Origin of the sequence: Arthrobacter sp. NA-172 (assembly GCF_043952055.1) — a bacterium.
Classification (GTDB): domain Bacteria; phylum Actinomycetota; class Actinomycetes; order Actinomycetales; family Micrococcaceae; genus Arthrobacter.
On record NZ_JBINOT010000001.1, the window covers coordinates 1,719,932 to 1,777,602 of the forward strand.

40 protein-coding genes, 1 tRNA gene and 6 pseudogenes (1 of these 47 cut by a window edge) are annotated in these 57,671 nt (G+C 63.6%); 26 read left to right on the forward strand and 21 right to left on the reverse strand.

The features are described from left to right. Positions 1–635: 635 nt before the first annotated feature. The 7 genes and pseudogenes from acs to ACF0H6_RS08620 all read left to right on the forward strand — a co-directional run bounded on the left by acs (position 636) and on the right by ACF0H6_RS08620 (position 9,089). Positions 636–2,673 (forward strand): annotated as a pseudogene (acs, locus tag ACF0H6_RS08590) (acetate--CoA ligase). A 526-nt stretch (positions 2,674–3,199) separates the two neighbouring features. After that, positions 3,200–4,306 carry an ABC transporter substrate-binding protein gene (locus ACF0H6_RS08595; protein WP_395249230.1) on the forward strand — a complete coding sequence of 369 codons (1,107 nt, stop codon included), beginning with the start codon at positions 3,200–3,202 and terminating at the stop codon, positions 4,304–4,306. 10 nt (positions 4,307–4,316) lie between these two features. Beyond that, positions 4,317–5,321, forward strand: coding sequence for a carbohydrate ABC transporter permease (locus ACF0H6_RS08600; protein WP_395249231.1), 1,005 nt, complete (start codon positions 4,317–4,319; stop codon positions 5,319–5,321). Then, the gene (locus ACF0H6_RS08605; RefSeq protein ID WP_395249232.1) at positions 5,318–5,581 is read left to right on the forward strand and encodes a hypothetical protein; all 264 of its coding nucleotides are present in this window, start codon (positions 5,318–5,320) and stop codon (positions 5,579–5,581) included. Before ACF0H6_RS08600 ends, ACF0H6_RS08605 begins: the two co-directional genes overlap by 4 nt. Further along, complete coding sequence (locus ACF0H6_RS08610) at positions 5,578–6,228, forward strand: carbohydrate ABC transporter permease (RefSeq protein ID WP_395249233.1); 651 nt, start codon at positions 5,578–5,580, stop codon at positions 6,226–6,228. The genes ACF0H6_RS08605 and ACF0H6_RS08610 overlap by 4 nt, the downstream gene beginning before the upstream one ends. A gap of 6 nt (positions 6,229–6,234) precedes the next feature. Further along, on the forward strand, positions 6,235–8,268 hold the full coding sequence (locus tag ACF0H6_RS08615; RefSeq protein ID WP_395249234.1) for a beta-galactosidase: 2,034 nt from the start codon (positions 6,235–6,237) through the stop codon (positions 8,266–8,268). Between the two features lie 29 nt (positions 8,269–8,297). Continuing rightward, the gene (locus tag ACF0H6_RS08620) at positions 8,298–9,089 is read left to right on the forward strand and encodes a DeoR/GlpR family DNA-binding transcription regulator (protein WP_395249235.1); all 792 of its coding nucleotides are present in this window, start codon (positions 8,298–8,300) and stop codon (positions 9,087–9,089) included. Positions 9,090–9,132: 43 nt separating this feature from the next. On the opposite strand, the gene ACF0H6_RS08625 is transcribed toward ACF0H6_RS08620, so the two are convergent. Together ACF0H6_RS08625 and ACF0H6_RS08630 are read right to left on the reverse strand one after the other, a co-directional pair. After that, on the reverse strand, positions 9,133–10,152 hold the full coding sequence (locus ACF0H6_RS08625) for a LacI family DNA-binding transcriptional regulator (RefSeq protein ID WP_395249236.1): 1,020 nt from the start codon (positions 10,150–10,152) through the stop codon (positions 9,133–9,135). 13 nt (positions 10,153–10,165) lie between these two features. Beyond that, a complete protein-coding gene (locus ACF0H6_RS08630) occupies positions 10,166–11,368 on the reverse strand; it encodes a Gfo/Idh/MocA family protein (protein WP_395249237.1) in 1,203 nt (400 codons plus the stop codon). Positions 11,369–11,588: 220 nt separating this feature from the next. On the opposite strand from ACF0H6_RS08630, the gene ACF0H6_RS08635 reads away from it, so the two are divergent. The 5 genes and pseudogenes from ACF0H6_RS08635 to aroQ all read left to right on the forward strand — a co-directional run bounded on the left by ACF0H6_RS08635 (position 11,589) and on the right by aroQ (position 17,796). Continuing rightward, positions 11,589–12,530: a carbohydrate ABC transporter permease gene (locus tag ACF0H6_RS08635; protein ID WP_395249238.1), complete on the forward strand. Its 942-nt coding sequence runs from the start codon at positions 11,589–11,591 to the stop codon at positions 12,528–12,530. An 11-nt stretch (positions 12,531–12,541) separates the two neighbouring features. Then, complete coding sequence (locus tag ACF0H6_RS08640; RefSeq protein WP_395249239.1) at positions 12,542–13,498, forward strand: carbohydrate ABC transporter permease; 957 nt, start codon at positions 12,542–12,544, stop codon at positions 13,496–13,498. A gap of 78 nt (positions 13,499–13,576) precedes the next feature. Beyond that, positions 13,577–14,929, forward strand: a complete 1,353-nt coding sequence (locus ACF0H6_RS08645; RefSeq protein WP_395249240.1) for an ABC transporter substrate-binding protein — start codon at positions 13,577–13,579, stop codon at positions 14,927–14,929. Between the two features lie 116 nt (positions 14,930–15,045). After that, positions 15,046–17,225: pseudogene (locus ACF0H6_RS08650) on the forward strand (alpha-galactosidase). 106 nt (positions 17,226–17,331) lie between these two features. Next, complete coding sequence (aroQ, locus tag ACF0H6_RS08655) at positions 17,332–17,796, forward strand: type II 3-dehydroquinate dehydratase (protein WP_395249241.1); 465 nt, start codon at positions 17,332–17,334, stop codon at positions 17,794–17,796. A 116-nt stretch (positions 17,797–17,912) separates the two neighbouring features. On the opposite strand, the gene ACF0H6_RS08660 is transcribed toward aroQ, so the two are convergent. Further along, complete coding sequence (locus ACF0H6_RS08660; protein WP_395249242.1) at positions 17,913–19,097, reverse strand: MarP family serine protease; 1,185 nt, start codon at positions 19,095–19,097, stop codon at positions 17,913–17,915. A gap of 258 nt (positions 19,098–19,355) precedes the next feature. Here ACF0H6_RS08660 and ACF0H6_RS08665 point away from each other — a divergent pair, with 258 nt between their 5' ends. Beyond that, positions 19,356–20,033: a Crp/Fnr family transcriptional regulator gene (locus ACF0H6_RS08665; protein ID WP_395249243.1), complete on the forward strand. Its 678-nt coding sequence runs from the start codon at positions 19,356–19,358 to the stop codon at positions 20,031–20,033. A gap of 106 nt (positions 20,034–20,139) precedes the next feature. Here the strand turns inward: ACF0H6_RS08665 and ACF0H6_RS08670 are convergent, their stop codons facing one another. The 3 genes from ACF0H6_RS08670 to ACF0H6_RS08680 are packed head-to-tail and all read right to left on the reverse strand — an operon-like array spanning position 20,140 to position 21,763. Then, entirely contained in the window at positions 20,140–21,051 is a 912-nt protein-coding gene (locus ACF0H6_RS08670; RefSeq protein WP_395249244.1) for an NUDIX hydrolase, read from the reverse strand. Positions 21,052–21,068: 17 nt separating this feature from the next. Continuing rightward, positions 21,069–21,605: a RidA family protein gene (locus ACF0H6_RS08675; protein WP_395249245.1), complete on the reverse strand. Its 537-nt coding sequence runs from the start codon at positions 21,603–21,605 to the stop codon at positions 21,069–21,071. A 2-nt stretch (positions 21,606–21,607) separates the two neighbouring features. Next, a complete protein-coding gene (locus ACF0H6_RS08680) occupies positions 21,608–21,763 on the reverse strand; it encodes a hypothetical protein (protein WP_395249246.1) in 156 nt (51 codons plus the stop codon). Positions 21,764–21,800: 37 nt separating this feature from the next. On the opposite strand from ACF0H6_RS08680, the pseudogene ACF0H6_RS08685 reads away from it, so the two are divergent. From ACF0H6_RS08685 to ACF0H6_RS08705, 5 genes and pseudogenes are all read left to right on the forward strand, one after another. After that, positions 21,801–24,090: pseudogene (locus ACF0H6_RS08685) on the forward strand (transglycosylase domain-containing protein). Continuing rightward, a complete protein-coding gene (locus ACF0H6_RS08690) occupies positions 24,083–25,045 on the forward strand; it encodes a metallophosphoesterase (protein ID WP_395249247.1) in 963 nt (320 codons plus the stop codon). The pseudogene ACF0H6_RS08685 and the gene ACF0H6_RS08690 overlap by 8 nt, the downstream one beginning before the upstream one ends. A 198-nt stretch (positions 25,046–25,243) precedes the next feature. After that, entirely contained in the window at positions 25,244–27,073 is a 1,830-nt protein-coding gene (locus ACF0H6_RS08695) for an ABC transporter ATP-binding protein (RefSeq protein WP_395249248.1), read from the forward strand. After that, positions 27,070–28,887: an ABC transporter ATP-binding protein gene (locus ACF0H6_RS08700; protein ID WP_395249249.1), complete on the forward strand. Its 1,818-nt coding sequence runs from the start codon at positions 27,070–27,072 to the stop codon at positions 28,885–28,887. Before ACF0H6_RS08695 ends, ACF0H6_RS08700 begins: the two co-directional genes overlap by 4 nt. Before the next feature lie 73 nt (positions 28,888–28,960). After that, positions 28,961–29,037: transfer RNA gene (locus ACF0H6_RS08705), tRNA-Pro, on the forward strand. A 288-nt stretch (positions 29,038–29,325) separates the two neighbouring features. On the opposite strand, the gene ACF0H6_RS08710 is transcribed toward ACF0H6_RS08705, so the two are convergent. Next, a complete protein-coding gene (locus ACF0H6_RS08710) occupies positions 29,326–29,586 on the reverse strand; it encodes a hypothetical protein (protein ID WP_395249250.1) in 261 nt (86 codons plus the stop codon). A 138-nt stretch (positions 29,587–29,724) separates the two neighbouring features. Here ACF0H6_RS08710 and ACF0H6_RS08715 point away from each other — a divergent pair. Further along, positions 29,725–31,011 (forward strand): annotated as a pseudogene (locus tag ACF0H6_RS08715) (helix-turn-helix domain-containing protein). A 30-nt stretch (positions 31,012–31,041) separates the two neighbouring features. On the opposite strand, the gene ACF0H6_RS08720 reads toward ACF0H6_RS08715, so the two are convergent. Beyond that, positions 31,042–31,977 (reverse strand): phosphoribosylaminoimidazolesuccinocarboxamide synthase, encoded by a 936-nt coding sequence (locus tag ACF0H6_RS08720; RefSeq protein ID WP_395249251.1) that lies wholly within the window; start codon positions 31,975–31,977, stop codon positions 31,042–31,044. Between the two features lie 3 nt (positions 31,978–31,980). Continuing rightward, positions 31,981–33,290: pseudogene (gene purD, locus ACF0H6_RS08725) on the reverse strand (phosphoribosylamine--glycine ligase). A 222-nt stretch (positions 33,291–33,512) separates the two neighbouring features. Between purD and ACF0H6_RS08730 the strand changes: the two are divergent. Genes ACF0H6_RS08730 through ACF0H6_RS08740 form a run of 3 tightly spaced genes read left to right on the forward strand, consistent with a single transcriptional unit; the run spans position 33,513 to position 36,570 of the window. Beyond that, complete coding sequence (locus tag ACF0H6_RS08730) at positions 33,513–35,090, forward strand: molybdopterin-dependent oxidoreductase (RefSeq protein ID WP_395249252.1); 1,578 nt, start codon at positions 33,513–33,515, stop codon at positions 35,088–35,090. A 36-nt stretch (positions 35,091–35,126) separates the two neighbouring features. Then, complete coding sequence (locus ACF0H6_RS08735; protein WP_395249253.1) at positions 35,127–36,143, forward strand: asparaginase; 1,017 nt, start codon at positions 35,127–35,129, stop codon at positions 36,141–36,143. Between the two features lie 13 nt (positions 36,144–36,156). Next, positions 36,157–36,570, forward strand: a complete 414-nt coding sequence (locus ACF0H6_RS08740) for a sterol carrier family protein (protein WP_395249254.1) — start codon at positions 36,157–36,159, stop codon at positions 36,568–36,570. A gap of 56 nt (positions 36,571–36,626) precedes the next feature. Here the strand turns inward: ACF0H6_RS08740 and ACF0H6_RS08745 are convergent, their stop codons facing one another. From ACF0H6_RS08745 to ACF0H6_RS08765, 5 genes are all read right to left on the reverse strand, one after another. After that, positions 36,627–38,117, reverse strand: coding sequence for a cation:dicarboxylate symporter family transporter (locus tag ACF0H6_RS08745; protein ID WP_395249255.1), 1,491 nt, complete (start codon positions 38,115–38,117; stop codon positions 36,627–36,629). Between the two features lie 197 nt (positions 38,118–38,314). Continuing rightward, positions 38,315–39,319 carry an endonuclease domain-containing protein gene (locus ACF0H6_RS08750; protein WP_395249256.1) on the reverse strand — a complete coding sequence of 335 codons (1,005 nt, stop codon included), beginning with the start codon at positions 39,317–39,319 and terminating at the stop codon, positions 38,315–38,317. Between the two features lie 143 nt (positions 39,320–39,462). Then, positions 39,463–40,227: an SDR family oxidoreductase gene (locus ACF0H6_RS08755; RefSeq protein WP_395249257.1), complete on the reverse strand. Its 765-nt coding sequence runs from the start codon at positions 40,225–40,227 to the stop codon at positions 39,463–39,465. Between the two features lie 16 nt (positions 40,228–40,243). Next, a complete protein-coding gene (locus ACF0H6_RS08760; RefSeq protein WP_395249258.1) occupies positions 40,244–41,011 on the reverse strand; it encodes an aspartate/glutamate racemase family protein in 768 nt (255 codons plus the stop codon). Positions 41,012–41,027: 16 nt separating this feature from the next. Beyond that, positions 41,028–42,596: an NCS1 family nucleobase:cation symporter-1 gene (locus ACF0H6_RS08765; protein ID WP_395249913.1), complete on the reverse strand. Its 1,569-nt coding sequence runs from the start codon at positions 42,594–42,596 to the stop codon at positions 41,028–41,030. 342 nt (positions 42,597–42,938) lie between these two features. Between ACF0H6_RS08765 and aceE the strand changes: the two genes are divergently transcribed. After that, positions 42,939–45,695 carry a pyruvate dehydrogenase (acetyl-transferring), homodimeric type gene (gene aceE, locus ACF0H6_RS08770; RefSeq protein ID WP_395249259.1) on the forward strand — a complete coding sequence of 919 codons (2,757 nt, stop codon included), beginning with the start codon at positions 42,939–42,941 and terminating at the stop codon, positions 45,693–45,695. A gap of 46 nt (positions 45,696–45,741) precedes the next feature. On the opposite strand, the gene ACF0H6_RS08775 is transcribed toward aceE, so the two are convergent. Further along, a complete protein-coding gene (locus tag ACF0H6_RS08775; protein WP_395247984.1) occupies positions 45,742–47,031 on the reverse strand; it encodes an ISL3 family transposase in 1,290 nt (429 codons plus the stop codon). Positions 47,032–47,213: 182 nt separating this feature from the next. Then, positions 47,214–47,408 (reverse strand): YegP family protein, encoded by a 195-nt coding sequence (locus ACF0H6_RS08780; RefSeq protein WP_395249260.1) that lies wholly within the window; start codon positions 47,406–47,408, stop codon positions 47,214–47,216. A gap of 200 nt (positions 47,409–47,608) precedes the next feature. Between ACF0H6_RS08780 and nboR the strand changes: the two genes are divergently transcribed. Next, positions 47,609–48,268 carry a nicotine blue oxidoreductase gene (gene nboR / locus ACF0H6_RS08785; RefSeq protein ID WP_395249261.1) on the forward strand — a complete coding sequence of 220 codons (660 nt, stop codon included), beginning with the start codon at positions 47,609–47,611 and terminating at the stop codon, positions 48,266–48,268. Here the strand turns inward: nboR and ACF0H6_RS08790 are convergent. The 5 genes and pseudogenes from ACF0H6_RS08790 to ACF0H6_RS08810 form a co-directional block, all read right to left on the reverse strand. Then, positions 48,265–51,133, reverse strand: a pseudogene (locus ACF0H6_RS08790) (molybdopterin-dependent oxidoreductase). The gene nboR and the pseudogene ACF0H6_RS08790 overlap by 4 nt on opposite strands. A gap of 2 nt (positions 51,134–51,135) precedes the next feature. Beyond that, a complete protein-coding gene (locus tag ACF0H6_RS08795) occupies positions 51,136–52,089 on the reverse strand; it encodes an FAD binding domain-containing protein (protein ID WP_395249262.1) in 954 nt (317 codons plus the stop codon). Further along, positions 52,080–53,285: an XdhC family protein gene (locus ACF0H6_RS08800; protein ID WP_395249263.1), complete on the reverse strand. Its 1,206-nt coding sequence runs from the start codon at positions 53,283–53,285 to the stop codon at positions 52,080–52,082. Before ACF0H6_RS08800 ends, ACF0H6_RS08795 begins: the two co-directional genes overlap by 10 nt. A gap of 303 nt (positions 53,286–53,588) precedes the next feature. Further along, positions 53,589–55,184 carry an NCS2 family permease gene (locus ACF0H6_RS08805; protein ID WP_395249264.1) on the reverse strand — a complete coding sequence of 532 codons (1,596 nt, stop codon included), beginning with the start codon at positions 55,182–55,184 and terminating at the stop codon, positions 53,589–53,591. Between the two features lie 6 nt (positions 55,185–55,190). Further along, complete coding sequence (locus tag ACF0H6_RS08810; protein ID WP_395249265.1) at positions 55,191–55,685, reverse strand: nucleoside deaminase; 495 nt, start codon at positions 55,683–55,685, stop codon at positions 55,191–55,193. Positions 55,686–56,064: 379 nt separating this feature from the next. Between ACF0H6_RS08810 and ACF0H6_RS08815 the strand changes: the two genes are divergently transcribed. Together ACF0H6_RS08815 and ACF0H6_RS08820 are read left to right on the forward strand one after the other, a co-directional pair. Beyond that, entirely contained in the window at positions 56,065–57,435 is a 1,371-nt protein-coding gene (locus ACF0H6_RS08815; protein ID WP_395249266.1) for an 8-oxoguanine deaminase, read from the forward strand. A 41-nt stretch (positions 57,436–57,476) separates the two neighbouring features. Next, a protein-coding gene (locus tag ACF0H6_RS08820) for a DUF2510 domain-containing protein (protein WP_395249267.1) crosses the window boundary here: on the forward strand, positions 57,477–57,671 show its start. Its footprint extends 564 nt past the window's final position; 195 of the gene's 759 nt are visible here — the first part of the coding sequence; its start codon is at positions 57,477–57,479; its stop codon lies off the right edge, out of view.

Genomic DNA, 57,671 nt, shown 5'->3' on the forward strand with positions numbered 1-57,671 from the left:
GCGAACTGGTCAATTGAGAGCGAACCGATTCTCACGACGTTTCGCGGCTGCAGGCGCCGGTTGACGAACAGGGCAGTCACAACCACGGGAAGGATGATCCCCAGGGCCAGGAAGAAAAGGTTGTCCAGGTTCCATAGGTTGTAGCGCCCACCAAACATCGGCAAAAGGGAAGCCACAAACATCAGCAAGGTGGAGCCAAAAACGGTCAGGTCCCGGCTGGTGAATGGACCCAGCACAGCTTGGTACTTCATGGAGGTCTTGCCGCCGGGCTCCGGTACCCCGGTTCCAGCTGCTGCTTCGGGGACCGATCCGGGCTTCTGAGCGCCGTTTGTCGGGCCTAGGCTCGTCTGGTTCATGTGCAAATCTCCTTTGTACGGCGGTGCCCGGACGCCGGCACCCCAAGCTGGATCCGGTTTTTTCCGGGCCAGGCAGGGGCGCCAAATTTCCGCGTCTCGAGACCTCTTCAGCCTATGCCACCCGTCTGAGAGTCCACTAGTTGCGCGGCGTCTCCCCCCAGCTGACAGTCCAGATTGTGATCGCAGACACCTCTTGTCGACTCAAAACGCTAAGGTGGGTTCCGGAAAAGCTCTTTGCGGAATCCCGCGCGGCAGAGATCGATGAATGAAGAGGTTCACATGTCCCAGGACGCCAATGGATCGACGACAACCGCTGTAACCGGGCCTGACGGCGCGGGCAACGGCGACGCCCTCGAAAATCTTCTCCACGAAAACCGGAAGTTCGCGCCCACCGAGGATTTTGCGGCGAACGCGGTGGTGACGGCCGAGGCATACAAAGAAGCAGCGGCGGACCGTCCCGCGTTTTGGGCGAAGCAGGCCCGGGAGCTGCTGACCTGGGACCAGGACTTCACCGAGGCCCTTGACTGGTCCAACCCGCCGTTCGCGAAGTGGTTCGTCGGCGGGCAGGTCAACGCCGCGTACAACGCCCTGGACCGGCACGTCGAAAACGGCCTCGGGGACCGGGTGGCGATCCACTTCGAAGGCGAACCCGGCGATACCCGCACCTACACCTACGCGCAGCTGACCGAGGAGGTCAAGAAAGCCGCGAACGCTTTCGAGTCCCTCGGCGTGGCCAAGGGCGACCGCGTGGCCGTGTACCTGCCCATGATCCCCGAGGCCGTCATCACCATGCTGGCCTGCGCCCGGATCGGCGCCGTGCACTCGGTGGTATTCGGCGGCTTCTCGGCCGACGCCTTGCGCTCCAGGATCGACGACGCCGAGGCCAAGCTGGTGGTGACCGCGGACGGTACCTACCGCCGCGGCAAGCCCAGCCCGCTCAAGCCCGCCGTGGACCAAGCCCTCGCCAAGCCCGGCCACACCGTCCGGAACGTCGTGGTGGTCAAGCGCAACGGCGAACCAGTGGACTGGCACGAGGGCCGGGACCAGTGGTGGGACGAAACGGTCGGCAAGGCCTCAACCGAGCACACCGCGGTTGGGCATGACTCCGAGCACCCGCTCTTCATCCTCTACACCTCCGGAACCACCGGCAAGCCCAAGGGCATCCTGCACACCACCGGCGGCTACCTCACCCAGACCGCCTACACCCACAAGGCCGTCTTCGACCTGCACCCGGAAACGGACGTGTTCTGGTGCACCGCCGACGTCGGATGGGTCACCGGCCACTCCTACGTCGCCTACGCCCCGCTGGTCAACGGCGCCACCCAAGTCATGTACGAAGGCACCCCGGACTCCCCCCACCAGGGCCGCTGGTGGGAAATCATCGAAAAGTACAAGGTCTCCATCCTCTACACGGCCCCCACCGCGATCCGGACCTTCATGAAGTGGGGCCGGGACATCCCGGCCAAGTACGATCTGTCCTCCATCCGCGTCCTGGGCTCCGTGGGCGAACCCATCAACCCCGAAGCCCTGGATGTGGTACCGGGAGGTCATCGGCGGCAACGCCGGCAAGAACGGGGAAAAGAAGGAGAACCCTGCCCCCATCGTGGACACCTGGTGGCAGACCGAAACCGGCGCCCAGATGATCGCCCCGCTGCCCGGCGTCACTGCCACCAAGCCCGGATCCGCCCAGGCCCCGCTGCCGGGTATCGCAATCGACGTCGTCGACGAGGCAGGCGAGTCCGTCCCGGACGGGCACGGCGGCTACCTCGTGGTCCGCGAGCCCTGGCCCGCCATGCTCCGCGGCATCTGGGGGGACCCCGAACGGTTCAAGGAAACCTACTGGTCCCGCTTCGAGGGCATGTACTTCGCCGGCGACGGCGCCAAGAAAGACGAGGACGGCGACGTGTGGCTCCTGGGCCGGGTGGATGACGTCATGAACATCTCCGGGCACCGGCTCTCCACTACCGAAATCGAATCCGCCCTGGTCAGCCACCCCTGGGTGGCCGAGGCCGCCGTCGTCGGAGCCTCCGACGAAACCACCGGCCAGGCCGTGGTCGCGTTCGTGATCCTGCGCGGGGACGCCGTCAACAGCGGCGACTCAACCGTCACCGAACTGCGCAACCACGTGGGCAAGGAAATCGGCCCCATCGCCAAACCCAAACACATCCTCGTGGTCCCCGAACTGCCCAAAACCCGGTCCGGGAAAATCATGCGCCGCCTCCTGAAGGACGTCGCAGAAGGCCGCGAAGTAGGCGACGCTACCACCCTCTCCGACCCCACCATCATGGCCCAGATCGCGGAGTCACTGAAGAAGTAGGCGGCCCCGGCGGCACCACAGTCACCAAGCCACGCAAGCAAGGGCGGCGGCTCCCTCCCAAGAGGGCCGCCGCCTTTGTCATGAAACGCGCCGTCGCAAGAATGTTATATTTAGTTCTTTCATGTTCTCTTTTGAGCGGTTATAGTCAAGTTCTACGTGAGATAACTCACAGGCACCACGCTTTTCAAGGGAGAGAACATGGCAGCGAATCTTGACGCGTTCCAATCGGGCAACAACGTTGGCCCTGGACGCCGCACCATCCTGAAAACGCTCGGTATCGGTGCTGCCGGGCTGGCCGGCATCCCGCTGCTGGCTGCTTGCACCGGCAGTTCCGGACCGGCTTCCGGAACCTCTTCGAATAGCCTGACCTTCGGCTCGGGTTCCTCGGACGATGTCCCCAAGAACGCCTACAAAGCGGTCACCGATGCGTTCACAAAGAAGTCCGGCATCACCGTGGCCACCAACGTCGTTCCGCACAACGACTTCCAGAACAAAATCAACTCCTATCTCCAGGGCAGCCCGGACGATGCCTTCACCTGGCTCGCCGGCTACCGCATGCAGTACTACGCGGGCAAGGGACTCCTGGCTCTCGGTGGACGACGTGTGGTCTACGATCGGCAGCAACTTCTCCGACGCCATGAAGAAGGCCTCCACCGGGCCGGACGGCAAAATGTACCTGGTCCTCAACTACAACTACCCTTGGGGCTTCTTCTACCGGAAGAGCTTCTGGGCCGAAAAGGGCTACGCAGTCCCCAAGACCTTCGATGAACTGAAGACCCTCGCCACCAAGATGAAGTCCGACGGCATCATCCCCATCGGCTTCGCGGACAAGGACGGCTGGCCCGCCATGGGCACGTTCGACTACATCAACATGCGCCTCAACGGCTACCAATTCCACATTGATCTGACCGCCCACAAAGAAAGCTGGGACCAAAAGAAAGTCAGCAACGTCTTCGATACGTGGAAGGCCCTTCTGCCCTTCCAAGACCCCGCAGCGCTCGGCCAGACCTGGCAGGACGCCGCCAAGGCCCTCGAAGCCAAGAAGACCGGCATGTACCTGCTGGGCTCCTTCGTGACCCAGCAGTTCACGGATCCCGCGGTGCTCGCAGACATCGACTTCTTCCCGTTCCCTGAAATCGCCATGGAAGGGACCGACGCAGTGGAGGCCCCGATCGACGGCCTGCTCCTGTCCAAGAAGGGCGGCGACAACAAGGCTGCTCACGACTTCCTGGCGTTCATGGGATCCGCCGAAGGCCAGAACGCCTACGCGGCCGTCGACACATCCAACATCGCTACCGCCAAGGGTGCCGACACTTCGAAGTTCAGCCCGCTGAACAAAAAGTGCGCGGACACCATCGCCAATGCCAAGTACATCAGCCAGTTCCTGGACCCGCGATGCTCTCCCCGCCATGGCCAACAACGTGATGATCCCTGCGCTGCAGTCCTTCATCAAGGACGGCAACGTGGACGTCAAGAACCTCGAAGCGCAGGCAAAGACCCTTTACGCCGCCCAGTAGCTGCCGCAACGGTAACGCGACCCCGTCGGTCGCCGCACTCCGTACCGGCACCCCAAGGACAGGTACGACGACGGCGGCACCGCCCGCCGTCGTCGGGCCGCCTTATTGCAAACTGAAGGAAACCCCATGAGTACTACCGCCGAAAAACCGGCCGCACCGGACAGCGAACCCGGCGCAGGCGGGCGAACCACGGCCGGCAAGGGTCGCCCCGGCACCGGCAGGCGAGCCGGCAGGGGAGGAAAAGTCCGACGCCTCACCCGGCGCGACAAAATCGTCCTCTCGATCATGGTGGGCATTCCCACCCTGATCCAGCTGCTGCTGGTCTGGCTGCCCACGCTCTTCTCGATTGCCCTGAGCTTCACCCGCTGGAACGGCCTGGACCTGAAGGACCTCAGATCCGCCGGAACGGACAACTACCGCTTCGTGGTCCAGGACTATCCCCCGTTCTGGCCGGCCATGCAGCACAACATCCTGTGGCTCGTCTTCCTGGCCCTGATCGCCACGCCCCTCGGCCTGCTGCTCGCTGTGCTGCTTGACCAGAAAATCCGCGGCACCAAGATCTACCAGAGCGTCTTCTTCACCCCCGTCATGCTGTCCCTCGCCCTGATCGGCATCATCTGGCAGCTGTTCTACAACCGCGACAGCGGACTCCTGAACTACCTCCTCGGCACCGCGGGTACGCCGCAGGCCGTTGACTGGTTCGGGGATTCAAACGTCAACATCTGGGCAGCCCTGGTTGCAGCCACATGGCGGCACGCAGGCTACGTCATGATCCTGTACTTAGCCGGGCTCAAAGGCGTGGACCCCTCGTTGAGGGAAGCGGCGTCGATCGACGGCGCCAACGCCGCGCAGACGTTCTTCCGCGTGGTCTTCCCGGCCATGCGCCCGGTGAACATCGTGATTGTGGTGATCACCATCATCGAGTCGCTGCGTGCCTTCGACATCGTGTACATCATCAACCGCGGCACCAACGGCCTTGAACTGATCAGCGCCCTTGTGATCCAGAACCTGGTGGGCGAAGGCCAAGTGATCGGCGTCGGGTCCGCCCTCGCGGTGATCCTTCTGGTCATCTCGCTGATCCCGATCGTCTTCTACCTCAGCCGCACTTTCGGAAAGGAGAACAAGGCATGAGCACCCTCGCCAACCGGGTTCCGCGCACAACACCGGCCGCTAAAGAGTCCCGGAACGTCGGCAAACGGCACTACGGGACCCACATCTTCCTGACGGTCATGGCCGTCATGTGGCTTATCCCCCTTGGATGGGCCCTTTTCACGGCGTTGCGCCCCAAGGCTGATACGGACAAATTCGGCTACTTCAGCTTTGGCGGCACCTTCAACTTCGACAATTTTGTCCAGGTGCGACCCAGGGCGGATTCTCGAAGTACCTCGTGAACTCCGTCATCATCACCGTCCCCGCAGTGCTGCTGACTTTGCTCTTCGCCTCCATGATGGCGTTCGCCGTCTCCCGGGTGAGCTGGAAGTTCAACATCACCCTGCTGATCATGTTCACGGCAGGAAACCTGCTCCCCCCGCAGGTTCTTGCAGCGCCGTTGTTCGAGATGTTCAAGCACCTCACGCTGCCCTACTCCTTCAGCGATTCGGGCAACCTGCTCAACACCTACATTTCGGTGATCGCCGTGGACACCGCGTTCCAGATCGGCTTCTGCACGTTTGTCTTGTCCAACTATATGAAGGCCCTTTCGCCTGACCTGACGGAAGCCGCGCTGGTGGACGGCGCGGGGATCTGGCGGCAGTACTGGAACATCATCCTGCCGCTGTGCCGGCCAGCCCTCGCCGCGCTGGGCACCTTGGAAGTCATCTTCATTTACAACGATTTCTTCTGGCCGTTGCTCTTCATTCAAAGCGGTGACCGGTTGCCCGTCACCACTGCCATCAACAACCTGCAGGGCGAGTTCCTCAGCAACTACAACCTGCTCGCGGCGGGTGCCACCATCACCGTGATACCCACCCTGATCATCTACCTCGTGCTGCAGCGCCAATTCGTGGCCGGTCTCACGCTCGGTTCCAGCAAAGGATAAAGACGCATGGCCATGGATTACATTGTCGACAAGTTGGGCGGGCGGATCGCCTTCGGCGGGGACTACAACCCTGAGCAATGGCCCGAGGAGGTCTGGAAACACGACGTCGCGCTCATGAAAGAAGCCGGGGTGAACCTGGTGAGCGTCGGCATCTTCAGCTGGGCTCTGCTCGAGCCGGAGGAAGGCCGTTACGAGTTCGGCTGGCTGGACAAAGTCCTTGAGCTGCTTCACGCCAATGGCGTCAGCGTGGACCTCGCGAATGCGAGCGCCTCTCCCCCGGCGTGGTTCAGCCGCAAGTACCCCGATTCGCTCCCTGTCGATGCCGACGGCGTGCGGCAAAGCTACGGTTCGCGGCAAGCCTTCGCAGCGTGCTCGCCGGACTATCGCCGGGCGGCAGCAGCCCTCACGACGGCGATCGTGCAGCGTTACGAGGGCCACCCCGCCGTCGTAATGTGGCATGTCCACAACGAGTACGGCTGCCACAATCAACCGGACTTCGGTCCCCACGCTGAGCGTGGCTTCCAGGAATGGCTCCAGGATAGGTACGGCAGCCTGGACGCCCTCAATGAAGCGTGGGGCACGGCGTTCTGGTCGCAGCACTACTACGACTGGGCCGAGATCCTGCCGCCGCGCCGCTCCGGAACCTGGGTGAACCCCACGCAACAACTGGATTTCGCGCGGTTCTCCTCCGATGCGCTCCTCGAGTGCTTCACCGCGGAGGCGGACATCATCAGGGCGCATTCGAAGCACCCCGTGACCACCAATTTCATGGGCTTCAACATGGGCTTGAACGCTCCTGTGGACTACTGGCGTTGGTCCGGACACATGGACGTCGTCTCCAATGACCACTACCTGATTGCTGCCGACGAACGGAACTTCCAGGAACTGGCCATGACGGCGGACCTCACCCGCGGCTGGGCACAGGGCAAACCGTGGCTGCTGATGGAACACTCGACGTCGGCAGTGAACTGGCAACCCCGCAACGTCGCCAAAGTGCCGGGTGAAATGCTGCGCAACTCGCTGCAGCACGTAGCCCGCGGAACCGATGGCGTGCTGTTCTTCCAGTGGCGCGCTTCCCGGGCTGGGGCTGAAAAGTACCATTCCGGACTGGTGCCACACGCTGGCCGGGACAGCAAAGTGTGGCGCGAAGTGGTGCAGCTTGGCCATGTCCTCGAGAGCATTTCGGACGTGGCCGGCTCCATGGTCCAGGCGGAAGCCTGCATCATCCACGACACCGATGCCCGCTGGGGCACCGAGCTGGACTCGCACCCCAGCGAGGACGCCCGGAGCATCCCGGAAACGCGGCGCTGGCACGACGCCCTCTACCGGGCAGGCGTCACCACGGACATCCGGCAAAGCACCGACGATCTTTCCGGCTACAAGCTGGTGATCGCGCCCATGCTGTATCTCGTCACGGATGAGGGAGCCGCCAACCTCCACCGTTTCGTGGAGTCCGGTGGAACCTTGGTGCTCACGTATTTCTCCGGCATCGTGGACCAGAACGACCACATCCGGATGGACCCCGTCAACGGCGGCGGCTATCCCGGGGCGTTCTCCGAGCTGCTCGGTGTGAGTATGGAGGAATTCTTCCCCTTGCGTTCCGGGGACACCGTGGAGTTGAGCAAGTTCGGTTCCGGAACGCTGTGGAGCGAACTGGGAAAGGCGACCGGCGCCGAGGTTCTCGCGACGTTCGGGGGCGTCGTCGGCGGATCTCCCGCGGTGACGCGGCGGGGTGGATCGGGCGGCCGTGGGGCCGCCTACTACGTCGCCACCAGCCTGGGCGTTGCCGGTCTGGGCGAGCTTGTTCAAACCATCTGCGCAGATGCCGGCGTGGAGCCGGTCCTCGGCGTCCAGCCGCCGGAAGACGTCGAAATTGTCCGCAGGAGCAACGGCGCCAAGGATTGGACTTTCGTCATCAACCACAGCGGCCAGGACGTGGAGATGCCGCTCGACGGCGTCGAGCTCCTGAGCGGGACACCCACCGGAGGTACGCTGAACCTTACTGCCGGAGGCGTCGCCGTCGTCGAGTCTTCCCGCTAGCCAACCGCAAACAATCCAGAAAGGCCCCGATGCTTCAGGCAGCCCGCCACACCGCCATTGTCGACGCCGTCCAGCGGGAGCGGGTTGTCCGTGTCTCGGACCTCGCTCAACAGCTGGGTGTCTCCGCCATGACTGTCCGGCGCGACATTGAGTCGCTGGAGGAGTCCGGACTCGTCGAGCGCATCCATGGCGGGGCCAAGATACCCGGCGATGCGAGGACCCACGAGCCCGGATTCGAGCTGAAGTCCACCCAACTGATCGACGAGAAGCATGCAATCGCCGTTGACGCCGCCACCCTCGTCCACGAGGGAATGGCGGTGGGCCTGAGCGCCGGGACCACCACGTACGAGCTCGCCAAGGAACTCCTGGACGGCCCGCGGATCACGGTGGTGACGAACTCGATCAGGATCGCGGATCTCTTCCACAATGCCACCGGTTCCCGCCAAGGGTTCCCGGTCATCGTGACGGGCGGCGAGCGCACGCCGTCGGACGCTTTAGTGGGTCCCATTGCCACGGCCGCCCTTAAACAGCTGCATCTGGACATGCTCTTCCTTGGCGTCCACGGCATGGACGCAGACGCCGGATTCACCACGCCGAACCTGCAGGAAGCCGAAACCAACCGGGCATTCATCAGTGCGGCCCGCAACGTGGTGGTGTTGGCGGACAACAGCAAGTGGGGCACGGTGGGCATTGCTTCGATTGCCGGACTGGAAGAAGCCGACGTACTTGTGACGGACTCCCACCTCGGCGAGGATGCCCGGCGCATCCTCGCGGAAGGGGTCGGCAAGCTCAGGATCGCAACACCCCAACCCGCTCCCTAACCAGGGCTGGCGGCTCGGCGGGCGGCGGCTAGGCGGGCGGGCTCTAGGGGCACCCGCACGACTGCCGGATGCGCAGCTGGGTCGGGAAGAGCCTGTGCTGCGGGGGCTCGTCGCGGGCCTCACCTACCAACGCGGAGACGGCGGCCTCGGCCATCTCCCACACCGGCTGCTCTACGGTGGTCAGCGCCGGCCAGCTGTATTCGGCCTCAACCGATCCGTCGAAGGACGCGACGGCGATATCCTCCGGCACGGAGAGCCCCGCCTCGCGGATGGCCCGCAGAACCCCGATTGCCTGCATATCGGAGCTGGCGAAGATCGCCGTCGGACGGTTCTCTGACGCAAGAAGCCGCTGCCCCGCGGCGTACCCACCGGGGCGGTCGAACCGGTTCCGGGCCAGGGGACCTTCCGGCAAGCCGGCGGCCTGGAGCGCAAGCAGCCAACCCCTTTCCCTTCCGTCGGCCGCGTTGTCCGCCGTAGTTCCCATGGCAAGCCCGATGTTCGTGTGGCCGTGGCTGATCAAATGTTCCACGGCCAGGCGGGCACCGGCTTCAAGGTCCACGCCCACGCTGTTGAAGCCGGGAGCTGCCAAGGCATGGTTAAGCAGGACCGAAGGGATTCCGGCCCCCACTAGTTCCATCAAATCGGGTTCAAACATGACGCTTGCAAGGACCACACCGTCCACTTGCCGGGCAGCGAGGTTGCGGATGTGTTGGCGTTCCGTGTCCAGTTTGTTGTCCGAATTGGTCAGCAGCAGGGCATATCCCCGCTCGGCGGCGGCCAATTCCACTGCATGCCCCAGCAGCGCCCAGAATGGGTTGCTGGAGTCCGGAATCACCAAGCCAACGGTTTGGTTGGATCCCATTTTGAGCGCACGGGCGGTGGCGTTGGGCCGATAACCGAGGATCCGGATGGCTTCCTGCACCTTGGCTTCGGTGGCCGGCGCCACCCTCTTGGGACCCCCATTGACCACATAACTTACGACGGCGGTGCTCACCCCGGCGTACCGGGCCACGTCTTTGCGCGTCACAGGTCCGCCCGGGGTGTGCACTGCCGAAGTACTCATTCGATCATGCTAGCTACAAAGACTCCGGAGCATCGCCGAAATCGCGGATGGGGAGCCGCTCGCCTGCGCGGAGGGCAGACTCGTGTGCCACGACGCCCGGGAGCGTGAAGCGGGCTGCCACCCACGCGTTGACCGGCGGGAGGCTTCCCTGGTTGACGGCCGTGACGAAGTCGTCCACCAGGAACTGGTGGCTGCCTTCGTGACCAGTGGGAGCGCCGTGGAATTCGACCGGCAGGCGCCCGGCGTCGTGCACGGGAGCCAGGCCGGAGATGAAGGCACCCCGAAGCTCGGGGGCGACGTCCGCCAGCGACGGGTCATCAGGGGACATGCTCGGCTTGGTTTCCACTTGTTCCGAGACGTCCTCCACTCCCTTTTTGTCCTGCCACAACGTGGTGGTGGCCAGCTGTTCGAAGCTTGCCTCGGTGCCGAAGAAGCGGAACCGGGACTCGCGAATGTGCGAGGGATAGCCCACGCGGCGCATTTCGTTGGTCCGCATCACGCCGCCGTCGTTCATTTCAAAGAGCGCGGTGGCGTTGGAGAAGTCGTTGTTGAACATGCTGACGTCCTTGTCGAAGACGCCGTCGCCGCGATCGTCCTTCACTCCGATGCAGCTGACGCTCACTGCGTGGGCCGGCACGGCTCCCAGCACGCCACCGATGGCGTGGGTGGGGTACAGCATGGGCGGATAGCTGGCAGTTTCCTTCCAGCGGTCCCCGCCGCTGTACTGGTAAGCATCGTAGAAGCCCAGGTCCATGTCGTGGACGTAGTCACCTTCGGTGTAGAAGATGCGGCCGAACTTGCCGGCGGCGTGCTGATCGCGGGCATACACGGTGGCAGGGTTGTAGTAGCTGGTCTCGCCCATGGCGTAGACGAGCCCGGTCTCACGCACGGCCTCGATGATTCCTGCGATCTCGTCCTCGGAAATTGCCATGGGAACGGCGGAGTAGACATGCTTTCCGGCGCGAAGCGCCTTGATCACCAAGGGACCGTGGGTCCAGCGCTGTGTGAAGATCGCGACAGCGTCGACGTCGGAGGCCAGCAACGCGTCGAAGCTATCCAGTGTTCCGTCCAGGCCCAGTTGCTCAACGGCTTTGGCCGCCCTTTCGGGGCGCTCGTCCACGGCGTAGACCGCAGAGACTCCGGGATGGAGCTTGAAGAGGTGGGCGAATTGGCCCCCGAACTGGCCCAGACCTACTACTCCCATTGAAAACGTCATTGTTAGCCCTTCGATGATGTGTTGGTGGCTTCCCGTAGCGCCGAAAGAGGCCCGACGAGCGATCCAGACCAGTGAATCACTGCGATCTACTCGAGTCAACAAAACGCAATAAATCCAAAAAAAGCGAACAAAACTTAACAGAACTACTTGACCCTTTCAGATCTACTCGTGTAGATTTCATGCAGTTGTAACCCACATCACAGTCAGGAAAGGGTCGAAGATGACCACCCTTACCAAACCCGCGGCGCAAGCCGCACCGCCCGACTCGGGCAAAAAATCCAGGTTCGGCATCCGCCGGATCGGTGACCTGAAGATCGCACTGCTCTTCATCTTCCCCGCGATGATCGGCTTCGTTCTCTTCTTCTTGGTCCCCACCATCCGGGGAATCTACCTCAGCTTCACGGAGTACAGCATCCTGGGCGATCCCACATGGATCGGCCTCAAGAACTACACTGCGATCTTCACTGATGATCTGTTCTGGAACGCCATGGGCGTCACCGTCCAGTACGTGGCACTGAACATCGGGTTCCAGACCGTCATCGCCATCGGACTGGCACTCCTCATGCACCGCGTGGCCAAATCGACGTTCATCCGCGGCGCGCTGCTTCTCCCGTTCCTGGTAGCCAACGTCATCGTCGCGCTGCTCTGGTTCTGGATGCTCGACTACCAGCTGGGCATCGTCAACGAGATCATCAATTGGTTGGGCCTGCCCCGCATCGCCTTCTTTGGAAGCGAGCAGTGGGCCATTCCCACCATCGCCTTCGTCAACGTCTGGCGGCACATGGGCTACACGGCCCTGCTGGTCTTCGCCGGCCTGCAATCGATTCCCCACCACGTCTACGAGGTTGCCAACCTCGACGGCGCATCCCCCACCCGGACGTTCTGGAGCATCACCATGCCGCTCCTTCGCCCAGTGCTGGTCCTGGTCTTGGTGGTCACCGTCATCGGTTCATTCCAAGTCTTCGACACCGTGGCCGTCACCACGGGCGGCGGACCCGTCAACGCCTCCCGTGTCATCCAGATGTACATCTACCAGAGAGCCTTCGGCGAGTCCGACTTCGGCTATGCCTCGGCGCTGTCCGTGATTCTCTTCATCATTCTCGCCCTGGTGGCCTTCATCCAGATGAAGTTCCTCAAGGGCAACGAGACGGACCTGGACTAAGGAACCCCGCCATGAGTACCTCCACCAATTCCCGCCGCTCGCTCGAGTCCGCTCCCGCCGTCGTCGGCTCCCAGCAATCACGCAGTCCCCGCAAACCCATCAACTGGCGCCGCACAGGCGCCTGGGTCCTCGTGGTGATCGCCGTCGGCGTCACCATCGCGCCGTTCTACTGGATGCTTCGGACGGCCTTGTCCAGCAACCACTCGCTCGCCGCTAACGCCGGCAATCTCCTCCCTGCGGACTTCAGCTGGGGTGCATTCCAGCGCGTCTTCGGGCTCCAAAGCCCGGAGCAGGCAATAGCCGAAGGCGGATCCGGAGCCGACATCAACTTCTGGCTCTACCTGCGCAACTCGATCATCTTCGCCACCCTGACCACCGCCGGCCAAGTGTTCTTCAGCGCAATGGCCGCCTACGCGTTCTCCAGGCTGCGCTGGCCGGGCCGGAACAAGGTCTTCGCCGTGTTCCTGGCCACCATGATGGTCCCGCCGATCTTCACGGCACTGCCCAACTTCCTGATGATCAAGAACCTGGGCCTGCTCAACACCTTCGCCGGGCTGGCTTTGCCCTTCATGTTCATGACGCCCTTCGCCATCTTCTTCCTGCGCCAGTTCTTCCTGAGCATGTCCCGCGAAGTAGAAGAGGCAGCAATGCTCGACGGCGCCAAGCACCTCCGGATCTTCTTCCAGATCGTGATCCCCAACGCCGCCGCCCCTCTCGCAACCCTGGCGCTGCTGACGTTCATCGGCCAGTGGAACGAGTACTTTTGGCCGCTCCTGGTGGGCCAGGACGAGAACGTCCGCGTCCTCACCGTCGGCCTGGGTGTCTTCAAGTCCCAGTCCCCGCAAGGCGCACCGGACTGGAGTGGGCTCATGGCAGCCACGCTGGTCGCGGCGCTGCCTGTCCTGATCCTCTTCATCGCATTCGGCAAAAAGGTGGTCAACTCCATCGGCTTCTCCGGCATCAAGTAGCTCCGGCATCAAATAGCTCCGCCAAACACCCTCACCAAAACACGCCCCCGCACTATCGCAACCCTCGAAAGGTCCACCATGAAGAAATCCACCCGCACCGTTGCAGCTGCCGTCGCAGTCGCTGCAGCCGCCGCGCTATCACTCACCGCCTGCGGCGGCTCGACCTCTGCTTCCAGCGATGGCAAGGGCGACGTCAGCTATTGGCTCTGGGATGCCAACCAGCTGCCCGCATACCAGCAGTGCGCGTCCGACTTCACCAAGGCCAACCCGGGCATCAACATCAAAATCGCTCAACGGGGCTGGGACGATTACTGGACCACGCTAACCAACGGCTTCGTCGCCGGAACGGCCCCGGACGTGTTCACGGACCACGTGTCCAAGTACCCGGAGTTCGCCTCCAAGAAGCAACTGCTGGCCCTCGACGACGCGGTAGCCAAGGACGGCGTCAAGCTGGACAGCTACAACAAGGGCCTTGCCGATCTCTGGGTGGGCCAGGACGGCAAGCGCTACGGTCTTCCCAAGGACTGGGACACCGTTGGGCTCTTCTACAACAAAGCGATGACCGACGCCGCGGGCATCACCGCCGAGCAGATGGCCACCCTGACCTGGAACCCCCAGGACGGCGGAACCTACGAGAAGGCAATCGCCCACCTGACGGTGGACAAGAACGGCAAGCGCGGTGACGAAGCCGGCTTCGACAAGAACAACGTGGCCGTCTACGGCCTGGGCCTTGCGGCCAGCGGTTCCGGCCAAGGTCAGACCGAGTGGAGCTTCCTCGCAGCAACTACTGGCTGGACCGCCACGGACAAGAATCCATGGGGTACCACGTTCAACTACGATGACCCCAAGTTCCAGAGCACCATTGCCTGGTGGGCCGGACTGGTGGACAAGGGGTACATGCCCAAGCTTGAAACCACAGTAGGCGCCAGCATGGCCGACAACTTCGGCGCCGGCAAAGCCGCCATCAACACCACCGGTGACTGGTTGATCGGCCAGTACACCGGCTACAAGGGCATCCAGACTTCGTTCGCACCCACCCCGGTTGGTCCCAGCGGCAAGCGTGCCAGCATGTTCAACGGCCTGGCCGACTCCATCTGGGCCGGCACCAAGAACCCCGCAGGAGCCACAAAGTGGGTCGAATACCTCGCTTCCTCTGCCTGCCAGGATGTCGTAGCCAGTAAGGCAGTGGTGTTCCCCGCCATTTCCACGTCCTCCGACCTGGCAGCTAAGGCATTCGCGGCCAAGGGTGTTGATGTCTCGGCTTTCACCACCCAGGTCAAAGATGGCACCACGTTCCTCTTCCCCATCGCGGACAAGGCTGCCAAAGTTGACGGCATCATGAAGCCCGCAAGGGACGCAGTGCTCAGCGGCAAGAAGCCAGCCAGCTCCTTGTCTGATGCCAACAACCAGGTCAATAGCCTCTTCAAGTAGCACCAGATCCCATACCAGTCCGGGCGCCGCCGCTTCACTCCTTTGACGGTGGCATCCGGACTCTTCCCTCCACGCAACACCTCTGCATCGCAACTACTCCTGAAAGAGAACAGCCCATGGAACCGCTCCACCTCCGTTCCGCCGGCACAAGCCTGGTGGTCAGCTTCAACAACGGAGAGGCCGAGGTCATCCATTGGGGAGCCGATTTAGGCGAGGTCCTTCCGGACCTCGCCAGTCCTGGGAGATCCCATCCCGCACTCCGCGGCCGACGTCACGGTACCGGCAGCGCTGCTCCCCCAAGGCTCCTCTGCATGGCAAGGCCGCCCAGGCCTGCGCGGCCACAGAGTCGCCGACGGCGTCCCGGGCCTGGACTTTTCGGTCCGCCTCCGCGTGGTGGACGTCCAAGCGGACGGCAGTTCCGCCGTCGTCCTCCAGAAGGATCCCGACGCCGGAATCACCGTAACGTCCACCCTCGCGTTGCACCCTGGCGGCCTTCTCGAACTGCGCCACACGGCCGTCAACGACGGCACGACCCCGTTCCAGCTCGATGAATTGGCCACGGTCCTCCCGGTAGGGCCGGACGCCGTCGAACTCCTTGACCTCACTGGGCGTTGGTGCCGCGAACGCCACCCCCAGCGCCGTCCCGTCCAACAGGGCACCTGGGTGCGCACGGGACGCCACGGCCGCACGGGCCACGATTCCTCGCTGCTTTTCGCCGCGGGCACCGCCGGATTCGGCAATCGCCACGGGAAGGTCTGGGCCACCCATCTGGCCTGGAGTGGCAACCACGAACAATTCGCCGACACCGTAGCCGATGGCCGCACCATGATCGGCGGCTCTGAGCTCCTAGGGCCGGCCGAAGTGGTCCTCCAGCCGGGCGAAAGCTACACGACCCCTGCTCTGTTTGCCGCGTATTCCGGCCGAGGACTCGACGGCATCAGCGAAGCCTTCTACAGCTGGTTCCGGTCACGTCCGCACCACGTCCTTCCCGCGGCTTCCACGGGACTTCCCGCGGGTAAGCCCCGCCCGGTGGTCCTGAACACCTGGGAGGCGGTGTATTTCGACCACAAACTGGACACCTTGATTGAACTCGCGGAGTCTGCTGCCGATCTGGGGGTCGAGCGCTTCGTGCTCGACGACGGCTGGTTCCGCGGGCGCCGCGACGATCACGCCGGGCTGGGTGATTGGTACGTGGACGAAACCCTCTGGCCGGAAGGCCTGACTCCCCTGATCGAGGCCGTCAATTCCCACGGCATGGAATTCGGGCTCTGGGTGGAGCCCGAAATGATCAACCTGGACTCCGATGTTGCCCGCGCCCATCCTGACTGGGTGGTAGGCCCCGCGGCACTGTCCCACAAAGACGGCGGCCGGATTCCCCTGGAGTGGCGCCATCAGCACATCATCGACCTCGTCAACCCGGCTGCCCTGGCAGTACATCTTCGATCGGATCGACACCCTGCTGCGGGAAAACAACATCCGCTACCTCAAATGGGACCAAAACCGGGATCTGACCGAACACGGGCACGCCGGCCGCGCCTCCGTGCACGAGCAGACCCTGGCTGCCTACCGGCTCTTCGACGAGCTCCGCAAGGCCCACCCCGGCGTCGAGATTGAAAGCTGCTCCTCAGGCGGTGCCCGGGTGGACCTCGGCATCCTCGAACGGACCGACCGGATCTGGGGATCGGACTGCAACGACGCCTTGGAGAGGCAAACCATCCAGCGCTGGACGGGCGTTGTGGTTCCGCCGGAACTCGTTGGCGGCCACATTGGCCCCACCACTTCGCACACCACGGGCCGCACCCACGATCTCTCCTTCCGCGCCATCACTGCGCTCTTCGGACATTTCGGCATGGAGTGGGACGTCCGCCAGGTGCAGGGGGCGGAACGCGAGGAACTCAAGCGCTTCATTGCCCTTTACAAGGAACACCGGGGACTCATCCACAGCGGACGAATGGTCCGTGCGGACGTCCCCGACGACTCGCTGATGCTTCACGGCGTAGTGTCCGACGACGGCGGGTCGGCTCTGTTCGCCGTCGTCAGCACGCGCACGTCGTTTACCGAACAACCCGGGCGGGTGGCCATTCCGGGCCTCGATCCCGAGCGTACCTACAAGGTGGAGGCTATTTTCCCGACCCCCGGCGACGCCGATTATGCCCGTACTTTCACCCAGGTGCAGCCGCCAGCTTGGTTGCCTGCCGGGGCTGAGGCAACCGGCCGGTTCCTGGCAGAGGTCGGGCTTCCCTTGCCGGTCCTGAACCCGGAGCACGCGGTATTGCTTCGGGTGAGCGCGGTCTAACGTGCGCGTCAGCGCGGTCTAAGGGGGTTGTGCCCGGTGTTTCTTACGCTTGCCCGGAAGCGTAAGAAACGCCGGGCAAGCCTCGCACCCCTATAGATTGGGAGTCATGACTGAAGCTCCCACCGCCGCCGAAGCCGGTCGCGGCACCATCCTCGTCCTCAACGGCCCCAACCTTAACCTTCTGGGGACGCGCGAGCCGGAAAAGTACGGCACGTCCACCCTGGCCGACGTCGAACAGCTCGCCATGGCGGCCGCCGAGGCCCACGGCTTCACAGTGGACTGCGTCCAGTCCAACCACGAGGGTGACCTCATCGACGCCATCCACGGCGCGCGCGGGACCGCCGTCGGGATCGTCATCAATGCGGGCGCATACACGCACACTTCCGTGGGACTGCGGGACGCCCTCGCCGCGGTGCAGCTCCCCGCCGTCGAGGTCCACATCACCAATGTCCACCAGCGCGAGGAATTCCGGCACCACTCGTACCTCTCACCGGTGTGCTCCGCAGTGATCATCGGCGCAGGAGTCCAGGGCTACAAACTGGCCATCGACTACCTCGCCACCGCGCTCTAGCGCCCAACCCGCCCCTCCCCCGGGGACATGCCCCCTGTTCGCGGCCAGCACTGGACATAAACCCACTATGTCCACTGCTCAGACCCAACGCTGAGCATGTCCCTAGGTGGGTGGGGCTACTTCTTGGTGCACTGGCCCGACGACACGGCAGTGTTCAAGGATCCTGCCTGCGCGGCCACCGGCGAGAGCTCGTCCATGGTGAGGGCGTACCCCACGGCCACGTCCGAAGTGGTCTTGGCGAAGACCACCCCGGCAACCTTGCCCTCGGTCGTCAGCAGCGGACCACCCGAGTTGCCCGGCTGTACGTCGCCGGCAATCTTGTAGACCTGCTCCGGTGCGGGGTTATTGCCGTAAATATCGGGCACCAACAGGGTGGAGATGCCCTCCACCGCAGCCGGTTTGGACTGGAAAGGACCGCCGTGGGGGTAGCCCGCAAAAGCTGCGGCGGAGCCGGCGGGAAGATCGGCGTTCAACGGCAGCGGAGCCGTCTGAAGGCCGTCGACGGCGAGCACCGCGAGGTCGCGTTGGCTGTCGAAGTAGACCACTCGGCCGGGTAACGCACCGCCGTCGGGAACTTCGACGACGGGTTGCGACACGCCGGCCACGACGTGCGCATTAGTGACCACCCGGCCGGGCGAGACGACGAAGCCCGAGCCGGTCTGGTTCTGCCCGCACTGGTACGCCGTGCCCGCAATCTTCAGCACGGAATGGGCCGCGTTGTTGAGCGCAGGAGTGTCGGTGCTCGTGTTCGGGACCGCGATAGGGGCCACGGGCCCGATGCCCTCGATGAGCTGTGGAATGCCATTGCCCATGACTGTCGAACGCAGTTGCGCCACGCCGGCTTTGACGGGTGTTGGCGTCATGGTGTCGATGAAGCGGATCACCTTGGAATCGGCCAGTTGCTGCGAGACGAACGGCACACCCAGGGAGCCGATGCTGAACGCCAACATGGACATGACCAGTGCCGCGACAACCAGGCTGACCACACCACCCACCACGCGGTCCAAAGCATGCAATGGCTGGATGCGCACGGCTTTGCGGACTTTCTGCCCGATCCAGGTGCCGAGTCCGTGCCCAAGGACGATGAGTACCACCGCCGAGCCTATGATCGCCGTCAGCCGCCAGTCACTGTCCTTCACCCAGTCGCCGACGAGCGGCACAGCAATGAAGGCAGCCGCGGCTCCTGCAGCGAAGCCGGCGATTCCGCCGAGCGTCACAAAGAAGCCGTTGCGCAGGCCATAGATCAGGTAGGAAAGCAGCGTCAGAATCAACGCCAGGTCCAATATGGTCAAGCCGAACACCAAAGCTCCTCACAGCCGGGTAAGCCCCAATTGTAGATGCACAGAGTGACAGCTTCCCCTCACAATGCCATCGAGAAGCAGCTACCAACCGCATCGCAGAGCGGTCTCCCAATGGAGCAATCCCGGCCGATTGAGGCCCGAGTTTGGGCCTCTTCCGCGTGATTTAGGGCGTTTCAGCTGCCAAGTACGTCACAGACGCGACAAAATTCTGAAACAATGGCTGAAGCGCCACAGCCGAACTTTTACTCAGGAGATTTCATGGACATCGAGGTATTGCGCCGCGCACCCCTCTTCGCCACCCTTGACGACGACGCTTTCCGTCTGCTGACAGACGAACTCACAGAGGTGGACCTTTCCCGCGGAGCGTCTGTTTTCCGCGAGGGCGATCAGGGTGACCAGCTCTACTTCATCGTGTCAGGCAAGGTAAAGCTCGGCCGCACTTCTCCGGACGGTCGTGAATCCCTGTTGGCCATCCTCGGCCCGGGCGAGCTCTTCGGCGAAATGGCCCTGTTCGACCCCAGCCCGCGCACCGCGACGGCGACGGCCGTTTCCGAGACCCGGCTGGCCGGCCTCAAGAACGATAGCCTCAACGCCCTGCTGCGCACCCGCCCCGAGGTGTCCGCACAGCTGCTGCAGGCACTTGCCCGCCGCTTGCGCCGCACCAACGACTCCCTGTCCGACCTCGTGTTCTCGGATGTCCCGGGCCGTGTCGCCAAAGCGCTGCTTGACCTCGCGGACCGCTTCGGCCGTCCCGCGACCGACGGCGTCCTGGTCGCCCACGAGCTCACTCAGGAAGAACTGGCCCAGCTGGTCGGCGCTTCCCGTGAGACCGTCAACAAGGCCCTCGCTGAATTCGTCCAGCGCGGCTGGCTCCGCCTCGAGGCCCGTGCAGTGGTCATCCTGGACATGCAGCGCCTCCGCCAGCGCTCCCGTTAATTTCCTGCGACACAGAAAATGCCTGGCGCCCCCGGAATTCCGGTGTCGCCAGGCATTTTTCGTGGCGCCAGGCATTTTTCGTGTCGCCAGGTATTTTGGGGCCGACTCAGCGCTCCCGCTGCGGCTCGCCTGAAACCGTCCGGGCTGCTTCGACTTCGAGCATGAGCATGCCGTCCTCTTCAACCAGCCGCGGTTGATACACGTGCGGCTTTCGCTTGTAACTGAGGTACGCGATGCAGCCCTGTGCCGCGGCCATCTTTTCGAGAATGATCTCCGAACCAGGCACCAGCAATTGGCCCAGCGTCAAGCCAACCGTGTTTTCCTGGCCTATTTCGTCGCCAAGGACCGCGGTCCCGCGCTCCGCCATGAGTTTCGGAACACACACCCAGCGGCCCCAGACGCCCTTGCTCGCGAGCAATGACGGTTGCTGATTCACGGGAAGCGTTGCTGCGAAGTAGCGGGTGTTGAACCGCCGGTGCGCAAAGTCCGGGCTGAGCCAGTTCACGAGGGGCTTGAGCAGGTCCGTGCGTAGCGACAAGCCACGTTTGGCCAGCACATCCGCGAACGACTTGTCCTGTGCAGCTACGGCCTCGCGGGCCTTCATCCACTCGGGCGAAGACGTTGCCTCCACTGTGGAGGCCAAGTCCGGACCAGCCAACAAAACGCCGGTTTCCTCGAACAGTTCGCGGATTGCGCCCACCACGTGGCGGCGGGCAAGTCCGACGTCGGCGGTCCCTAGCGTCTCAGCCCAATGCTGAGGCGAGGGGCCGAGCCAGCCGAGAGCGTCGTCGTCGGCGGTTTCCAACGACCCGCCCGGAAACGCGACCACACCCAACGGCGAGGACCCCGGGCGGTAACCCAGCCAAGTCTCCACACCGGTGGGCGAATCACGGAGCAGAACAACAGATGATGCAAAACGCGCGGCGCGGGGTGTCGGTTCGCCGAGCTGAAGCCAGTTCCGTGCAGCCCCTTCAAGTTCGGGGGGCAACGCAAACAAGCGTCGGGATAGTTGTGACAATTGAGTGAACCGGTTCCTTAGCTGAATTCAGCGATCAACTCGACCTCAACGGGTGAGTCGAGCGGAAGGACCGCAACGCCGACGGCGGAACGCGCGTGCTGCCCTTTATCGCCGAAGACACGCCCGAGGAGTTCCGAGGCACCATTGATGACACCAGGCTGGCCGGTGAATGAAACGTCCGAGGCAACGAAGCCGACCACCTTCACGATGCGGGTGATGCGGTCGAGGTCTCCAATGACGCTCTTGACCGCGGCCAAAGCATTGACCGCACAGACGGCTGCGTACCTCTGGGCATCTTCCGGCGACACGGTGGGCTCGTCCGAAAGGCCCTCGTCGCCGCTGGAAACTTTGCCCGTAGCTTCAAGTTTGCCGTTAATAAAGGGCAGTTGCCCGGAGGTGTAGACGTGGTTGCCTGACACCACAGCCGGCACGTAGGCGGCCACCGGAGCGGCAACAGCGGGAAGGGTCAGTCCCAGCTCTGCGAGGCGCTGCTCGACGGCGGATGCCGGAGCTGTGGAATCCGCGCCAATGGTGGCTTCTGCGGGGGTTGTCATGGTTACTGCTTCTCCCTCTTCAAGTATGCGACAAGTCCGTTGCCATCGGGTCCCGGGACAGCCTGGACGAGCTCCCAGCCATCCTCTCCCCACTGGTCCAGAATCTGCTTTGTGGCGTGGATGATGAGCGGAATCGTTGCGTACTCCCATTTGGTCATGAAAGAAAGACTAGCCCTTGCCGGTAAAGTGGAGAACATGGTGACTCGTAGGAACCCTCTATTCGACACTGCCACCACCCTCGGAAAGATCCTCGGATTCCTTGGTGTGGCCGCAGTTTGCGGTGTACCTGGTGGCGGGCTTGCTCGTCCCAGCGGCCGCCGTTTCAGGCAGTGCAGCCAGCGGGTCCATTCAATTCTTTGACACGCTGCCGGCGGAGCTTCAGGTGAATCCGCCCAGCCAGGCGACCACCATCCTGGCCGCGGACGGCAGCCAGATCGCCTCCATCTACTCTGAGAACCGCACGCGGGTCTCACTCGACCAGATGAGCCCGTTCATCAAGGACGCGATCGTCGCGGTCGAGGATAGCCGCTTCTATCAGCACGGGGGCATCGACGCCACCGGCATCATGCGCGCCATCGTGAGCACAGCGAGCGGAAAGCAGCAGGGTGCGTCCACCATCACCCAGCAGTACGTCAACAACGTCATCAACGAGTCCCTCGTTTCCCAGAACAAGGCTTCCGACGTCAAGCTCAACGGCGTCAACAAAGGCGTGGGCGACAAGCTCCGCGAAATGAAGCTGGCCATCGCGCTGGAGAAGAAGTTCTCCAAGCAGCAGATCCTTGAGGGTTACCTCAACATCGTCTTCTTCAACAAGGACGCCTACGGCATCGAGGCCGCCTCGCGGCTCTTCTTCAGCACCAGCGCCAAGGACCTCACCTTGCCGCAGGCCGCCTTGCTCGCGGGCGTCGTGAACAGCCCGTCCTACTACGACCCGGTGGCGAACCCGGACCACGCGAAACAGCGTCGCGACCTGGTACTCGGCCTCATGCTGGACCAGGGAAAGATCAAGAAGGCTGACTACGACGCAGCCATCGCGACGCCGGTAACCACCAAGGTCACGCAGCCTCGCCAAGGTTGTGCGTATGCAGCTACGGCTCCGTACTTCTGTGACTACGTACTGCACTTGCTCTTGAACAACCCGGCCTACGGTGCTACGGCCGCAGAACGCAACAATCGCGTCTCCCGCGGTGGCCTGACCATCCAGACCACTCTTGATCCCAAGGCCCAGAACGCGGCCCAAGCCCAGGTCGATGCCACTACCGGCGCCAACCCGGATAAGTGGGGCGCCACCATCGTCTCGGTCCAACCGGGCAGCGGAAAGATTGTTTCCATGGCCCAGAACACCGTGTGGCTGCCCGCCGCCGGGAAGTTCGATCAGACACAGAACTTCAATGTCGACGTGGTCGATCCACAAGGCAACGACCTTAACGGTTTGGGTGGATTCCAGCCCGGCTCCACGATGAAGCCCTTCACGTTTGCCGAGTGGCTCAATGAGGGCAAGTCGATGAATACCACCATCAACGCAACGGTCCGCAAGTACCCGCAAGGTTTCCCTTGGCGGAACACCTGTCCCACCCCCGAAAGTGGTTTCTACGACGGCAACGTCGCTGGTAGTTATGACCTCCAAAACTCGGACGAGACCCACTACCGCTCCATGACGGTGCTTTATGGTCTGATGAACTCGATCAACACCGCGACCTTTGCCTCTGCATCGCAACTGGACCTTTGCGGCATTCAGAAGATCGTCGACGCTGTGGGCATCCACGGCGGAAACCCTGTTCGCGACAAGTCCGGGGCAGTCACCGATGCCAATCCGAAGGTTCCCATGACCACACTGGGTAACTTGATCGGTTCCACACAGACTTCGCCGCTTACCATGGCCAGCGCCATGGCAACCTTCTCCAACAACGGCAAATACTGTGAGCCCATCGCGATTACCGCGGTGACGGACCAGACAGGTGCCAAGCTGCCCGCCCAGTCGCCCAATTGCCGGGACGCTGTTACTCCCGAGGTCGCACACGGCGTTGCCTATGCCATGCAGGAGGTCCTGAATCAGGGCTCCGGCTCGCTGATCCAGCCCCGCATCTCCACCAAGACCAGCTTCCCGATCGCCGCCAAGACCGGCACGAACGACTCCAACGGTTCCACTTGGGTGGTCGGCTACACCTCGGGCCTCGCCACCGCGAGCTGGTTTGGCGATCCCCTCGGCAGCCAGCTTCGCCAGGGCCGAAACATCACGGTCAACGGAAAGTTCTATCCGAGCATTGACGGTTACATGATCGCGGGTCCGCAGTTCTCCAACTACATGTCCCAGATTGCTCCTGCCTATGGGACCAACCCGTTCCCGGCACCGCCGTCGAACCTGCTCGATCCCCCGGCGTACAAGCCTTCGACGCCGAACAACACCACCCCGGGCAACACTTCTCCGAGTACCCAGCCGAGCAGCAACGGGAACGGAAACGGAAACGGAAACAAGAATGGCTAGCGGCTCCAAGCCCGCCATTGCATCGTTGGCAAGCCGCGTCCGAAGCATCGGACGCGGCTTTGCCGTAGCTGCAAGTGCCGGTGCTGCCGCAGGCGCCGCCGGAGTTGCCTACGGCCTTTGGGAAAAGAACCAATTCGTGCTTCGCGAAGAGACTTTGCCTATCCTCCCCGAAGGTTCGGCTCCCGTCCGGGTGCTGCACATAAGCGACATCCATTATGTCCCCGGCCAAAACAAGAAGGCCGACTGGCTGCGTTCACTTGCGTCGCTCCAACCCGACCTCGTGGTGAACACCGGCGACAACCTGAGCCACCCCCACGCCGTCGTTCCCCTGCTGGATGCGCTGCAGCCACTGTTGAAGTTCCCGGGCGTCTTCGTCCCCGGTTCCAACGACTACTACGCCCCTCGATTCAAGAATCCGGCCACGTACTTCCTTGGGCCATCGCGGGTCAAGAGCAATCCGGTGGAGCTCGATTGGCCGCGCCTGCGTTCGGGCTTCGGGATGTCCGGCTGGATCGATCTCACCAATAGGCACCAGTCCCTGCCCATCAACGGGATCCGCTTCGACTTTTCCGGCGTCGATGACCCTCATCTGAAACGCGAGCGCTACGCCGGCTGGCCACGCGGAACCGTGGGACAGGACTCCCGCCCACACCTGCGCGTTGCCGTCATCCATGCTCCCTACCAACGGGTCCTGGACCATTTCACGGACGACTCCGCGGACCTCATCCTCGCCGGACACACCCACGGTGGCCAGATCTGCATCCCCGGCTACGGCGCCCTTGTCTCCAATTGCGACCTTCCCACGTGGCGCGCCAAGGGCCTCCACGGCTGGGAAAACAACGGACGTACGACGCCGGTCAACGTCTCCGGCGGCATCGGCACCTCCCGCTTCGCCCCAGTACGGATCGCGTGCAAACCCGAAGCGGTACTCCTCACCCTGACCGCTCGCTCCTAGGTACTCCACTCCACTGAGCATGCTCATCGGCGCGGGCCAAGGTTCAGCATGTCCCGGTTCCCAATACCTCCCATCACGCATCGCAATGCTGCTGTGAAACCGGTCACGGGATGGCATAGGGTAGTTGCTATAGGAAACTACCTCCGCGCGTCACGCCGAAATAGTAGAACGCCGGGACAAAGCTGTTGAGAAGCGGGCATGGCCAAACAGACTTCATTCTTCACCTCCATCAAACGTCTCTATCCGCACGTTAAACCGATCCTCCCCCGCCTCTTCATGGGGCTGATCAGCGCACTGCTGGCGAGCATCATGGCGCTGGCCATTCCACAGGTGCTGCGGGTTTTGGTCAACGGTTCCCTCCACCCGGGCGGCGCCAGCAACGACGTCTGGATTGCCGCCGTCGTCGTTCTGGCCATGGGCGTCGCCGAAGCCGGGCTGGTGGCGCTGCGGCGCCAGTTCGTCATCAATCCCGCAACCACCGTCGAAGCCAAAATGCGGGTCTCCCTCTATGGGCACCTCCAGGACCTCACCGTCTCATTCCACGACCGCTGGGGCTCAGGTCAGCTCCTGTCCCGTGCGATGACGGACTTGAACTTCCTGCGCCGCTGGATGGCCTTCGGCGCCATCATGCTGGTGGTGACCACACTGACCGTGGTGATCGGAGTCGTCGCAATGTTCACCATGAGCTGGCAACTGGCCCTGATCTTCCTGGCCGCCGCGGTACCCATCATGGTCAATTCGTTCCGCTTCCGCCGCCGGTTCGGCCTGGTCACGCGGCTCAGCCAGGACCAAGCCGGCGATCTCGCCACCACGGTCGAGGAATCAGTCCACGGCATCCGCGTGCTCAAGGCGTTTGGCCGCAGCCGTGAAGCGCTGGAGAACTTCAACGAGCAGGCCGAGGAACTGAGGCAGACCGAGATTGCCAAGGCCAAGCGCCAGGCCACGTTCACGCTCGTGGTCACGCTGCTGCCGGAGCTGGCGCTGGGCTTCGGCCTCGTGGCTGGCATCCTGCTGGTGTCCACAGGCGAACTCAGCATCGGCTCCCTGGTGGCCTTCTTCGCGACCGCGGCGGTAGTGGCATCACCGGTTGAATTCTCGGGGATGCTCCTAGCCATGGCGCTCACCGCCAAGACAGCCCTGGACCGCCATTTCGAGGTCATGGATACGCCGAATACCATCACGGACCCGGCAGAACCGAAGTCGCCCGCTGAAGTGCATGGCGCCTTGAGCTTCAACGGCGCCGCTTTCGCGTTCGACGACGGCGCCCGGCTCCTGCACGACATCACCCTGGACATCAATCCTGGCGAAACCATGGCCCTCGTGGGCATTACGGGCAGCGGCAAGAGCGCCTTGCTTCAACTGGTCCCCCGCCTCTACGACGTGACCGAAGGATCCGTGCGCATCGACGGCGTGGATATTCGCGACTTCAGCGTCGAGCAACTGCGGACCGTTGTGGCGGTGGCCTTCGAAGACACCACCCTGTTCTCCAGCTCGGTCCGGGACAACGTGCTGCTCGGCGCGCCAGAGACTTCCGAGGAAGCGCTGGAGGAAGCGCTCGACGTCGCGCAGGCGCACTTCGCGTATTCGCTGCCCGACGGCGTCGAGACCCTCATCGGAGAGGAAGGACTGAGTCTCTCCGGCGGCCAGCGGCAGCGGATCGCGCTTGCCCGGGCCATCGCGGCCAAACCGAAGGTCCTGGTCCTCGACGATCCACTCTCGGCCCTGGACGTCAACACCGAGGAACTCGTCGAGGCCAGGCTGCGCGAAGTCCTCCGTGACACCACCACGCTCATCGTCGCGCACCGGCCGTCCACCGTGGCCTTGGCAGACCGCGTGGCGCTGCTCCAGAACGGCCGCATCACCGCCGTCGGGACCCATACGGAACTCCTCGCCAACAACGCGCACTACCGCTACGTGATCGCCAGCCTCGACGCCGGTCCGAAGGACCTGGACCGCGAGCTCGACGAGCTCGAACACGAGCTGGACTCCGAACAACACATGGACCAAGCCGGGGAGGGCCGCCGATGAGCACCTTCGGAACAGCCAATGAAGACAATGCCCACCTGAGCCGGAGCGACAGCAAAGCAGTACGACGGCGGTCGGTCGCGTTGCTGGGATCCCTCATCCGCCCCGTGCGGCTGAGGTTCTGGCTGACGCTGGGCATGGTGGTGCTCTCACAGGCAACGCGGGTGGCTGGGCCCGCGATCATTGCCTTCGGCATCGACCACGCGCTTCCCTCACTGCTGGCCGGGAACAACATGCAGGTCATCATGGCCGGCGCCCTGTATGTAACGGCGGCCATCGCCACTGCGGTGCTGACGGCCCTCTATGTCACCTCCACCGCGAAGCTGAGCCAAGCCATGCTCCTTGACCTAAGGCTGAGGGTCTTCAGGCACACCCAGCGGCTTAGCCTGGAGTTCCACGAGAAGTACACGTCCGGACGCATCATTGCCCGGCAAACCTCGGACCTTGAGGCGCTGCGCGAACTGCTCGATTCGGGCGTCAGCTCGCTGGCTTCCGGGATCCTGTTCATGCTCTTCACGGCATTTACTGTGTTCGCCCTCGACTGGCGCAGCGGCCTCCTCATGCTCGCCACAGGCGTTCCCGCGTACTTCCTGGCGCGCTGGTACCAGAAGCACTCCCAGATCGCCTTCCGTGAATCCAGGGTGGTTTCCGCGAGGCTGATCGTGCATTTCGTGGAAACCATGACCGGCATCCGGGCCATCAAGGCATTCCGTAAGGAGCCGGAGAACGCCCAGCACTTTGCCGGGTTGTCCGAGGACTACCGCAAGGTCACCGTTCGCTCCATCAACCTCAACGGTGTCTTCCAACCGGGCCTGGTCCTGATCGGCAACGTGTGCGTGGCTGTGGTCCTGCTGTTCGGCGGCTTCCGGGTGCTCTCGGGAGACCTGGCAGTGGGCGTCCTCCTCGCGTTGATTCTGTCCACCAAACGCTTCTTTCAACCCGTCGACCAGATGGCCATGTTCTACAACTCGTTCCAGAGCGCGCAAGCCGCGCTGGAGAAGGTATCCGGCCTGCTCGAAGAAGTCCCCACGGTCCGGCCTCCCAAGAACCCCGTGCCTTTGCCCCATGCCCGCGGCGAAATCGACTTCCGGGGTGTGGAGTTCGGCTACGGGAACGGCAAAGTGGTGGTCCCCGAGCTGGACCTGCACATTCCTGCCGGGCAGACGGTTGCGCTGGTCGGACAGACGGGCGCCGGCAAGTCAACCTTCGCCAAGCTGATCGCCCGCTTCTACGATGTCACCGAAGGGTCCTTGACGCTCGACGGCGTTGACTTGCGGGAGCTCTCGACGGAGGACCTGCGCCGCGCCGTCGTGATGGTCACCCAGGAGGCCTTCCTCTTCAGCGGCTCGGTTGCGGACAACATCGCGCTGGGGCGGCCGGAGGCTTCCCGTGCTGAGATCGAAACCGCGGCCAGGGCGGTGGGTGCACACGACTTCATCTCGGCGTTGCCTGACGGCTACGATACCGACGTCAACAAGCGGGGCGGACGCGTCTCCGCGGGGCAACGGCAGCTGATCGGATTCGCCCGGGCGTTCATCGCGGCCCCTGCAGTACTCATCCTTGACGAAGCGACGTCTTCATTGGACATTCCCTCCGAACGCCTGGTCCAAGCTGGCTTGTCCAGGCTCTTGTCGGGTTCGGATTCCGGGCGGACGGCGATCATCATCGCCCACAGGCTCTCTACCGTGGAGACAGCAGACCGTGTCCTCGTGGTGCATGACGGGCTCATTGTGGAGGACGGCACGCCGGCTGAACTCATCAGCGCAGGAGGGCGCTTTGCCAGCTTGCACGGCGCTTGGAAGGACTCGCTGGTCTGATGCTGGAGCCCGCGTTCGATTTCGCATCCGGGCGGCCATCGGCTATTCTTGAACAGTTGCTTTCGCAGCGGATCGGGATGTAGCGCAGCTTGGTAGCGCGCTTCGTTCGGGACGAAGAGGTCGCAGGTTCAAATCCTGTCATCCCGACCAAAAATGGAAGGCCTTCCAGTCGGAAGGTCTTCTATTTTTATACACTGACTTTTTGGAAGATCTCCGAAAAGCGCAAAAACGTTCCATTGCCCGGTTTTCCTCGCCTCGCCCAGGGTTTAGAGACAAGTGTTGTTAACAACCGGTGCAATGATTCACGCTATATCACGGCACAAGCGGATCGCAGGGCAAAGAAATCCCCGGCGTGTCGATATCGGACACCCGGGGATTCTTCACTTCATTTGAATTATCAGGCAGCTCCCGGTCCTTCCGAAGCAGCCTTCGAGCCTCTTACACCGGGTCAGGCCAGTTGCCGATCGCCTGCGAGACCCTCATCGGGTCGGGCCAGTTGCCGATTGCCTGTGAGACGCTCATGGGATCCGGCCAGTTGCCGATTGCCTGCGAGACCCTCATCGGGTCAGGCCAATTACCAATGCTGAGCACCGTGCTGACGGTGTCTGCCACAGGGGATGCGGAAACTACGGCTGGCGCCGCGGCGGAGAATGCAAGAGCGCCTGCCAAGGCGACTGCTGCAGCAATCTTCTTCAACATATTTTTTCCTCAATGCGAGTCGGATTCGTTACGGAAATTTCGCGGTCCCTGTTGACATTCATTGTAAAATGTTTTCCACAGCTGCTGTCAAGGTTTAGGTCTAAAGACAGCGCAAAGACCAGCCTCTAGGAGGAACCCGTGGGGAACGGATTCGGGGAAAAGCTGCGCGCCGAAAGACTCGACCGCGGACTGACCCAAGCCGAATTAGGCAGGGACCTTTACTCACCCAGCTACATTTCGCTTCTTGAAACTGGCCGCCGGGAACCAACGGCCGAGGTCATTGAGGAGCTCGCCCGTCGTCTGGAGCTTGCACCGAAGGCCCTGGAGGCCTGGAGCCAGCCGGTGTCCGTCAGTGACGCCGAATACGTGCTCGCCGGGTTGTACGCCCGGCAAGCTTGGGACCTTAGAGACTACCCTCTTGCCGCGAGCCACGCATCAGCTGCCGCCCAAATCGCACTTGAAGCAAAGAACACCAGCGCCTGGTGGAACATGACGTACATGCAAGCCGAATGCGTCATGAAGCAAGGGCACTTGAAGGAATGCCAACAGATCATCCAGCATCTCCTGGAACATCCCATGGCAACCGAATCCGCAGGCCTCGGAGTCCGCGCGCGGCAGATGCTTGCCGCGGTGTGCCACGGCCAGGGCCAGTTGGCCACCGCCGTCGAACATGCCACGGAAGCCGTCAGGCTTTCCGCGCAGTTGCCGAAGGGGTCCACCCTGATCATCGGTGCACACCGGGCGCTCATCGGGGCACTGGCCGAGAGCGGCAGATTGGACGAAGCCTGGAAGTACTGCCAGGCCATGAACGATCAGATGGACGATCACTCCATGTCCCAGCTCGCAGGCGAGGTTGCCCTGGGTGGTGGGAAACGTAGCCTTCATGCGACACGACTACATCGAGGGGATCAAGCATCACGAACGTGCGGCCAAGTTGCTCTCCCCGCCAACGACATTGAACTGTGGGCCCGCTTCAACAAGGCATCGGCCGCCGTCCGGCTCTCCTCGGGAATCGTGGAGCCGGAGACGCTCTCGGCCATCGAAAGGGCCGAACTCGCTTTGTCCATTGTGGGCGGAAACAGGACGGACCAGCTGGAGGTTGCCTTCATCCGCGCCCGCTGGCTCTACCTGACGGGCGACATCCCCGCAGCCATTACCAAGTTGCGCGAAATCCACGCCGACCGCGACGTCCTGGCCCGTCACACGGCCGGCGAAGTCGCATTCCTCCTTGGCAAGGCGCTCAAAGCCGCCGGTGAAAACTCCGACGCCTTGATCCATCTCGAAGAAGCGCAACGCGATTTCACCGCTGCCGGAGCGGCAGACCGCGTCCAGCAAGCCATGGACTCCGTGCTCGAAATCCGGCTGGCAGAGCGCCGCGCGGCGGCGGGCTCAGGCGGCAGTGCGCAGTCGTCCCGAGCGAGCTAGAACTCGCGAGGGACAGCCTAGGCGCTGCAGCTAGACAAAAGTCCGGCCGGTCAGCTTCTCGTAAGCTTCCACGTAGCGGGAACGCGTCTTCTCGACGACGTCGGCCGGCAACGCGGGGGGCGGGGTGTCGCTTGAGCGGTCCCAGCCCGATTCCGCAGAGGTCAGCCAGTCACGCACAAACTGCTTGTCGTACGAGGGCTGTGCCTTGCCCGGCTCGTAGGTGGAAGCGTCCCAGAACCGAGAGGAATCCGGCGTCAGGACCTCGTCGCCCAAAGTGATGACACCGGTGGCAGTATCGATGCCGAACTCCACCTTCGTGTCGGCAAGGATGATTCCACGGGCGCGGGCGATCTCTTCCGCGCGCGTGTAGATCTTCAACGTGAGTTCACTCAAGCGGGCGGCGATATCGTCGCCCACCATAGCTACGACGTCGTCGTAGGTGATGTTCTCGTCGTGCTCGCCCACTTCAGCCTTGGCAGAAGGCGTGAAGATGGCGTGCTCAAGGCGGGAGCCGTCCACCAACCCCTCGGGCAGCGGAATGTCGCAGACGGTGCCTGATTGGCGGTACTCGGCCAGGCCGGAACCCGTGAGATACCCGCGGGCGATGCATTCCACGGGGAACATCTCCAGCCTCTTGCAGATCATCGCGCGGCCTTCGACTTCGGCCGGCACTCCCGTGGCTGCGGTGGAAGCCAGGACGTGGTGTTCCACGCCAAGCTGCTCGAACCACCACAGGCTGAGCTGCGTGAGGACCCGGCCCTTGTCGGGAATCTCGCTGCTCAGGACCTGGTCGTAGGCGCTGATGCGATCGCTGGCCACCACTAGGACGCGGTCCTGGGCGGCTTCATCGCCGGTGAAATCATCGGCGGGAACGTAGAGATCGCGAACCTTGCCGGAGTAGATGTGCTTCCACCCCGGAAGGTCGAGGGTTTCGGTCTGCAGGCCGTTTGCGTTGCTTTCAGGCATGGTTCAAGCCTTCACATTCGGGATGGCACCGGTGGCTGGGGAAACCACGTGGATCTCCCCGCGCGCAGCTTTGCCGGCGATATCGGTACGGAACTGTCCGCCGTCGAGCTGGACCAGCTCAACGCCGTCGTAAGCGCGCTCGCGCGCCTCCACGAGGTCGGTCCCCAGCGCCACAACGGCCAGCACCCGGCCGCCGGCGGAAATAATCCTGCCCTCGTCGTCCAGTTTGGTGCCGGCATGAATGACGTGGACGCCTTCGAGGGCGTCCACCTTGTTCAGGCCGCGGATGCGGTCCCCTGGCGGGGCGTGTCCGGGTAGTTTTCGGCGGCAACGACGACGGCGACAGCCGACTCCCTGGACCAGCGCAGCTCTTCGGCCTGGTCCAGTTCGCCCTTGGCAGCTGCCAGCATGAGGGCTCCGAGCGGGGTCTTGAGGCGGGCCAGGACGGCCTGGGTTTCGGGATCGCCGAAGCGGGCGTTGAATTCGATGACGCGCGTGCCACGGGAGGTCAAGGCCAAGCCGCAGTACAGGACACCGACGAACGGGGTGCCACGGCTAGCCATCTCGTCCACGGTGGGCTGGGCCACCCGGTCGATGACTTCCTGGACCAGACCCTCGGGTGCCCAGTCGAGCGGAGTGTATGCGCCCATGCCGCCGGTGTTGGGGCCTTCATCGTTGTCGAAAATGCGCTTGAAGTCCTGTGCCGGGGACAGCGGTACAGTGGTGCGGCCGTCGCACAGGACAAACAGGGAGACCTCGGGTCCGTCAAGGAACTCCTCGATCACTACCGTTCCGCCGGCGTCGAAGCACGTCTGTGCATGGGCGAGGGCTTCGTCGCGATCGTTGGTGACAACCACACCCTTGCCGGCGGCCAGTCCGTCATCCTTGACGACGTGCGGGGCGCCGAAAGTGTCCAGCGCGTCAGCGGCTTCGGCTGCGTTTGTTGCGACACGGGCCATCGCAGTGGGGACACCGGCCTCGGCCATGACTTCCTTGGCGAATGCCTTGGAAGCTTCGAGCTGCGCGGCGGCCTTGCTGGGACCAAAGACTGGAATGCCGGTTTCCCGGACGGCGTCGGAAACGCCCGCCGCGAGGGGGGCCTCAGGGCCGACCACAACCAGGTCGACCGCCAACTTTGTCGCAAGCGCTGCGACGGCGGCGGGGTCGTTGCCGTCAATCGCGTACGTGGGGACCAGCTTGGCGATGCCGGCGTTTCCCGGAGCCGAATGGACCTCGGAAACGTTGGGATCTTTAAGCAATGAGCGGACAATGGCGTGTTCGCGGCCGCCGGGGCCAATGACGAGTACCTTCACAGTCTTCAAGGGTACTTTGTGCGGGTGCCGGACTCCTAAGCTGTGTCCTCCACTGGACATGCCCACCCTTCGTTACGCCCCCACCCTTCGTTACGCCCCCACCCAGGAGCATGCTCCCTGCTGACCCCGAGCACCGGACATAACAGCCATATGCCCACTCCTGAGCACCAACGAGGGGCATGTCCAACCCATCCCGGGGTGCTGCCGCTACGAACAACCTGCATGAAGAAGCTCATGAACTGGCTCAAGGGGCCCACCGCATTGGCTGCACTGGCCGGGGTGGCCGCGGCCGGCGTCGTACTTTCCGTTGCGGAACTGATCGGCGCCTTTTTTACGGCCCGAGCCACTCCGGTGATTGCGCTGGGGTCCACGTTCATCGACTTCACGCCGCTGTGGATGAAGAACTTCGCTGTAGAGACGTTCGGCACCAATGACAAGGCCGCGCTGTTCGTGGGCATGGGACTGACCATCTTCTTGCTCGCCTGCGTGCTGGGCATTGTGGCCTACCGCAAGTGGGCGCTGGGCGTCTTGGGCGTTCTCGCCATGGGCGCGGTGATCGTGGCAGCAGTGGTGACCAGGGCCAGCGTCAAGCCGTTCGACGCGATACCGAGCCTGATCGGCACGTTGGCGGGCCTGGTGGTGCTGCGCTTTCTGGTCAAAAAGTTGTGGCGGCTCAAGTCCTTCCCTGACGCCCCTACCGACACCGCCGCCAAAGGCCTCGAGCGTCCCGCGACCACCCGCCGGACATTCTTCGCCGCTACAGGCATCTCCCTTGCCGCGGCGGCCATTGCAGCCGGCGGCGGTCGGTTCCTGAGCGCCGCACGCAGCAATGTGGCCAAGGCGCGGGATTCTTTGAAACTCCCCGCTCCGGCCCGGGCGGCAGCTCCGATTCCAGCCGGAGTCCAGTCCCCGACGCCGGGCGTCACTCCTTGGCTCACTCCGACCAAGGACTTCTACAGGATTGACACTGCACTCAGTGTTCCCGAGATCAACGCTCAAGATTGGGAACTGCGGATCCACGGGATGGTGGAACAAGAGGTCCGGCTGACGTTCCAAGACCTGCTCGACGCCCAATTGATCGAAACCCATGTGTCGCTCACCTGCGTGTCCAACCCCGTGGGCGGAAACCTGGCCGGCAACGCCAAATGGCTGGGAATGCCCCTCCGCGACGCACTCAAACAAGCCCGTCCGAAACCCGGAGCGGACATGGTCCTGTCCACTTCGATCGACGGTTTCAGCGCTTCTACCCCGTTGGAGGTTCTCCAGGATGGCCGGGATGCCATCCTTGCAATCGGCATGAATGGCGAACCCCTGCCGCTGGAACACGGTTACCCGGTGCGCATGGTGGTTCCCGGGCTCTACGGTTTCGTCTCCGCAACCAAGTGGGTAGTGGACCTGGAAGTCACGCGGTTCGCGGACAACAAGGCATATTGGACCACCCGAGGCTGGTCCGAGCGGGGTCCCATCAAGACCATGGCGCGCCTGGAAGTTCCCAAGTCCTTCGCGAAAGTTCCTGCTGGACGGGTCGCCTTGGGTGGCACGGCGTGGGCCCAGACCCGCGGCATCACCAAGGTTGAAGTCCAGATCGACAATAATGCGTGGGCCGAAGCAACCCTTGCTGCAGAGGCCTCCGTGATCACATGGCGGCAGTGGTCCTTCAATTGGGACGCCACCCCGGGACCGCACTACATCAAGGTCCGCGCCACCGACGGAACCGGCGCGCTTCAGACCGACAAGCGGGCGGATCCTGTCCCGGATGGCGCCGCGGGATGGCAGTCCGTCATGGTGACCGTGGAGTAGCCGGGGAAGACGGTTCATGCACCCTAGACTTGAATCATGCCCTTGAGTTCGCATGAAACCTTCAGCGTTGAGTCCGCCGTCGAATTGGCAGTGATTGAACGCAGCGGATTCATCGAATCGAGACATATCGGATCCGCCGTCGTCCTCTCCAGCGACGGCTCCGTGGTGACCCAGCTCGGCGACATCACCACCCCCATCTATGCCCGCTCGGCGCTCAAGCCTTTCCAAGCCCTGGCGTCGATGCAGTCCGGCGTTCCCCTGCGTGGCGCCCAGGTAGCCTTGGCCTGCGCCAGCCATGTGGGCTCGCTTGACCACATGGACGTGGTGGAAGGCATGCTCAAGGCAGCTGGCGTCAGGGAAGATCAGCTGCAATGCCCGGCGGCGTGGCCACAAGACGAAGTTGCCCGCAATTGGTTGATCCGCTCGGAGCACGGCAAGTCCAAGCTCGCCTTCACCTGTTCAGGAAAGCACGCTGCGTTTCTTTGGGCCTGCACCGAAAACGGTTGGGACACGCACAGTTACCTGGAACCGAACCATCCCCTGCAGCAGCGCGTGCGGTCAGTGATCGAAGAATACAGCGGCGAGCAGATCGCCCACCTGGGCATTGACGGCTGCGGTGCGCCGGTGGCAGCGCTTTCCCTCACTGGTTTGGCGCGGGCTTATTCGCGTTTGGCCCAAGCACCCCGGGACCAGAGCTCGAACGCCCGCGCAGCAACCATCGCCACGTCCATGCTGGACTACCCGTGGGCAGTGCAGGGTCGCGGGGAAGCGAACACCATTGTCATGGACGAACTCGAAGTGCTTGCCAAGGGTGGCGCGGAAGGTGTCCTTGTCCTGGCGACCCCCGCGGGCGCCTCGGTCGCGGTGAAGATCCTGGACGGGAACCCCCGCGCGGCAACCCTCGTCGGGCTGACGCTTCTCGCTGTTGCAGGCGCGGTGGATATTCCCGGTGTCTCCAGCGTGCTCGAAAAGGTCGTGGAACCCGTCCTCGGCGGCGGCCACGCCGTCGGCAGGATCCGCCTTGGCCACGCCGTCTCAGCAATGCTGGACTGACGGGGCGCCGGGAATGGCAGTAGCACGACGCCGGATCGACGTCGCAGAAGGCCGTGCGGCACTCGCAGCGTGGCAGGATGCCAATGGGCAGAAAACCGGGCAGGAAGCCGGGCCGGGGACACCGCCGTCGCGCACTATGTTGGCAACCGCGGTGCGCTACTCGCTCGAGGAGCTCACTGCCCGCGCCCCCGGCAACTCCGTGGAGGTTCGGGTGCCGCCCTTCGGCGTCACCCAGTGCGTCGAGGGCCCCCGCCACACGCGCGGCACGCCGCCTAACGTCGTCGAGTGCGACGCCGCCACCTGGCTCGAGATGGTGACCGGCCGCTTGACGTGGACAGCCGCCGTCGACGCAGGCCGGGTAGCCGCCTCGGGACTCCGCGCCGACTTGTCGGAGCTACTCCCGCTTAACGAGTTTGTGTACAGCTGATGCCCCTTAAGAGTCGTCTTAAGGGGCATCAGCTGTACACAAACTACGAAGGGCGCTTAGTCGGGACTGACCGACGGGCTCCTATGTTGGCCCGGCTTGCTCATCTCGAACTGCGGGATCTCATCCGACGTCGGGCCGCCGCGGAACTTGGGCGATGGCTCACGGCCTTCGCTGAGTCGCTCGATTTCCTGCTCTTCGAAGGCTTCCTCGGCCCCGAGCATGATCGCGGAGTCCTCGTTGGTAATTTCGCCATTGAAGGCGCGAACCATGACGTCCCGATCGAACTGGCCTTCCCACTTTGCGACGATGAAGGTCGCCACGCAGTTGCCGAGAAGGTTGACCACAACACGCATGGAGTCCATCAAGCGGTCGGCGCCCAGCAGCAGGGCGACGCCGGCAACAGGGAAGATCCCCAGGGCAGCCGCGGTGGCGGAGAGCGCAAGGAACGAGGAACCCGGGACGCCGGCCATGCCCTTGGAGGTCAGGAGCAGGACACCGAGAGCCGCGAGCTGCTGGCCGAGATCAAGGTGGTGGCCGAAGGCTTGGGACAGGAACAGCAGCGAGATCGAAAGGTAGATCGCGGCGCCGTCGAGGTTGAAGGAGTAGCCCGTGGGGACCACCAGTCCGGTGGTGGCGCGCGAGCAGCCTGCGTTGGTCAGCTTGGTCATGATGCGTGGCATGACCGCCTCGGTGGAGGCCGTGCCTAGCGCCAGGAGGAATTCCTCACGGGTGTACTTCAGGAACTGCCAGAGCGGCACCCGTGCGAAGCTCCAGGCCACCACGAACAGCAGGCCGATAAAGACGATGGCTGCCCCGTAGCAGCACGCGATCAGAAGCGCATAAGTGCCCAGCGTGTCGAGTCCATATTGGCCGATGATGAACGCCATGGCGCCAAACGCACCGATGGGCGCCACCTTCATGATCCAGGACATGATCTTGAAGATCAGTTCCAGGACGGTTTCCATGAGGTTGATCACCGGGAGGCAACGTTGACGCCCGATGACGACGATAGCCGCACCAAAGAACACCGAGAAGAAGAGCACCTGGAGCAGGCTGTTGTTCGCGAACGCCCCGATCACCGACGTCGGGATGATGTCCAAAAGGAAGGAAGCTGCGTCCTTAGGCGGCGTGGTCCCTGTCTTGGCATTCAACGCGTCCTGAGACAGCGTGCTGGGATCGATATGCAGTCCGGCACCGGGCTGGACCAGGTTTCCGACGATCAGGCCGAAAACCAGGGCGAAAAGAGTGGCGCCGGTGAAGTACAAGAGTGCCTTGACCCCGACCCTTCCGACCGCCTTGACGTCGCCCACTGCCGAGATTCCCGTGACGATCACGAGGAAGATCAGCGGAGCGATGATCATCTTGATGAGTTGAATAAAACCATCGCCCAGTGGCCGGAGGGCGGACCCGATATTCGGCCAAAAATGGCCGATGAGTACACCTGCGACGACGGCGATCAGAATTTGGAAGAAGAGCGACCTGTACAGAGGCTTCTTCTTCCGCGGGGCCGAACTCGCCTTCAGCGCCGCAGAGTCTGGGATCTTCATTGATCTGAACCAATCATTTGGGAACTGCCCCTGATTTCGGGGATGAATTCAATGTAATCCCGCTCACACGATTCCACAAGGGGAGATTCAAATTTCACAATGTGGAACTTTTGAGAATCCTTCGCCAGCCCCTCTGAGTTTGTGTACAGCTTGTGTCCCCTTAGGGCCGCCATAAGGGACATGAGGTGTACACAAAATCAACGGAACCAACCCTGCTTCCGCAGCGCCTGCGATACCCGGGCAACAACCCAGTCCGGCCCGCGCTTCATATCGAGCTTGTTGATCTTGACTTGCCGCCAACCTGCTTCGGAGATGCGCTGGTCCCGGTACGCATCCAAGGCCTGCTGCTCCGGTGAAAGGTGATGAAGCCCTTCGTATTCCAGGCAGGTCCGGTACGCGGGGCATCCCAGATCCGTCCAAACCGGCTTGCCCAGGACGTCGGGTACAGGGAAATTCGGCGTGAACTCAGGCAACCCGGCGTCGTCAAGGACCAACCGGAGCGTGGTCTCGGGCGGCGAGTCGACGCCCACACGTAAACGCTCCAAGGCGAGACGAGCCTTGCGCACGCCGTGGACACCATTGGCCTTGGCCACGAACTCGTGCAGCTCCGCCAGCGTCACCATGGCAATCCGAGGCGGTCCAAAGGTGCGGGCATGCTCGCTGACAATCGCGTCACCAGCCACGATGAGGTCGTCCATCGGCAGCATCGTGGCCAAGTCCACCCACGTCCGCGCCACCGATGTCAGCACCACGCCATGCAACTCCATCAGGTCACCATCGCGGATCTTGAGCCGATGCCCCGCCACGCCTTTGCGACGCGGGAGGGAGAGGTGTCGGTGCCGGGAAAGGTGCAGGAACCGCCCAGGTTCGCGGAAATGCGGACCGCTTTTGGGTCCCCACGGGACGGGTTCGACGACGGCGGTCACCGGGCCGCCGTCGTCGGGCCTGAACTCCGCCCACGGCGGCAGGGGAACGCCGTGGATCTCGGCCGAACTGACATGGCTCACAAAGTCACCCTCATGGAGCGAAAGATGGGGGCGCGCCAGATCCAGGATGGACTGGACCCGTCCGCTGGGGACACGAAGCCCCCGGCTTGGACATACCAGGTCACGGGCGCGCAGCCGCTTTGCAGGCACACCGAGCTCCACCGCCGCCTCAACCTCGAACGCATGCTTGGACAGCCCCCTGGGAAGTTCGGACATTTTGCGCATGCCCTATTGAGGCACAAATCCAGATCCCAAAATCGGTTATCCACAGGCTGGCTTCTCCGGGGCCAAGTTTGTGTACAGCTTGTGTCCCTTAAGAAGGGTTTTAAGGGACACGAGCTGTACACAAACTCCGGGGGCTAGCCGCGGCCTACGAACGGCATCCCGGCCGCAGTCACCACCACGGAACCGACATTCGCCGACGCCGGCATGTTGGCCATCATGAGCACGGCGCGGGCGGCGTCCTCAACGGGAAACATGGGTTCCACACGCCGGCTGCCATCGGCCTGGAGCGCGCCGGAGCCCACGCCGATGGTGTCCATGATCTCCGTGCGGGTATTTCCAATGTCGATCTGCCCGCAGGTGATGCCAAACGGACGCCCGTCCAACTCAATGCTCTTAGTCAGGCCGCTCATGGCGTGCTTGCTCACGGTGTACGCAACGGACAATGGCCGCGGCGAATGTGCCGAAATGGAGCCGTTGTTGATGATGCGCCCACCTTTCGGTTCCTGCGCCTTCATGGTCCGCACAGCCTCGGCCGCGCACAGCATGGAGCCGGTCACGTTCACCTCCAGCGTGGCATTCCAATCGGCCACACTGATTTCGTCCACGCCGCCGGAAGGACCGAAGATCCCCGCATTGTTGAACAGGACATCAACTCTCCCCCAGCGCTGGCGGGCCGCCGCGAAAAGGCGCGCGACGTCGTCGGGCGCTGTTACATCGCACGGCACCACAAGCGCCTCGGGGTGACCATCAGCGGTTTCCAGAAGCTGCGCTTCCCGCCGTCCGGCGAGGGCAACGCGGTAACCGTCCTGCAGGAGAAGCCGGGCAACTGCCCGCCCAATCCCGGAACCAGCTCCGGTGACGACGGCGACCCGAAGCTGGGTGGGGATGGGTTCGCTCACGCGGTTCTCCTGCTGGTTAGTGTGCAACGTCCGCTGTGGGCGCGGCCGCTGTGGTCGAGTCCTTCATGGTCAGGGGCCAGCCTATGACGGTCTTGGGACGCGGCGCGGCATAGGTTCGAACTTTGGACGTGGACAGGCCCATACGGACGAGCGACTCGGCGATTGTCACAGCGGCCGCCACTCCATCCACCACGGGGACCCCGCAGCGTTGGCGGATTTGTTCGTCGAGTCCTGCCATGCCGCCGCAGCCGAGGACGATCACTTCGGCTTTGTCGTCGCGAACGGCGCGTTCGGCCTGTTCCACAATGGCTTCGACCGCCCGGTCCGGGTATTCCTCCAGTTCCAGGACGGCCATGCCGCTCGCGCGGACGGAAGCGCATCGCTCGTCCAGACCGGCGAGCTTGAGGCGGTCCTCGATGAGCGGAACGGCGCGATCCAAGGTGGTGACCACCGAGTATTTGTGGCCGAGGAACATCGCGGTGCTGGCTGCGGCCTCGGTGATGTCCACCACCGGGACGTCGAGGAGTTCCTGGAGGCCTTCGCGGCCGTGCTCGCCGTAGCCGGCCTGGATGACGGCGTCGAACGGTTCGGGATAGTTGACCACGGCGTCCATGACGGCGATGGCGGCAAGGTAGCTTTCAAAGTTCCCTTCGCAGGAATCGGCGCCGAACCGCGGGGTGATGCCGATGATTTCGGTGCCGGGAGCGGCAATGCTTCGCGCCTGGGCTGCGATGGAATCCGTCATGGATTGGGTGGTGTTGACGTTTGCGACAAGGATGCGCATGGGTTCTTCCTGGGTGTTAGTGGTTGCTGACGACGGCGATCGGCTCGCCGGAGACGTCGCTGTGCTGCTGCTTCTTGTCTGCAAGGAGGTAGTAGCACAGCGCTCCGAGGCCGGCACCAAAGAACCAGGCGAACGGCGCCACGGCCCCCAGTGCGGGAATGAACGCGATCAGGATAGCGACGACGGCGGCAGGAACCAGGGCGGTGATCGCCCGGGGGTTGACGCCGCGCTTGTAGAAGTAGGTTCCTGAGGGATTGTCCGTATAAAGGTCAAGGACGTTGACTTTGCCGCGGCGCAGGAGCCAGTAATCGGCCATCACGACGCCGAACAGCGGGCCAAGCAGCGCGCCGAGTCCGCCCAGGAAGTACTCGATCACCAAGGGGTTGTTGTAGAGGTTCCACGGCAGGATGATGAGGCCGATGGTTCCGCTGACCCAGGCTGCCTTGCGGAAGTTCAGGTGCTTGGGGAAGAGGTTGGTCAGGGCATAGACCGGTGCGACGAAGTTGGCCATGAGGTTCACAGCGATGGTCAGGATCAGCAGTGCAAGGCAAGCCAAGACGAGGAAGAGCGTGTTGGGGATGCTCTGCACGATGTCCGAGGGGCTTTCGATGATCTTGCCGTTGATCTTGTACTGTCCGCCGGCCAGAATAACCACGATTGCGCCGAACATCAGCATGTTGATGGGGATGCCCCAGAAGTTGCCGCGAACAATCGACTTCTTGGTCACTGAGGAACGGGTGAAGTCGCAGAAGTTCAGCACGAAGGTGCCGTAGATGGAGACCCAAAGCGCGCCGCCTGCAAAGATGGTGCGCCACATTTCCCCTCCTTCGAGGCCCTTGATGCCGGACCACTGAATGGCTCCGCCAGCCTCCGTGAAAACCCAGATTGCGAGGGCAAGCATGGTGGCGAGAATGATGGGGCCCGCGAAGGCCTCGTACTTGCGGATCATTTCCATGCCGAAGCTGACAATGACCAGCTGGATAATCCAGAGCGAAACGAAGGCGATCCAGCCAAGGGTGGACAGGCCAAGGATCGAGTTGGAATCCATATCCTTCAGCCCGGGGACCATCGCGACCAGCATGACGCGAAGTACCACGGAGGCGAGGTAGGTCTGGATCCCGAACCAGGCAACGGCTACAGCCCCGCGGATCAGGCTGGCCAACTGGGCGCCGCGGATGCCGAAACTGATCCGGCTCATCACGGGGAAAGGGACGCCGGTCTTCTGGCCCATGAATCCGGAGAAGGTCAAGAGCGTGAACAGCAAGACCGCGCCGATGCCAAGGGCCACGAGGATTTGCCACCCGCCCAGGCCAAGCGAGAAGAGGCCAATGGCGAACGCGTAGTTGCCAAGGCTGTGAACGTCGTTGGCCCAGAGGGTGAAGATGCTGTAACTGGTCCAGCGCCTTCCCTCTTTCTTGGTGGGCGCGAGGTCCAGGTTGTAGAGGCTGGGGCTGATGGTGCGTCCTGCTGCCTGGGACGCTACATCGCAGAGGGTTTCATTTCCCGCTGACGGATGTACCGAACTGTGTGGCAGCGTGGTCTGCTCCGGAGCCGTGGTGACGCCGACTGGGGGAGTCGATTGCATCGTGGATCTCCACTTCTTTGTGGGGCTCAACTAGGCTCCATACGATTGAGAGGTTGTGAAGTATTTTCACATCGCGGAATCTAGTTATTGAATAGTGAAATAACTGTATGAGCTACGTCACCTTTGCGTCAAGGGCGCACCCCTCGACCAGGGTCACAATCGGCACGCTGGGGCTCTGCGGCCCTGCGTGGCACTAGCCTCTGCGGCGTCGGATTGACGCTCAGCGAACGTGTAGCTAATCTCGAATTACAGAATTTTATTCTCACAATACGAAATTTCTATACACGTTTCAGCGCGCACTACAGTGCAAGCGCCCAGACATTCAATGAAGAGAGGTTGGACGTGGCTGCAGGAGAAGAGACCTCACACATCCTTAGCGGGTTGACTTCCCAGCTGCCTGATCGTGATCCGGAAGAGACTGCCGAGTGGGTTGAGTCTTTGGATGCGTTGATCAGGGAGCAGGGCACGGAGCGGGCGCAGTTCATCATGCGCAGCCTGCTTCAGCGGGCGGGGTCCCAGTCGGTGGGGGTGCCGATGGTGACGACCACCGATTACGTGAACACGATCCCGGCGGACCAGGAACCGGAGTTCCCTGGCAACGAGGAGTTCGAGCGCCGGTACCGGGCGTACATGCGCTGGAACGCGGCCGTGATGGTCCACCGGGCGCAGCGGTCCGATATCGGGGTGGGCGGGCACATCTCGACCTATGCCGGGGCCGCGACCCTGTACGAGGTCGGCTTCAACCACTTCTTCCGCGGCAAGGACCACCCCACGGGCGGGGACCAGGTGTTCTTCCAGGGACACGCGTCCCCGGGCATGTACGCCAGGGCGTTCATGGAAGGCCGGCTGTCCGAGGAGGACCTGGACGGGTTCCGGCAGGAAAAGTCCAAGGAAGGCCACGCGCTCTCGTCCTACCCGCACCCGCGCCTGATGCCCTCGTTCTGGGAATTCCCGACCGTGTCCATGGGCATCGGGCCGATGAACGCGATCTACCAGGCCCAGTCCAACCGCTACCTGCAGGACCGGGGCCTGAAAGACACCTCGGGCCAGCAGGTCTGGGCGTTCCTGGGCGACGGGGAAATGGACGAGCCCGAGTCCCGCGGCCTGCTCCAGCTCGCCGCGAACGAGAACCTGGACAACCTGAACTTCGTGATCAACTGCAACCTCCAGCGCCTGGACGGCCCGGTCCGGGGCAACGGGAAGATCATGCAGGAACTCGAAGCGTTCTTCCGCGGCGCGGGCTGGAACGTGATCAAGGTCGTCTGGGGCCGGGAATGGGATGACCTCCTGGCCAAGGACACCGACGGGTCCCTGGTGAACATCATGAACGAAACCGTCGACGGCGACTACCAGACCTACAAGGCCGAATCCGGCGGGTTCGTCCGCGAACACTTCTTCGGGAAGACCCCGGCCACCAAGGACATGGTCGCGGACCTCTCCGATGACCAGATCTGGGGCCTCAAACGCGGCGGACACGACTACCGCAAGGTCTACGCCGCGTACAAGGCAGCGACCGAGTTCAAGGGCAAACCCACCGTGATCCTGGCCAAGACCGTCAAGGGCTACGGACTCGGACCCCACTTCGAGGGCCGCAACGCGACCCACCAGATGAAGAAACTCACCATGGCAGACCTCAAGGAATTCAGGGATTACCTCAGGATTCCTATTTCTGACGCCCGCCTGGAGGAGGATCTTTACAGCCCTCCGTACTACCACCCCGGCACCGACGCACCCGAGATCGCCTATCTCCTTGAACGCCGGGCGGCGTTGGGAGGATCGGTCCCCGAGCGGCGTGCCAACCACGCCCCGGTTGAGCTTCCCGAAGCAAAGACCTTTGACGTCGCCAAGCGGGGTACGGGCAAGCAGCAGGCCGCCACCACCATGGCCTTCGTGAGACTCCTGAAGGACCTGCTCCGCGACAAGAAGTTCGGCCACCGGATTGTTCCCATCGTGCCGGATGAATCCCGCACCTTCGGCATGGACGCGTTCTTCCCCACCGCGAAGATCTACAACCCCAAGGGCCAGAACTACCTCTCCGTGGACCGGGACCTCGTCCTGGCCTACAAGGAATCCCCCCTGGGACAACTCATCCACCCCGGCATCAACGAAGCCGGCGCCGTCGCGGCCTTCACCGCCGCCGGCACCGCCTACGCCACCCACGGCGAACCCCTCGTGCCGATCTACGTGTTCTACTCCATGTTCGGCTTCCAACGCACCGGAGACTCCTTCTGGGCCGCCGCGGACCAGATGACCCGCGGCTTCATCATCGGAGCCACCGCAGGACGGACCACCCTCACCGGCGAAGGGCTCCAACACGCCGACGGCCACTCCCCCCTGCTCGCCTCCACCAACCCCGCGGTCCGCACCTACGACCCCGCCTACGGCTACGAAATGGGCCACATCATGCGCGACGGCATCGAGCGCATGTACGGGCCGGACTCCGAAGACCGCAACCTCATGTACTACCTCACGGTCTACAACGAACCCATCACCCAGCCCGCGGAACCGGAGAACCTCGATGTCAACGGGGTGCTGAAGGGCATCTACCTGCTGAACCCGGCCGAGCCAGCTGGCCTGGACGATAAGCGACCACGGGCTCAGATCCTCGCCTCCGGCGTCTCCGTCCCCTGGGCACTGGAAGCCCAGCGCATCCTGGCCCAGGACTGGGGCGTCTCCGCCGACGTCTGGTCCGTGACTTCCTGGAACGAACTCCGACGCGACGGACTCGCCGCCGAAGAACACGCCTTCCTGAACCCCGGCGAAGAACCCCGGACCCCCTTCGTCGCCCGGCAACTCGCCGGCGCCACCGGACCGGTCATCGCCGTCACCGACTACATGAAGGCCGTCCCGGACCAGATCCGCCAATTCATCCCCAACGAATTCGCCTCCCTCGGCGCCGACGGCTTCGGATTCTCCGACACCCGCCAAGCCGCACGGCGCTTCTTCAAAAACGACACCCACTCCGTCGTCGCGAAAGCCCTCCAACTCCTCGCGGCGAGGGGCGAGGTAGACCCGAGTGCGCCGTCGTACGCCATTGACCGCTACAAGCTGCTGGACGTTACCGCCGGCACCACCGGCGGGGCTGGAGGCGACAGCTAAGCCGGCTCTTCACGGTTCGTGGTGATTGTTCTGCCGTGATGGATGTTCATGCCGCTGTTCTGGCGGCACTGCGCAACAGGATACGCGTTTTGTAGTTGCGTGGGTTGGTGAATCCCCGGCCTGTCCGTTTGATGTGTTTGATGGCTGTGTTGTTTGCTTCTACTTTCGCCGTGGTCGCACCGGTGACGATGAGGACTTCGATTTCTTTCCACCATCGGCAGATCGTGCGCCAGAGCCGGTTCGTTTCCGGCTGCGCGGCTCGTTCGACCAGATTCTGCAGGTGGGCTTTCGCGGTGGCCGCGTCGGCAAGAGACCCGGTGGCGAGCAGCGTCCGGAGCTGCTCTTTGACCAGCCAGGCAGCCTGTAGCTTCCCGGTGGCGTCGTCGGTGGCGAACACGGTGCTGAGCTTGTTCCGTGCCCGGTCTGAGAGCGTGTCGCCGCCGCGCAGGAGCAGCCGCCGGTTGGCCCAGACCGGATCGATGGAGCGTCCCCGCCGGCCACGGACCTGCTGGGTGAGTCGTTGCCGGACTTCGGTGAGCATGTCGTTGCCGAGCTTGACCAGGTGGAACGCGTCGACCGAGACGGCGGTGCGCGGGAGCCACATCCGTAGGGCCTTGCGGAATGCCGCCGACGGGTCGATCGCGACGACCTGCACGCCCATGCGCCACTGAAGCGGCCGGGCGAACAGCCAGTCTCCGACGCCTTCGCTGTCGCGGCCGTCCACGATCCCGAGCACTTGTCCGGTGTCCAGATCGACAATGGTGGTCATCCAGGGTTCGTACCGTTTCCAGGCGTTCGTTTCGGGATCGCGGAAGAACCGCACCGACCGGTAGCGGTGTTCATCGATGCCGAGCATTCGTGGCGCGAGGACATCCACGTCAGGCAGTGTCAGCGCCGCGGAGTCCAGGGCTCGCTGGACCAGCCACCATGAGACGCCGAACGAGGAGGCCGCTTCCGCGGCGGCCCTTCCGGATCCGATGACGGCGGCCACGAGGGCGTCGCGAAGCCGGCGGGTGGACCGTGCGCGGCGCGGCACCTGGGCGGTCTCCTCGGCGAATGTCCTGCGCGGGCACAGATACTCATCGCAGAAGAATCTCCGCTTGGACCAGATCACTTCGACCGGGCCGGCGACAGGGATGTCGCGCACACGTTGGGGCCGGCGTGAATGCACGCGGGTGCTGATGACGCCACAAGACGGGCAGCCGGCCTCGGCGGTGGCTTCGATGCGGACCCGTCGCTGTCCGAATGCGAGGATCTCGGTATCGGTGACGCGGTAGTCGGGCAGATTGAAGAGGGCGGTGGCAGCATCGGGGCGCGGGGAAGTAGGCTCGATCAAGGCTCGTAGCTCCTGACTCTTGATGAATGCGTAGAGAACATCCATCACAGCAGGGCTACGAGCCCTTCAGCTTTCAAGACACGGAATCCGTTTCACCACGAACCACGGAGAGCCGCTAAGCCCGGCAGGTCTCCGCAAAAAACAATCGGCGGTAGTGCTCCATGAGCACTACCGCCGATTTGTTATTGCGCTCCTAGCGAGCGGTGATCCACCACGAATCCTGTGGCGGCATTCTCCCTGACTGCGTTGATTCCGGCCACGAGGGCCGCAATATCCGGGAACTTGGGCGACACCGCCACGACGGTTCCATCATCGGCCTTCAATCGGAATCGAAAGGATTGCTCCCCTGCTGTCAGGATTTCGAAAATGCCAGACATAAAACCTCTTTCCACCGCGGATGCGTCTTTGCACCCTCTTCGATGACCACTGACTCTCGTGAAGTCCCTAAGAGAATATCGGCCATGGGAGCCTGCCAGAAGGCCTACCCGTGGGTAATATTCAACCTTTTTCGGTAGACCTAAAAATAGTGCAAGACCTACAAGGAAAGCTTGGAAAAACCAGTGGATATGGTGAATGCATGAAAACTTCCAGCCCAGTTCCCACCACTGGCGTGCTGTTGGCCGGCGGCGCAGGGACTCGCCTGGGCCTCGGGCCCAAGGCCCTGTTGCCGTTCCGCGGCCGCACCTTGGTGGAAGTGCTCGCCAAGACACTGCTCGACGGCGGATGCCGCGAGGTGGTGGTGGTGCTCGGTGCCGGCGCCGGGGATGTCCGCGGCGCGACGGACTTGGACGACTATCTTGTGGTGGACAACCCGGAGTGGGCATCGGGTATGGCCAGTTCGTTCCGGACAGGGGTCGCTGCGGCTGCACCCGGGCACAACGTTTTGATGGCATTGGTGGACCAGCCCGGGTTGACCCCCGGCGTCGTCGCCAGGCTCCTTGCCGCGCACCAAGCCGGCCGTGTGACGGCAGCGGGATACCCGGAAGCCGGGCTATTGGAGGCCGTCGTCGAGGGTGGCCACACAACAAAACGCCGGCGCGGCCACCCCTTGATCATCGACGCTACGCTCCGTGCCGACGTCGCCGAGTCCGCCGCGGGCGACGCCGGAGCGCGCCGCTTCCTCAAAGCGCACCCCGGGCTGGTGGATGTCATCGACTGCAGCGACCTGGCCGCCGGATCAGATCTGGACACCAAGGAGCAACTGCACCTTCTGAGGGACCAGCCACCCGGGCATTAGGGGGACACGGGAACCTTGGCGGCGTCCTTCAGCGCCAAGTAGATCTTGTCCCGCGAGATGGGGAGCGCCGGGAACCGCACGCCGGTAGCGTTCCGGATGGCGTTGGCCAGGGCGGGCGCCACTGGGTTGAACGGGCTCTCGCTCATGGACTTCGCACCGAGCGGCCCCATTTGGTCGTTCGTTTTCGCGAAGTACACCTCGCTGCGGGGCACGTCTGCGAAGGAAGGGATGTGGTACTGCCGGAGGATGTCGGTGGTGACCTTGCCGGCGTCGTTCACGCGGACTTCCTCATACAGCGCGACACCCAGCGCCTGGGCAATTCCGCCTTCCACCTGCCCGCGGCACTGCCGGGGATTGACCACGACGCCGGCATCCGCGGCCTGGACGCTCTGCAGGATCCGCAGCTCCCCCGTACCGGTATTCACGGCCACCCGGAAACCGTGAACGTTGAAGGCGACCGAACGCGGGGTCCCGCCCCAACGCCCCTCGGTGGCGAGGTCCACGCCCTGCTGCTGCGCGGCGTCGTACACCTCGCTGAGCGTAATCAGCCGGTCTGTTCCGCCAAAGCTGCAGCGCACCGCAGCGGCTTCGAGCACGCAATCTGCCTCCGGCACGCCGGCGTACGCTGCAGCCACACCAAGGATCCGGAGCGCGAGATCCTGCGCCGCGAGCAAGGTAGCTTGCCCGGCCACCACTGTGCCTGCGGAGCCGAACGCGCCGGTATCGTGCTCCACGAGGTCCGTGTCGGATTGGCGCACCGCCACCCGCGAAGCCGTCGTGGAGAGGGCGGTAGCGGCCAGTTGGGCGTGCACCGTAGTGGTGCCGTTGCCGAATTCGGCGGTCCCGACGGCGGCGTCGAACGTGCCGTCCGGAAGGAGCCTCAGGCGCGTGTGGGCGAAGTGACCGCGCGGCGGGACGGTGTCGATCATGGACAGCGCGGCGCCGACGCCGGTGACCCACTCCGGGCCCAGATCGTCGAGACCGGCGTTCCGGTACCGTTCCCCACCCCGGTCCAGGGCATCCCTGACCAAAACGACACACTGGTCCAGGCCGTAGCTTCCGTAGAAAACGTCCTCTTCCGGTTCAGGGTTCGTCGAGAGCATGTGGTCACCCGGCCGGACCATGTTCTTGAGGCGGAACTCCAGGGGATCCATGCCGATTCCGATGGCGAGCTCGTCCACCGCGGATTCAATAGCGAAGATCATCTGGCTCAGCCCGTAGCCGCGGAAGGCACCTGCGGGAACCGTGTTGGTGTAGACGGCCTGGGCGTCCACCTTTTTGTTGTCGCATTTGTAGACGGCCAAGGATTCGCCACAACCATGGAACATCACCCCGGGCGCGTGGTTTCCGTATGCTCCCGTGTTGGTGACGACGTCCAGGTGCAACGCGGTCAGGTGACCGTCGCGGCTGGCCCCGGCCTTGATCTTGATGGTGAACGGATGGCGGGTGGTGGTTGCCGTGAACTGCTCGGTGCGGGTGAATTCAAGCTGCACCGGCCTCCGCAGCTTGAGGGCCGCCATGGCCACGAGGTCCTCGGTGAGCACTTCCTGTTTGCCGCCGAAGCCGCCTCCCACCCGGCCGGCCACCACGCGGACGCGCTCTTCGGGAAGGTCAAAGACACGTGCCAGGGTGCGGCGTGCCAGGAACGGAACTTGGCTCGAGGAGCGAACCACCAAGCGGTCCTCCCCCGGCTTCTCGGACGGCTCCAACCACGCGATGGAAGCATGCGTTTCCATCGCGACGTGCTGGACCCGCTGGGTTTGGTACGTGTTCTCATGGATGAAATCAGCTGCCGCGAAACCGGTCTCCACGCTCCCTAGCTCGGAGTGAAGCTCCGCCACGACGTTGTTCTCCGGACGGGAAATCCGGGCAATTTCCCCGTCTTTCTCACCGTGGATCGCGGGCGCGCCGGGCAGCAACGCGTCCTGCGGCGAAAAGACCGCGTCAAGAAGCTGGTACTCCACCTCGAGCGCGCGGGCCCCGGCTTCCGCAGCGCCCACCGATTCGGCGACGACGGCGGCAACCCGCTGGCCGATGAAACGCACCACGTCGTCGAGGACCCGGGTGTCGTCGGGGTCATCGGTATAAAGCTCGTGCTGGGCCGTGGAGAACAGCTGGGCCGGGGCGTCCTCGTGCGTGAAGACGGCGACGACGCCAGGTACCTCGAAGGCCGCGCTCGTATCAATCGAGACAATCCGGGCGTGCGCATGCGGCGAGCGCAACAGCTTCAAGTGCAGCAGTCGCTGGGAGCTGCTCCGCAGGTACGTCGAGGGTGTAGCGGGCAGTCCCGGTCACGACGGCGTGGCCCGCCGGGGCCGGGACGTTGTCACCGAGCTGGCCCGCGTTGGACCCTACTGCCACGCCGTTGGCTGCCGATCCGTTGGCTGCAACACCGGCGTCTGAAGACCCGGGCCCATGTTCGTGGCTCCCGCACACAGCGTCCGCAATGGACCGGTAGCCTGTGCAGCGGCACAGGTTCCCTTTGAGGTTACGGGGCAGGTTGGCTTTCTGTTCCTCGTCGAAGGTGGCGGCGGTCATCATCATGCCTGCCGTGCAGAAGCCGCATTGGAAACCCTGGTGTTTCAGGAACTGCTGCTGCACCGGATGGAGTTCTCCTCCGCTGGAGAGGCCTTCGACACTGGACAGGCCTTCGATTGTCGTCACCGAGTGCCCCTCGGCGCGGACCGCAGGGTAGATGCAGCTGTGCACGGGTTTGCCGTCGACGTGGACGGTGCAGGCGCCGCAGTCGCCGCCGTCGCACCCTTTCTTGACGCCGAAGTTGCCTTGTTCCCGCAGGAATGTCCGCAGGCACTGGCCTGGCCGGGGTGTGGCCTCGGTGGCGGTTCCGTTGATCTCAATTGCCATGCTCAGGCCTCCTTCTCTTTAGCTTGCGCGGTTGGTTGCGCCGACGGTTGCGCCGAGGTTGCATGCGGTGGCCAGAAATCGCCGGACACCGTGAGTGGCCCGCCGAGCCCAGAAGCTTGGAGCAGCTCCGCGCGAATCTCCTCGGCAAGGCGGAAAGTCATGTCCCGGCGCCATTCGGGGAGCCCGTGGATATCGTCGTGGTACAACTCCGTGGGGATCGAACGCCCGACGGCGGCAGCCAGCTGATCGGCGTCGGGCAACTCCGCGGCGGCGAACCGCAGTTGTACCGGCCTCTTGGTGGCAGCGGTGACGGTGAGGACGAAACTGCCGTCGGCGTCGAGTCTTCCGATCAGCAGTGCGCCGGATCGCCCGAGGTTGCTGAGCGAGAGGCGGCGGAAGGCGACTTTCGCGGCCAACGACGACGCCGGCAGCTGGATGCCGCGGAGAAGCTCGCCGGGTGCCAGGCAGTTTTTCCCGTCCCCGGTGATGAACTCGGCCACCGGAACCGTGCGGCTGCCGCCTCCCGGAGCGAGAAGGGTGGCCGTGGCATCCAAGCCGGCGCAGAGCGAAATCATGGGCCCGGCCGGGAGCGAGGTGCAGATATTGCCGCCAACAGTGGACATGTTCCAAATCTTGAAGGACGCCACGAACGAGTCGCAGCACGGGCGGAACATGTCCAGCGCTGGCCATGCCCGTCCCGCGATGGCATCCGAAACCGGGAGCGCATAAAGCTCGGCAACAGTGCAAGTAGCGGCAAGTTCAATCCCGGCGTCGCTCACTGTCACGGCCGGCCACCCTGCGTAGCCAAGATCGAGCAACCGCTTCAATGGTTCTTCGGTGGACACGGGGCTCCCGTAGGAGAACAAGACCGTCCCGCCAGCCAGCCAGGCATCGCCCTGACGCCACTCGGCTGGATCCGTGGTGACCACCACGGACTCGATGGTGTTCATGTCCATGGGTTCTCCTGGGGTGTTTCGTTGTTGCTGCGTGGGTCCGCGCGGTGGATGGGGCCGGTTCCGTCCTTGAGCGAAGCGACGCCGGGACCACCATGGGAGGCGCGGGTGGCGAGGATCTCGGCCGTGATGGAGACGGCCACTTCTGCAGGTGTGATCGCACCAAGGTCCAGCCCGATGGGCGAATGAAGCCGTTCGAGGGCCTCGGCCGGCGTGCCGCCTTCAAGCAGTCCATCGATCCGCTGCCGGTGGCTTCGCCGTGAACCCATGGCGCCCACATAGGCGAGATCCAAAGAGAGAGCAGTTTCCAGCAGGGGAATGTCGAACTTGGGATCGTGGGTCAACACGCACACCACGGCGCGGGAATCGATCCGGCCGGCGGCTGCTTCGGCGGCAAGATAGCGGTGCGGCCAGTCGGTGACAGTCTGGTCGGCAGCGAGGAACCGGCCCTGGCTCGAAAACGCGGGCCGGGCATCGCACAGGGTGACGTCGTAGCCGAGTAGTTTTCCTGCCGGGAGCAATGCTGCCCCGAAATCATTGGCACCAAAGATGAGCATGCGGGCTGCGGGCAAACGGCTTTCCACGAAGAGGGTGATCGGTTCGGGTCCGGGCGTGGAGCAGCCTTCGACCGCCGCCAGACGCACCAGTCCGGTACGGCCACCGCGCAAGAGAGGTTCAACCTGCGCTGCGGCCGCACGGATCACGGCTGCATCCCCACCCAGAAGGCCTAAAAGTTCCGGCGAATCCAGCACGGAAAAACCAGCAGGATCGGGGACCACCATGGCGCCTCCCGCGGCGTCGAGCCTGCGGAGAAGTGCCATGGAAGACGGAAGGCTGCCCACTGTGTTCAACAATGCCAAGTCGAGGCCGGCGGTACTGGTCGATTGGAATGGTTGGATGTGGACTTCCAGCTCGCCACCGCAGGTGAGCCCGACGGCGAACGCGTCCTCGGCGCTGTAGCCGAACGACTCAAGGCGGCTGCCGCCGTCGCGCATTACCTCGAGCGCCGCTTGCACTACCGCACCTTCCACGCAGCCTCCGGAGAGGCTGCCGAGGACGTCGCCCTGTTCGGAGACCACCATGGACGTGCCGAGAGGCCGGGGAACCGAGCCGCCGGCGGCCACGATAGTGGCCACGGCGCAGCGCTGGCCAGAGACCGCGGGCCGCCAAGCTCCCAGCGATGGCATCAAATCCAGCATGGCGACACTTCCTTTGCCGAGGTCCCGGACCGGAGACCTTCCCGGGGCAGTGTGCGATCTTGCCTCATATTCTCATTCCTTGCGTGTGTTGAGGGAAGCTTCGGTGATTCGGTCATCGCCCGTTGCTTAAAGAGGACCGGGGCGGGACTCTCAGCCCACCCCGGTCCTTAGCGGAGCGGCCGCACTTCACCGCCGCCCGCCGGCGTCGTCGTCCCGGCTATGCGAAGGGAGGACGGAGGCGGACGCCTATTCATTGCGGTGACATGCGGCCGGACCGCCGTCTTATTGGCCGGCTACGCTAGGTCATGATCCCAAGAGTGCGCTGATCGGCCCGCGGGCGAAGTAGATCAGGAAGCCCGCGGTCACCACCCACATGAGCGGATGGACCTTCTTGCTCTTCCCTGATGCCGCACTGATGACCGTCCAGGAGATGAATCCGACGCCGATGCCGTTGGCGATCGAGTAGGTCAACGGCATGGTGACGATCGTGAGGAAGGCCGGCAGGGCCACGGAGAACTTGGAGAACTTGATCTCGCGGACCTGTGCCATCATCATGGCGCCCACCACCACCAGGGCCGCAGCTGCGACCTCGAGCGGAACAACGCTGGTGAGCGGGGTCAGGAACATCGAGCCCAGGAAGAGCAGTCCGGTGACCACCGAAGCGAGGCCGGTGCGGGCACCTTCGCCAATGCCGGCTGCGGAGTCGATGTACACGGTGTTGGACGAGCCCGACGTCGCGCCGCCGGCTACAGCGCCCAGGCCTTCGACGATGAACGCCGACTTCAGCTTGGGGAACGTGCCGTCCTTGTGGGCCACGCCGGCGCTCTTGGCGAGGCCGGTCATGGTGCCCATGGCGTCGAAGAAGTTGGTGAACACCAAGGTGAACACCAGCATCGTGGCGGCCAGGCCACCGATTCTCGAGAACGAACCGAAGAGGTCGAAGTGGCCCACCAAGCTGAAGTCCGGTGCGGAAACCAGCTGGCCGGACAGGACCGGGGTGTTGAGGTGCCAGCCACCGGGATTGGCGGCGCTGCCAGATCCGATGTGCATGACGGCCTCGACGACGGCGGCGAGGATTGTGGTGGCGACGATTCCGATCAGGAGGCCACCTTGGATCTTACGGGCCACGAGGATTCCCATGACCAGCAGACCGACAATGAAAACGAGGGTGGGGATGGACGTGATGGAACCATCCGTGCCGAGTTGTACCGGGGGTCCGCCTTTCGTGGCGCGGACGAAACCGGAGTCGACGAAGCCGATAAAGGCGATGAACAGGCCGATGCCAACGGTGATGGCGGCCTTGAGTTCCTTGGGGACGGCCTTGAAGATCGCAGTCCGGGCGCCTGTGACGCCGAACAGGACAATCAGGATGCCGTTGATGACTACCAGGCCCATGGCTTCTGGCCACGTGACCTCGTGGATCACGGCGACGGCCAGGAACGAGTTGATTCCCAGGCCGGCAGCGAGCCCGAACGGCAGGTTCGCGATAAGGCCGAAGAGTACCGTCATGACACCGGCGGTCAGGCCCGTCACGGCCCCCACCTGCGCTGCCGACAGCCAGCCGCCTGCCACGTCCGTAGGAGCGTTCTGGGCAGAGAATCCGCCCAGGATCAGGGGGTTGAGGATGACGATGTAAGCCATCGTGAAGAACGTGACGATGCCGCCGCGGAATTCGCGGGCCAGCGTGGAGCCACGCTTGGTGATCTGGAAGAAACGGTCCAGGAAGGAGTTCGGCTCCGGGGACTCGGGGCTGTTGCTGCGTCGCGCCAGGCCGGTTGCCGTGTGCTTTTCGCGTGCCGCTGTCTGCCCTGCGCTCGTCTGGTTTGTGCCGGAGAGCGCAGCCTGCTTTTCAGCGGCCGTTTGCATTTCTGCGGGGTCCAGGATTGTCATTTCAGCCACCGGGCCCTAGTAGTCAATTCCTGGAGTCAAGCGTGTTCCATGTGTTGAACGGTGCCAGGATGGCCGGGCCTGGGGATCGCCCAGTTCCAGCTTGGCGACCGGCATGAGCTTGTCCCGGTCCTCGTTCTCGAAGTATTCGTAGAAGACGGCGTCGTCGAAGCCCACGGAGGCGGCGTCGTGCCGGTCTGCTGCGAAGACCACGCTGCCGACGCGGGCCCAGAGAGCCGAAGCCAGGCACATGGGGCATGGCTCGCAGCTCGTGTAGAGGGTTGCTCCGCTGAGATCGAAGGTGCCCAACTCGCGGCAGGCGTTGCGGATGGCGGTGACCTCGGCGTGTGCCGTGGGGTCGTTGGTGGCGGTGACCCGGTTGACGCCTTCGAAGGCGCGGCCATCCGCGGTGACAATGACGGCGCCGAACGGCCCGCCGCTGTTGAGGACATTGGCTGTTGCCAGCTCAATGGAGGTGGCCAAGAACTGTTCGGCCGTGACGGTGGTACTCATGTGCGACTTCCTTAGTGCTGAGGAAGCCTGTAACCAGGGAGGCATCTGAACAAAACAGACGAGTGCTGCGATTACCAGGCTTCAGCATGTGCTTTTGAAGGTTGCGCCTGGTAGATAGCTTCCCCGGAGTCCGGGTGCCCGCCTTTGGCAAAATGAGATTAGCATCGGGGATGTGAGCGGCGCCATAGTTTCTGGAAAAAAGTTTTCAACATGTGAAATTAGCGGCTAGAACGGGCGTCCAGCCCCGGTCACATTGACGCAGTTCAGGGCCGGTCCTACGCTGGGTGTCACCGGCAGGATGGTTCAAGCCGGCATCCTGGATCAGCAGACAGGGCTAACTGAGCTGGAACGCAACTACGCCGACCAGACAAGGATTTCCATGTCCCCTGCAGCAAACCCCTCACCGTCCAGGCTTTGGATCAAGAATCCCCTCGCCGTGTTCACCGCCAATGGGCTCGACGTCGGCGGCGGCATCGTGATTAGCGAGGGTAAGATCTCCGAACTCATTCCCTCGGGCGCCCAACCTTCTGCACCCTGCGATGAAATCTACGACGCCGGCAGCCACGTCCTGATGCCCGGGCTCATCAACACGCACCACCACTTCTACCAAACGCTCACGCGTGCCTGGGGTCCGGTGGCCAACGCTCCCCTGTTCCCATGGCTACAGAACCTGTATCCGGTGTGGGCGCGGTTGACCCCGGACAGCCTGGAACTCGCGGTCAAGGTGGCGCTCGCGGAACTCCTGCTCTCCGGCTGCACCACGGCGGCCGACCACCACTACCTCTTCCCCGCCGGGCTCGAGGACGCGATCGACGTCGAGGTCGGCGTCGTGCGTGAACTCGGCATGCGCGCCACCCTCACCCGGGGTTCCATGACCCTGGGAGAGGACGACGGCGGCCTACCGCCACGGTCCACCGTGCAGCGCCCGGAGGTCATCCTCGCAGACAGTGAACGGCTGATCGGCAAGTACCACGAGCGCGGCGACGGCGCCGTCATCCAGATCGCGTTGGCCCCCTGCTCGCCATTCTCGGTCACCAAGGAAATCATGGCCGAGAGCGCCGCCATGGCCGAACGGCTGGACGTCCGGCTTCACACCCACCTCGCGGAAACCATCGACGAGGAAGATTTCTGCCGCGAGATGTTCGGCTTGCGCACAGTGGACTACCTGGACAGCGTCGGCTGGCTCGGCAAGCGCACTTGGCTGGGCCACGGCATCCATTTCGACGACGACGAGATCGCCCGGCTGGGTGCCGCGGGCACCGCCGTCGCGCACTGCCCGACGTCGAACATGCGGCTTGCGTCCGGCACCGCGCGGGTCCTGGAACTCGAGGCCGCCGGAGTTCCGGTGGGGCTGGGAGTGGACGGATCGGCGTCGAACGATGCCTCCAACATGATCCTTGAGGCGCGGCAGGCGTTGTACCTGCAGCGGCTGCGCTATGGCGCCGACGTCCCCGTGGAGCGCGCACTGGGATGGGCGACGCGCGGGTCCGCAGCGGTATTGGGCCGCTCCGACATCGGCCAGATCGCTCCCGGGATGCAGGCCGACCTTGCCATGTTCAAGCTCGACGAGCTGCGTTTCTCCGGCAGCCATGACCCCATTGCGGCCCTGTTGCTCTGCGCCGCGGATCGCGCCGACCGCGTCATGGTGGGTGGTAGGTGGCGCGTGGTGGACGGCCAGATCCCGGGCTTGGACGTACCGGAACTTATTGCCAAACACTCAGCCGCCGCACAGAAAATCATCAGGGGTTAGGAGTAGCCTCTCGATTAGCTCGTAGATTCAGGAGGCATATCATGACCGTCCCCCAGCACAGCACTCCGATTCCGCCAGGCTGGTATCCCGATCCGTCAGGTTCCGGGCAGTTGCGGTGGTGGGACGGCAACGCATGGACTGGAACCGCGTGGACACCGCCGGCCCAACCGGGAGCTGCGGGGCAGGGTCAGTACGGCGCGCAGGGTCAGTACGGCGCGCAGGGTCAGTACGGCGCG

Bases quoted from the DNA above. Each gene is read 5' to 3' on its own strand.
- ACF0H6_RS08595 (WP_395249230.1), top strand. From the start codon at position 3,200: ATGCCTTCACCTGGCTCGCCGGCTACCGCATGCAGTACTACGCGGGCA.
- ACF0H6_RS08600 (WP_395249231.1), top strand. From the start codon at position 4,317: ATGAGTACTACCGCCGAAAAACCGGCCGCACCGGACAGCGAACCCGGC.
- ACF0H6_RS08605 (WP_395249232.1), top strand. From the start codon at position 5,318: ATGAGCACCCTCGCCAACCGGGTTCCGCGCACAACACCGGCCGCTAAA.
- ACF0H6_RS08615 (WP_395249234.1), top strand. From the start codon at position 6,235: ATGGCCATGGATTACATTGTCGACAAGTTGGGCGGGCGGATCGCCTTC.
- ACF0H6_RS08620 (WP_395249235.1), top strand. From the start codon at position 8,298: ATGCTTCAGGCAGCCCGCCACACCGCCATTGTCGACGCCGTCCAGCGG.
- ACF0H6_RS08625 (WP_395249236.1), bottom strand. From the start codon at position 10,152: ATGAGTACTTCGGCAGTGCACACCCCGGGCGGACCTGTGACGCGCAAA.
- ACF0H6_RS08630 (WP_395249237.1), bottom strand. From the start codon at position 11,368: ATGACGTTTTCAATGGGAGTAGTAGGTCTGGGCCAGTTCGGGGGCCAA.
- ACF0H6_RS08635 (WP_395249238.1), top strand. From the start codon at position 11,589: ATGACCACCCTTACCAAACCCGCGGCGCAAGCCGCACCGCCCGACTCG.
- ACF0H6_RS08640 (WP_395249239.1), top strand. From the start codon at position 12,542: ATGAGTACCTCCACCAATTCCCGCCGCTCGCTCGAGTCCGCTCCCGCC.
- ACF0H6_RS08645 (WP_395249240.1), top strand. From the start codon at position 13,577: ATGAAGAAATCCACCCGCACCGTTGCAGCTGCCGTCGCAGTCGCTGCA.
- aroQ (WP_395249241.1), top strand. From the start codon at position 17,332: ATGACTGAAGCTCCCACCGCCGCCGAAGCCGGTCGCGGCACCATCCTC.
- ACF0H6_RS08665 (WP_395249243.1), top strand. From the start codon at position 19,356: ATGGACATCGAGGTATTGCGCCGCGCACCCCTCTTCGCCACCCTTGAC.
- ACF0H6_RS08675 (WP_395249245.1), bottom strand. From the start codon at position 21,605: ATGACAACCCCCGCAGAAGCCACCATTGGCGCGGATTCCACAGCTCCG.
- ACF0H6_RS08680 (WP_395249246.1), bottom strand. From the start codon at position 21,763: ATGACCAAATGGGAGTACGCAACGATTCCGCTCATCATCCACGCCACA.
- ACF0H6_RS08690 (WP_395249247.1), top strand. From the start codon at position 24,083: ATGGCTAGCGGCTCCAAGCCCGCCATTGCATCGTTGGCAAGCCGCGTC.
- ACF0H6_RS08695 (WP_395249248.1), top strand. From the start codon at position 25,244: ATGGCCAAACAGACTTCATTCTTCACCTCCATCAAACGTCTCTATCCG.
- ACF0H6_RS08700 (WP_395249249.1), top strand. From the start codon at position 27,070: ATGAGCACCTTCGGAACAGCCAATGAAGACAATGCCCACCTGAGCCGG.
- ACF0H6_RS08710 (WP_395249250.1), bottom strand. From the start codon at position 29,586: ATGTTGAAGAAGATTGCTGCAGCAGTCGCCTTGGCAGGCGCTCTTGCA.
- ACF0H6_RS08720 (WP_395249251.1), bottom strand. From the start codon at position 31,977: ATGCCTGAAAGCAACGCAAACGGCCTGCAGACCGAAACCCTCGACCTT.
- ACF0H6_RS08730 (WP_395249252.1), top strand. From the start codon at position 33,513: ATGAAGAAGCTCATGAACTGGCTCAAGGGGCCCACCGCATTGGCTGCA.
- ACF0H6_RS08735 (WP_395249253.1), top strand. From the start codon at position 35,127: ATGCCCTTGAGTTCGCATGAAACCTTCAGCGTTGAGTCCGCCGTCGAA.
- ACF0H6_RS08740 (WP_395249254.1), top strand. From the start codon at position 36,157: ATGGCAGTAGCACGACGCCGGATCGACGTCGCAGAAGGCCGTGCGGCA.
- ACF0H6_RS08745 (WP_395249255.1), bottom strand. From the start codon at position 38,117: ATGAAGATCCCAGACTCTGCGGCGCTGAAGGCGAGTTCGGCCCCGCGG.
- ACF0H6_RS08750 (WP_395249256.1), bottom strand. From the start codon at position 39,319: ATGTCCGAACTTCCCAGGGGGCTGTCCAAGCATGCGTTCGAGGTTGAG.
- ACF0H6_RS08760 (WP_395249258.1), bottom strand. From the start codon at position 41,011: ATGCGCATCCTTGTCGCAAACGTCAACACCACCCAATCCATGACGGAT.
- ACF0H6_RS08765 (WP_395249913.1), bottom strand. From the start codon at position 42,596: ATGCAATCGACTCCCCCAGTCGGCGTCACCACGGCTCCGGAGCAGACC.
- ACF0H6_RS08780 (WP_395249260.1), bottom strand. From the start codon at position 47,408: ATGTCTGGCATTTTCGAAATCCTGACAGCAGGGGAGCAATCCTTTCGA.
- nboR (WP_395249261.1), top strand. From the start codon at position 47,609: ATGAAAACTTCCAGCCCAGTTCCCACCACTGGCGTGCTGTTGGCCGGC.
- ACF0H6_RS08795 (WP_395249262.1), bottom strand. From the start codon at position 52,089: ATGGACATGAACACCATCGAGTCCGTGGTGGTCACCACGGATCCAGCC.
- ACF0H6_RS08800 (WP_395249263.1), bottom strand. From the start codon at position 53,285: ATGCTGGATTTGATGCCATCGCTGGGAGCTTGGCGGCCCGCGGTCTCT.
- ACF0H6_RS08810 (WP_395249265.1), bottom strand. From the start codon at position 55,685: ATGAGTACCACCGTCACGGCCGAACAGTTCTTGGCCACCTCCATTGAG.
- ACF0H6_RS08815 (WP_395249266.1), top strand. From the start codon at position 56,065: ATGTCCCCTGCAGCAAACCCCTCACCGTCCAGGCTTTGGATCAAGAAT.